Source organism: Companilactobacillus miaonis (assembly GCF_036913615.1).
Classification (GTDB): domain Bacteria; phylum Bacillota; class Bacilli; order Lactobacillales; family Lactobacillaceae; genus Companilactobacillus.
In genome coordinates, this window is record NZ_JAYKTX010000017.1 from 1 (window position 1) to 48,541 (window position 48,541).

The window sequence follows — 48,541 nt, forward strand, 5'->3', positions numbered from 1 at the left end:
GACGCCGTTGCTCTGTCGCAACAACAAGATATATATTACCAATCGAATAAGTGATGTGCAACCCTTTTTTACAAAAAAGTTGAATTTTTTTGCTTTTTTTCTGAAATTCGCTTCATTGCACTGTTTATCCAACCTTGTTTCTGCTTAGCAATCGTCTTATAACCTATTCTATCACGATAATCAGTCCAAAAGTGCTTATGTAAAATAGGTCGTCCAATTCTTTCAGGATGCAAAGCCCTAGTAGACAAGCTGATCTTATGATTGTATTCGTCTATTCCCATTACCAAGACGTCTACTTTATCTCCTATTTGGTATCTTTCTTCTATATTAGAAACAAAACCATGCTTTAATTCAGAGATATGAATCAAGCCCTGATGCTTGTCATCTAATTTAACAAAGACACCATATGATTGTATACCGGAAATAGTCCCAGTAAGTTTGTCACCAATTCTCATATTTTTCCCTCTTTAAATTCTAAATGTGTCACAATATATCTATAGATTATATAACAGAAAATGGTGACTAAGATTATGAATAATAAAATTTATGACATTTCAATCATCGGAGGTGGCCCTGCAGGTATGTTTGCTACTTACTTCGCTGGTCTCCGTAACCTTGATGTAGCATTAATAGAAAGTTTACCCAAATTAGGCGGACAGCCTGAGACACTCTATGCGCAAAAGCATATTTATGATGTAGCCGGTTTACCAAAGATCTCAGCAACTGATCTAATCAAGCAATTAGACAAACAATTGGAAATAACTAAATTTGATAAGTATTTAAATACTTCCGTTTCTTCTATAGAAAGAAATGAAGATGACTCCACTTGGATCTTAACAACTAATAAAGAAACTATTCATACTAAAGCTATTATCATTGCTATCGGTAATGGTGCCTTCAAACCTCGCAAGTTAACATTTGATTACGATAAGACTTTAGAGGATAACAACTTAAACTACTTCGTCAATCAGATGGAAGACTTCACGGGAAAAGACGTCTTAGTAGCTGGTGGTGGAGATTCAGCAGTCGACTGGTCAATCGATCTAAGTAAAGTCGCCAACCACACCTCATTGATTCATCGTCGTAACAAGTATCGTGCGATGGAATCCAGCGTTAAAAAGCTCAATGAATCCAATGTTGAACAACTCAATCCCTACATTATCAAAGGCGTTGACTATAATGCTGACAATCACGACAAAATCGACGTTTCGTTAAAAATGATCAAGTCAGATGAAGAAAAAACTGTCACGGCTGACAAATTACTAGTTAACTACGGTTTCGTGTCTGATTCTAAAATTTTGCGCGATTGGCATATTGAATTAAGCGGTCCCTTCATTAAAGTGACACAAGAGATGGAAACTAATCTCCCTAACATTTTTGCCATTGGTGACATCGTAACTTATCCTGGCAAGCTTCAATTGATTACTACCGCCTTTGCTGAGGGTCCTGTGGCAGTTACTAAAGCTCTTCGCAATCTTTATCCAGATCGTGATTATTTTGAACACAGTACTTCAATTTTTGAAAAATAACTTGAAATTTGTCTTTTGTAAAGCTAATTTTAAGATATGCTAGTATAATAAAGATTAATTTGAAATCTGGAGTTGATTGATTGAGTTACGTAATGAGTCTGATCGATTTTATCCTGCATATTGATAGTCACATGGTCAATATTGTAAATAACTTCGGTCTTTGGACATATTTGATTATGTTTATCATCATCTTCATTGAAACTGGTGTAGTTATTTTACCTTTCCTACCCGGTGATTCCTTGATTTTTGCAGCAATGGCTTTAGCGGCTAATCCAAGTTACGGATTGCTTCCCTGGCTACTCTTTATCATTTTCCTATCTGCAGCTGTCTTAGGAGATTCAATGAACTATGAAATTGGTGAACATTTTGGCCAGTTTGCAACGGAGAATAAGTATCTGAGTAAACTGATCAATAAAGAGCATTTGCACGATGCACATCTTTTCTTTCAAAAGCACGGTGGGAAAACAATTGCTATTGGAAGATTCATTCCCCTAATCAGAACTTTTGTACCTTTCGTTGCTGGTAGTGGAACGATGCATTATGGAACCTTTTTGAAATTCAATTTTATTGGGGCTTTTCTATGGGTCACAGTTTGTTCGATTGCTGGCTTCTTATTTGGAAATATCCCTGCAGTTCAAGAACACTTCTCAATGATTATTCTAGGTATTATCTTAGTTTCATTGATTCCTGTTTTGATTACGGCTTTAAAGAATCGCAAAAAAAGAGCTTAAGATATTATCTTAGGCTCTTTTTTGTTTGGGTTGAAGTATGCCGTCCTCCATAGCAAAGCCGATTTTGGCTGGAACGATGTGGGCCGACTTGGAGCCAATTTCAAAACCGGAAATTGTCTTCAAGCTCGACCTTTTGGTAAGTGCTAAAGCACTAACCAAAATTTCACATCTGAGCCAAATCGGCTTTGCTATTCCGGACTAAATTTCTGTTCTATGGCATATTTACTTTCCATTTCCTTAGAAATAGTAATTCTATTCTGATTTAGGATTTTATATTTTAATAGATTATTGCGTTTCCCTATTTAAAATAGAAATAATAATTCAAAAGAAAGAGGATCTTACTAGATTGCAGTAATCTGCAGTTCTAGTAAGATCCTCTATTTTTATACCAAATTAAATTATTTAAAAAATTGAAATACCACTACACAAACTATAAAACAAATCTATCTAAATCTAAACCTTAATCCGTTTAGATTTCCAAAACATCAACCCTTCAAACACAACAAAGAACAGCACGAAACATTGTGTAAAGAAGTCCTCCGGTAAAACATTAATAATCGGATCTTTAGCTGGATCAAATAGCCAATCGCTGTTTCTGAACAATACTTCATGAAAAATCACGAAAAATTGATCAAAATTAAATAACATTAACAATACCAATACAATCGTACCTATCCCTATCCAGAAAAAGACACGATTGAAATAGGCTCTTACTTTGTGGAATTTCCAAACAAACGCTCCACTAATTATCCAGACTCCAAAATTGAGGATGAAAAGTTTCTTACAATCTTCAAAATGTAATCTGCCGGCTGGAGACGAAATGAAATCACTCAACTTAAATTGCCAATTGAACGGATTTAGTAAATAATCCATCATCTGTGCATAGTTTTTAAAGACCGTTCCATAATCTAATTCCACTAATGAATCTAAGTTATAGTAGCGAATATCAAAGGCAAACAATAAATAACTAGCAAAAATCGTGACTGATATTGCTGTCGTTAAAAAAAAGAAGACTAAAGCAGTTGTGTAAAGTCCATCTTTTTGGGCATTAGACATCCCACTTATCCAAACTTTCTACTTCATGAGTCGGTTTGATGTCAACCTTGGCAATATCTTCATGAGTACTTACACCAGTATAAACTAGCAAAGTATCTACTCCAGAAGCGATACCGCATTTAATATCAGTATTGTAATTGTCACCGACCATCAAAGCTGTTTTAGGATCAAAATTTTTGAAATCAGCTGCAAAATCCATGATGTCACGTTCTGGCTTACCAATATATTTAGCCTTTTGTTGCGTTGAAGTCTCTACTAATGAAATTACTGAACCTGCTCCAGGAACTAAACCACGCTCGTTAGGCAAATTAGTATCGGCGTTAGTTCCTATAAAGAATGCCCCACGCTTAATTGCTAAAGTGGCAATTTCAAACTTATGATAAGTTACATCGTAATCCAAACCGACGATCACCACATCGGGATTAGTTTCTTCAAACTTGATTCCAGTGTTATAGATTGCACTCTTTAAACCATATTCTCCGATAACATATGCGGAGTGGTTACTAATATCATCATCAAACATATTCTTTACATATGCCGCTGTTGCAAGCGATGGTGTGACGACTTGATCGGCAGTAGCTGGGATTTGATGGTTATTAACTAAATTATCAGCTACTTGTTGTGGAGTCTTAGTAGTGTTGTTAGTAAGGAAGTAATAGTCTACTCCTTTGGCTTGTAGATTTTCGACAAATGTTTTAGCTTCAGGAATCTTGTCCTTACCACGATACATTGTGCCATCTAAATCAATTAAATATGTTTGATACTTCATTTATTCTTTTCACCTATTTTTCTAATTTTAAAAGTCTTCTTTGCACTAGTCTTTTTGACCCGGTGCTTAGTAGTCGTTCTGCGCCTATGACTAGTATTTTTATTAACATTCTTATTATTGTTTCCATGCTTATTTTGCGTTGAACGAGTATGGAATCTATGATTACCTTTACGCCGATTTTTCAATGGCGCTTTCTTAACTTTTTCCAAAACAAAATATGCACAACCAAAGTTACAATATTCTAGCAAGTAGTCCTCTAGATGAGAGATTCGTGAATCGAGCGTACTATCACGTCTTTCATCTTCATAAAAACCTTTAAAACGTAACTGGTCGTATCCCCAATCACCAACAATAAAATCGTACTTATCTAAAACGTCATTATAGCGTTCTTCGATTCGTTCCTCGTTGAATCCATTGTCGTGATTTTCAACTATCTTATATTGAGTTTTGTTAATCGTAATTAGGTTATCTGTCAGAACGATAACATCAGCCAATTTAGCTGGTGTTTTATTCTCAACCTCTTGCAAACAATCACCTCAAATCGGATATTTTTTACTTAAATAATCTCCAAAAACATTTCTCAAGAACTTAGGATACAGAATTTCATTATCCCCTGCAATTTCAATTGATGGAAAATAGGGTACAAATAAATAATGGTCCAATAAAGCTAAAGTATACTCTTGATTAGGATTTAATTCTTGACCATTGATATAAACATTTCTTTTATTATCAACTTTTATACCGCGATAAACTATTTCGCCAAATATTTTGCCACGAAAACCCATCCCTTTTTGCTGATGAGTCCGCAAATACAAACGATTCTTTTCCATTTCCATCACTAGACGCCAGACATTTTCGCCAGTCATTGTTGTCTTCATGGCGTGAATTGCATGTGGCAAGAGATCATGTAAATCCTTTTGCGAAATAACGCCCTTAGGTAAATCTTTCAAAAATAGACCTGAACTCAAAATTGCCACTTCGGCACCTGTAAAATCCTGCATGGCATCGAGAGCTTCATTGATTACCGCATGCGGTGCTTGATAGTCCTTGCTCAAAGCAGTTGGCAAATTTGCAATTTTTCTCTGATCTAATAAGCTTTCGCCCTTTTCATGTTGCTCCGAAATCCAAGCGTCATCAGTCTTTTCTTTTGAAAGTTCAGCTGTTCGTGTAGTGAAAGCCACTTTATTGGTAATTTCCTTTTTATCATTTAATTCCAAATCAATATTACCAATATTTTGACCATACTTACCAGCCGCGGCCAACAAGACGCCATTGTCCATCTCACCTTTTTCAAATAAATGATGAGTATGTGAACCAATAATTACATCTATCTCAGGGTGCTTTTTAGCAATCAAGCGATCCATTGACACACCTAAGTGCGACAACAAAATGATGACATCACAATCTTTAACCGATTCCAAAGCCTGTGGCAAAATATCTTGAACCAGACGAATGTCCCAATTCAACAAAGGATAGGTCAAAATAAATGGCGCAGTCATTCCAATCACGCCAATTTTGGTCCCGCTTTTAGTCGTTAATACCTTAAAAGGCTTAGCAAAATCAGCTAATTTTTTAGTTTTTTCATCGTACAGATTATCTAAAATAACCGGAAAATTAGCTTCATCATACAAATGTTCTAATTCTTGATGACTATTGCCTAATCCTTCATTGTTACCAATCGTAGCCGCATCATAATGCAATTGATTCATCCACTCTATGTTGGCTTTACCATTTGTCGCTTCAGTTAGAGGGTGAGCTCGATCCATTGCATCCCCAATATCGAACAAATAAAAATCATCAGCAATACTAGTATTTCTTGAATTCTCAATAAAGCGTGCAATACGTGGAAAATTTTCGAAGTGAGAATGTAAATCATTCGTGTGTACTATTTGAATTTTTTCCATAAAAAGCCTACTTTCTCTGCATTTTTGCTAATTCTTGTTTCTTCTTATCATACATTTCTAAAATCTCTTCACCACGTAAAGGACTGCCCCAAGGCAAATCTTCACTCAAAAATTCACGTTCTGGTGCATCGACACCAACATTAATATTTTCAGCAATTGGCACTGAATAATGATGAATATGCCCATGCAAATTAATTATTTTGTCCACTTTACCTAATAACATGGGATAATGAGTACAATAAAATTGATGATGATCAAATTTTAATAGCGAACCAACGTCTTCAAATTGATATTTCAACTTGCCATCGGACATAGTTTGATTATGCTTATTAATGTATTTAAAAAGTGACCGGTAATCATGATTACCTTTGATTAAAGTCATATGTCCATTTAACTGTCGCAAAATATCAAATGTTTCTTCGTCAGTCGGATAATCTTGTGGTCGCATAGAAATATCACCAAGATGATAAACCCGGTCATTTTCGTCGACCCGATTATTCCAAGCATCGATCATAGCTTGATTCATATCATCGACGTTTGAAAAATGTCTAGGTGCAAAGTTATTTGGTTGTAATAATTGATAGTGATAAAAATGTGTATCAGCTATAAAGTAATTCATTCTATTAATCCTTTGAAATTATTTTATTTGCTTTAAGGATCTCTTCAAAAGCATCACGTATTTTTCCTTCGGGTTTCTTGTACTCGACCCACTCTTTCATTTCCATTGGTGGTACTGAATAATTCTCATTGACGTACTCTTCATAAGTATTGACCGCTGATGAATGAGGAATATTGAGTTTCAAAATACGAACCTCTTTGATCAATCCTAATTCCGCCGCCTTTTCTGCTCGACCATTCATAACAATATTGGCTAATTCATAATATTTTGTACCGTCATTACGGGTAATTTGTTCAATAATATCGAGTGTTTGCTTTTCATTGTCCATTGTTACTACCTCATTTCATTACTTATTTTAGTATATAATATTCAAAAAGTTAGGGAGTTAATTATGATTTCAAAAAACAACCTTTTCAAAATTGCCTTTGCTGGCTTCATTTTTTTCTTTGCCAGTGGTTTCACGGTCATTGGCCATCGTGGTGATCCTATCAATGCCCCAGAAGAAACCTTTGAAAGTTTCAACAAGGCTTTGGATGAAGGTGCTGATTATGTCGAACTTGATATTCACGTTTCCAAAGATAATGTGCTAGTTGTTTCTCATGACCGGGATTTAGAGCGCGTGACAGGTACGTCTGCCATCGTTTCCCAACATAATTTTTCCGAATTGGCAACTCTTAAACAAAAAAATGGTGAGCCAATCCACAGTTTAAATCAAGTTTTTGAGCATTACAAAAATAATCCTAAAGCCAAATTCTTGGTTGAAACTAAGAAGACTAAAAAAGGTAATCCTCAAAATATGGAAGCTTTATTGAAACAAGTGATCGACCAATACGGCATGCAAGATCGAGTCATGTTTCATTCATTCTCGACTAAGAGTTTGCAAAATGAAGCTGAATTAATGCCCAACATCCCCCGAATCTTTATCGCGGGAACCATCAAGCGGGTTAATTTTGAAGTTTTGCAATACGTTACTGGAGTCAATCTTTCTTCCAATATTGTAACCCCTGATGTTATCAACGCCTTGCACTCGATGGGAAAAACCATTTATGTCTGGGACGAAATGAACGAAAGTCCTAAAAAATGGAACACTCTGATCAATATGCCAATTGATGGAGTCGTTACTAACTACCCTGCAACTGGAAATGAATATCGCGAACTAAAAGATAAATCTAAAAGCGAAGTCATCAATCAGAACGTTTATTACATGAGTACTAAATCAGAACCAATTTACGAGAATCCTTACCGTTTAATTAAAACTAATAAAGAGGTTAAACCACTAGATGGCTATCACATTACCAATATTATCCGTTCAAATGGTAAAAAGTATGTTCAACTTGGTGAGAATGAATTTGCCGACGCAACTGGTTTCAACTCAGAATATGTTTTAAAAGATTTGCGCCAATACTTCGGGGCTAGTGTGGTCTATCGTAATCAACAACCTGACAACTTTTTGTACAGTCAACCTGATGAACAAAGTAAAATCAAGAATCGTCTTGAAGCAAACAAAGTTCAAAAAATCATCACGATACAACGCCGTGGTTCTCAGACATGGTTAAAATTAAAGGGTGGTTGGATCAACGCTAAAAACGTCTTGATTCAATTAAATCCTAATAACTATTTAGGTAACGAAAGTTTAAAGAGTTATTACAATTTACCTAAAGGTCAACGATTACACAATGTCGATCTACTCGAAGACATTTCCATTGCTCAGCCAACAGGCGATCAAACTTTACGGGACACGTCATTGATCAATGAATTTAACAATTTATTCATTGATTTTTCAACAAATAATGACAGCGATTCCATAAAGACAATTTAGGTAAATTAGCCATTAATCCAAACCTTTGGTAAAATATATAAAACTTCATGTGGAGGTCAAAAGATATATGTCTATAGATTGGGAAAAAGAAGTTTCACATCGCTCAGATGAATTAATAAACGACCTTTCAGAGCTAGTAAGTATTGATAGTTCTCGAGACGTCGAACACAAAACAAATGATTTTCCTTTAGGACCAGGACCAGCCAAGGCCTTGCAAACATTTTTACATTTTGCAGACCGCGACGGCTTTGAGACTAAAAACGTTGATAATTTAGCAGGTCGCATCGAATTCGGTGATGGTGACGAATCGATTGCCATTTTAGGACACGTCGATGTAGTTCCAGAAGGTCCAGGTTGGGATACTAATCCGTTTGAACCAGTAATCAAGGATCGAAACTTTTATGCACGTGGTGCTAGCGATGACAAAGGCCCTAGTTTGGCTTCCTACTATGCCATGAAAATTATTAAGGAACTAAAATTACCTACTAGTAAAAAAGTTCAATTAATTTTAGGAACCGACGAAGAAAGCGAATGGGTTGGCATCAATCATTATATGGAAAAAGAAACTATGCCAGAAACTGGTTTCTCTCCCGATGCTGAATTTCCAGCTATTAATGGTGAAAAAGGTATCGTTTCCTTTAGAGTCAACTTCCCTACACCAAAAATCGGTTTAGTGAAAGAAATGAAAGCTGGTATCAGACCTAATATGGTGCCACAAAATGCTGAAGCAGTTATTGATTCAGAAAAAATCGAATTTGAAGATTTAAAGACAAAGTTAAATGATTTCTTAGCAGAAAACAAAGAAGTTAAAGGCGAAGTTTCAAATGATGACAAATTAGTCGTTAAAATCATCGGTAAAGGTGCTCATGCCATGGAACCATTCAATGGTATCAATGCAGGTACTTACTTGGCCAAATTCTTGTTGACTTTAGATTTGAATGAATCAGAAAAATCTTACTTCTCATTTATCGTTAACCAACTCCATTTGGACTTTGCCGGCAAAAACTTAGGAATTGCCAACACTCATGAAGTGATGGGTGACTTAACTGTTTCTCCTAATATTTTTGAATACAACCAAGAAAAAGCAAATATTCTTCTTAATATCCGCTATCCAAAAGGTGACACCGGTGTTACTTTGACTGACAAGATCAATCAAAACTTACCAGAAAACGTTTCAGCCGTTATCAAAGGTCACAATCAATTGCCTCACTTTATTGAAGCAGATGATCCACTAGTTCAAGCTTTAGTCGGAGCTTATCGCGATCACACTGATGATGATACTGAGCCATTCACTGTTGGTGGTGGTACTTATGGACGTATTCTCAAACACGGAATCGCTTTTGGTGCAATGTTCCCTGGCGACGAAAATGTTATGCATCAACCTAATGAATATATTAATATTGATAAATTGTTAAAAGCCACAGCAATTTATGCAGATGCTATCTACCGCTTAATTAAGTAAGTTAATAAAAGTTCTGTAGAAGATAATTCTATGGAACTTTTTTGTTTTTACACTTCTAAATCAATTTTATTATATAATTACGGTATGTAACTTTTTAAGGGAGCTCATTTAAAAGTGAAAAATTTATGGAATAGCATTGTCAATTGGTTCAAAAGTATAAAGAGCTGGTCCGATTTTGCTAAGAAAGCTAATCTAACGATAGAGATCATTCGTCGAATCATTCTCTATTCTATTGCCGGCCTATTTATTATTTTGAGTTTATCCGTCGGTCTCGGTTTAGGATATGTTTCGGCATTAACGAGTCAAGTTAGTGTCCCAACTAAAAACGAGATGAAGACGGAACTTCAAGATGTTAATAATTCAGCTACTCTATACTTTGCTGATGGACAAAAAATTGAAAGTCTAAAAAAGGATCTCGTTGGTACAAAAGTATCGATCAACGAGATGTCACCATATCTTAAGAAAGCTATTGTTTCCACTGAAGATAGTGACTTCTATCGACATAAAGGTGTCGTCCCAAAGTCAATTTTTCGGGCGGTCATTTCTGATATCACAGGTATCGGTACGCAAACTGGTGGATCGACTTTGACCCAACAGACCGTTAAGATGCAAATGTTATCATCAGAAACAACTTGGAAACGTAAAGCTGTAGAAATTTTCTTAGCTATGCGTGTCGATAAATATTTCTCAAAAGATGAAATTTTAGCCGATTATTTGAACGCCGCAACTTTTGGTCGCAATAATAAAGGTCAAAACATTCAAGGTGTTCAAGCTGCTGCTAAAGGTCTCTTCGGAAAAGATGCCAGTGATTTAAATTTGGCTGAATCAGCTTTTATTGCCGGTTTACCACAAAGTCCATCGATTTATACTCCATATGATGAACGTGGTCGGGTTAAAGATGATATCAGCCTTGGTTTAAAGCGTAAAGACATCGTTTTATATCGGATGTATCGTGACAATCAAATTTCAGAAGCCCAATACAATCAGGCTAAGAAATTTGATTTGAAATCTGACTTTTTAAAGCCTGCTAGTGCTAATTCTTCAAGTATTAAATATGGTTACTTGTATAATACTTTGACTGATCAAGCTCGGACAATTATCATCAAACGCCTAGCTAAAAATGATGGTATTAAATATAAAGATCTAGTTAAAGATAAGAATCTATACGAAAAGTATTACACTCAAGCAGATACAGAATTACACAATAAGAATTACAAGATTCACAGTACGATCAATAAGAGTTTATATGTCGCTATGAATAAACAGGCTCAAGCTTACAAAGGTAATCTTGGTACGACTCATACTGACGATGCAACAGATCCTAATACTGGTCGTAGTATCAAAGTCTCTGAACCTGTTCAAAACGGTTCAGTCCTTCTTGATAATAAAACTGGTCAAGTGTTAGCCTTTGTCGGTGGGGTCAACTTTAAGAAATCACAAATTAACCACGCCTTTGATACTCATCGTTCACCTGGTTCTTCAATTAAACCGTTGATTACCTTTGCACCAGCAATTGAAAATGGTTTAATTGGTTCACAATCAATGTTGGCCGACTTTAAGACTAGCTTCAATAAGTACTCACCAACTGATTATGGTGAAACTATTCAAAATCGTTTCATCTCAGCTCGTGAAACTTTGGAAGAATCATACAATATTCCTTCAGTTAACTTATATAACTATATTCGTCAACAAGGTGTCAGTTCTAAGAAATACATGTCGAAGATGGGCATCAATTTAACTAACAAAGAATATAACCAACTCGGTATTACTTTAGGTGGTACAGCAACTGGTGTGACAGTTCTTGAACAAGCCAGCGCCTTTTCTACTTTTGCCAACAAAGGGGTTCATGTTAGTCCTTATATCGTCTCGGATGTAACAGATCCTTCTGGTAAGAGTATTTACAAGCATAAAGATTCTAAGAAACGTGTCTTCACCAAGGAAACTTCTTACATTATTAAGAACATGCTACATGGCGTTGTTACTAAAGGTACTGCCTCAGCCTTATCATACGAATCTAACTTCAATACCAAGAATCTCTTTGGTAAAACTGGTACTTCAAATGACTATCGTGATAACTGGTTCATTGGTAGTACTGACGGTATGACGTTAGCTTCCTGGATCGGATACGATAACTTCTACGGTAACAATTACAACTTATCAAGTAACTCAACAAACTTGAATCAGGAACTCTGGTCGAAGATGGCTAATGCAATTTACGACCAAGATCCAAGTGTCTTGAATGCTGAAACTAGTTTTGATCGTCCTAGTGGCGTTAAATCATACAAGGTCGACAAGGAAACTGGTACCAAAGTTGGAACAATTGGCTACAATGGTGTAACTGCTAAGGTCAATCAACATACAACAACTTCGCTTTACTATAAAGGCAGTCCAAAAGCTATGTCCTACGATGAATTTGCTATCGGTGGTAAAGCTAAGAACTACAAGTCCTTCTGGGATAACTACTTTGGACACAGCAGTACCTACGGTCAAGTTAAAACTTTAGGCGATTCAAACAAGAGTACTGATGAATTAGCTATTGAAAACGGTAGTGGTCGAACTTCTGGTTTCAGTAATAGTACTAATAGCTCTGACTCGTCTGACGTTATTACAAATAACCGTTCAACCAATTCTTCAACGACTGAATCACGTTCAACGACTGAAAATGGTACTACCGATACTGGTACAGGTACTGGAACTGGTGGTAGTTCAGGTTCTGGTTCATCTAATGGATCATCAACTAGTGATACTGGAACAACAACTACTCCAAGTGACAACAATAGTAGTTCTAATACTGAACAGCCTACTACCGGAACTGGTGACAGTTCTAACTCAAGTGGTGGAGAAGCTAATACAACTCCTCCAACTGGAGAATAACGAAACTCCCATCAATTGAATCACTTCAAAAGATGGGAGTTTTCTTATTTTATTTAAAGGAGATACTTATGTACTTTAGCGCAACATTTTTACAAAATTCACTTTACGTCGTCGCAAGCTTACTAATTTTATTTATCATCATTGATCTTATTTATAGATGGAGACACAACATTAAAATTTGGGATAAATCATTAACTTTAGCCTCAATTGTTTTAGTCAATACGATCTATTCGATTATTTCCGGATTTTTCGATATGCCTTATGAGTTTAGCTCTATTTTTACCGGTGGGTTATCATTAGTTGCATTTGGCTATATTGTCGTGATTATTTGGGAATTGCATAAGCAACGTAAAACTAATCAGAAATAGGAAAAAGCTCTGAGATTGAATTTATTTGGCTTTTGAAGGATACGATTATTTTGATTCTTCTTATTTTTAATTTTAAGAGTATTAAAAAAGGATCTTGCTGGGATTGCAGCTATTGCTGTATTCCGGTAAGGTCCTTTTTAGATTCTTTTTAGACTTTTTTATTGTTGCTTAGATTAGTGCTTTCTTGTGTTATGTCCTAAACTTGCAGCATAAACGCGTTCCGCAGGCCAGGAGTCAACATATAGCTACGCTTCCCAAATCATCCGCAAAGTACGCGGATAATTCGTGAAGCTAGGCTATCTGCTGACTCCTAAGCAGGCCTACTCCACGCTCTCTATTTTGTAGATCCACGTTTTACGATACTATATGGTAACTTAACTGTATTTTCATCAATTTGTTCTTGATTCATCATCTTTGTCAACAAACGCATTGCAACGGCTCCGATATCATACAATGGTTCTTCAACTGAACTCATCTTTGGACGTGTAACTTCACAAAGTACTGTGTCATTACTTGTAACAAGTTCAAAATCATCTGGAACCTTAACTCCGGCTTTCACTGCTGAGTTCAAGATACCTGCAGCTAATAAATCATCTGTGACATAAGCTGCTGTAGCACCACTGCTACTGATTGCGTCCCAAATTGCTTCTCCGGCACGTACTGAGTATTCTGCTTCAAAGACTAGATTTGATGAGAAGTTCAAATGAGCTTTCTTCAAAGCTTTCTTGTAACCGTCTAGACGATATTTACCGTCGATTGGGTTTTCAAGACTTCCACCAACATAAGCAACTTTCTTGTGTCCGTTAGTTGTTAATTGACCAACAACACTAGCAACCGCATCAGTATAATCAATATTTACACTGGCACTTTCATTGTTTTTGTCGATTGAACCTGCTAAAACGATTGGTGTCTTTGAGTTTGCAAGGATTCTCTTTAATTTCTTAGATAATTGTTTACCCATGTAAATAAGTCCATCAACTTGCTTTGATAGCAAATTATTCAAGATTTGTTCCTCATCACCAACAGATTCTTGTAAACTAGTTAAAATGATGTTGTATTTGTACATTGAAGCAACGTCATCAATACCTTTAGCCAATGATGCAAAGTACAAATTAGTGATATCTGGCAAGATAACCCCAATTGTAGTACTCTTTTTACTTGCCAAACCACGGGCAACAGCGTTTGGACGGTAATTCAAACGATCAATTACTTCCAAAACTCTCTTTCTCGTTTCTTCTTTTACATTGGCGTTACCGTTAACTACACGTGAAATTGTTGCCATTGAAACGTTAGCAGCCTCAGCTACGTCATAGATTGTTACGACCTTTTTATCCATTTATATTCACTCTCTCAAACAATATTTTCATTAATTAACTTTAATTTATCAAAAATTTTCAACAATTGCAAGCGGTTTCTACATTATTGGCATATGTTTTCATATTTTTTCAAAAAGAAAATGGTTTTCAGTGATATACTACTAATAAATCTGTACGTAAAGGAGTATTTTCATGAAGAAACAATTACAAGATCTACAAGAGTACTTAGCACAAAACAACTTGGATATTGCTTATATTTCAAATCCAAGTGACATCCACTACTTCACTGGTTTTTACAGTGATCCCGTGGAAAGAATTTTAGCACTTTTAGTTTTCCCTGACAAAGACCCATTCTTGTTTGCACCTCAACTAGAAGTTGAAGCCTCAAAAGATGCCGGTTGGGATAAAGATGTTTTTGGTTATTTAGATCATGAAGATCCATTTGCTTTGATGGCAGGCCATATTAAAGATGTTGCTGGCACACCAAGCAAGTGGGGAATTGAAAAAGATGACCTTCCCGTTCAAAAATTAGAAGCTATCAAACAACAATTCCCAGACGCACAATTTCCTACTAACTTATCACGTTACATGGAAAATGCCAAATTGATCAAAACTCCAAGTGAAATTGAAGAATTAAAAGCTGCAGGTGCCGAAGCAGACTATGCCTTCACCGTAGCCTTTAATGCCATCAAAGAAGGACGCACAGAGCAAGAAGTAGTTGCTGAAATCGAATATGCCATGATGAAAAAAGGTGTCATGCATATGAGTTTTGACACGATCGTTCAAGCCGGTGCCAACGCCGCTAACCCCCATGGTGGACCAGAAAAGACCCCTATCGAAAAAAATGAATTGGTTTTGTTCGATCTAGGTACAGTCCACAATGGCTATATCTCTGACGCCTCCAGAACAGTAGCTTTTGGTCAGCCAGATGAGAAATCACTCGACATTTATAAAGTAGACTTGGAAGCTCAATACGCCGCCATGGATGCTGCCAAACCTGGTATCACCGCTGCTGAACTAGACAAAGTAGCTCGCGACATCATCACCAAAGCCGGTTACGGTGAATACTTCATCCATCGTCTCGGACATGGTATGGGAACTTCAGAACACGAATTCCCATCAATCATGGAAGGAAACGACATGGTTCTAAAACCAGGCATGTGCTTCTCAATTGAACCAGGAATCTACATTCCAAACGTTGCCGGAGTAAGAATTGAAGACTGTGTCTACATCACAGAAAACGGCTGCGAACCATTCACACACACAAGCAAAGAACTAACTTACATCAAATAAAATATTATATTTAAGGATTAGGTGTGTGTTAAGTATGCCGTCCTCCATAGCAAAGCCGATTTTGGCTGGAACGTGGTGGGTCGACTTGGAGCCAAATCGGCTTTGCTATTCCGGACTAAATTTCAGTTTTATGGTATATTTACTTTCCATTCCTTTAAAAATAGTGGTTCTATTTTGAATTATCACAAGTATTTTAATAGGCTACCAAATGTATTCAAAATAGAAGTAATAATAAAACAGAAAGAGGATCTTACTAGATTGCAGTAATTGCAATTCTAGTAAGATCCTCTATTTTTATATCAAATTAAATTAATTAAAAAGTTGAAATACCATATCGTATCCAGACCATAAAACAATTCTTCACTCATTCTAAGTAGAATAGTATCCACTTCAGGATTTATTGATTAGCTGCAAAGAACCGAATTCCGTCTGGAGCAACAGCTCTGGGAAATGCTCAGTTGTGCCCACATCGTTCCAGCAATTTCCCAGAGCTGTTGCGGAAGACGGCATCTAACCACCCATCCAAATTAAAGAACTAAATTATTCTTCATTCAAATCATTTTCATCAAAAACAATATCAGAAGCATCCTCATCATCTTTGATCTTATCAACTGTTGAAGTCATATGATCTTTCAAAGCATCGGTCTTATCATTAAAAGCATTAACCAAATCATTGTTAGCTTTTAATCCTAAACCACCATTATTGAAATCCCCACGAATTGTTTTGATGTTCTCAATAACTTTTTGACCGGCTTCACTAGTTAAATACTTAGAAGCTAAATATCCTGATGCACAGCCTAATGCTAGGCCAATAATAAAATGATTATTTTTCATAATTACTTATTCTTCTTTCTTGGCCATACCTTAGTAGCTGTCTTGAGAACTGTTGCTACATTACCTACTGTTAATAGATTTTGAAGGTTGAAACCTGAATTGTGTTCCTTTGAAGTTGCGGCGGCACTCTTCTTACCGAGATTTTCTACGGTATCAAAAAGTGGATTTAGTTTGGCTGACTTACTATTAACGTCATCCATCAATGTATTTGTCTTGTCCACTAACTTAGTACTTTGGTCCATGATTTGGTCAGTGTTCTTTGACAAAACTTCTACCATCTTGGTCGTTTCCTTCATTGTTTCTTGCAATTCTTGAAGTAATTTAGCTGTTTGTACTAATGTTCTGGCTAAATATACAACTAACACTACAAATGCAACTGCTGCAATTAATCCTGCAATTTGTCCACCAGTCATAATATTACCCTCCTGTATTTTAATAGCACTTTCATACTAGCATTATAACAATTTTAGGGCAATTATTTACCAAATAATCCAATCTTGCCAGAGTTTTTCTAACTTCTTAATGGCGTTACCACGATGGCTGATTTGATTCTTTTGATCCAAGGTAATTTGTGCCATTGTCTTGTCCAATTCAGGTACATAAAATAGCGGATCGTATCCAAAACCATCGTCTCCTTGAGGTAAAGTCGCAATCAAACCATCGACAGAACCTTCGACTACTAGATCTTGGTCATTTTTAGGATTAGCAAATACTAGAGTTGAAACAAATTGAGCAGTTCTTTTTTCTAAAGGAATTCCGCCTAATTCACTCAATAATTTAGCATTATTAGCCGCATCATTGTGGTCACCGGCATATCTAGCTGAGTGAACACCAGGTTGGCCATACAAGGCGTCTACTTTTAACCCTGAATCATCTGCTATCACAGGCAAATTGAATTGGTCCATTACAGCATGTGCTTTAATAGTTGCATTCTCTTTAAAAGTTTTGCCCGTTTCTCTAATCTCTGGGAAATTGGGAAAATCTAGTAACGTCTTCAATTCAATTTCTTGGCCATCAAAAAGTCGCTTAAATTCACGAGCTTTACCAGGATTTTTAGTTGCTATTATGATTTCTTTCATCATTTCCTCCAATATCTACTAAGTTAATTTCATCAATATCCGTCTGTAACCAACGTTTAGCAAGTCTTGAAAATTCCTTGATATCAGCTGTCGCGTGCAATTTCAACACTCGTTTTGGTTGTGCGGTCAAGGCATCATTTCTTGTTAAATAATTTTTGGCTACTGTAACTGTTGAAACTGCTGGATCAACAAGTTTAGTATTAGGTAAAAAGTTATTGATCTGTTTTTTCAACATTGGAAAATGGGTACATCCCAAAATCAAAGTGTCAAATTCATTATCCTTAAATGGCTTTAACGTTTCTTCAATATTTTTCTTGGCTTCTGATGAATCAGCTTTATCTGCTTCAACAAAAGAAACAAATTTTTGTGCTGGAACGCCTAAAGATGTAATTTTAGGATTAATTTCATGAATCGTTTGATTATAACTCTTTGAGTTGATAGTCGATTCTGTCGCAATAATTCCAATATGATCTGTTTTTGTTACTTTAGATGCTTCTTGTGAACCTGGTTCAATGACACCAATCATGGGAATGGTGAATTCACGACGCATAGTTTGTAATGCATTGGCTGTAGCTGTATTACAACCATAAATAATTATTTTTACATTTTGACTGATTAAATACTGTACCATTTCACGCGTATAAGCTATGATTTGGTCATGAGTCTTTACTCCATAAGGCATTCTTGCCTCGTCACCAATGAAAACTACATCCTCGTTAGGCATTTGTCTGATGACTTCCTTAACTACTGTTAATCCGCCTAATCCAGAATCTAGTACACCGATTGGTCTGTTATCACTCATATGTTACCCCTACCTTCGTTTAAGCGAATTGATTGTATTTTAAAAAAATAATCATATACTATCTTTTACATTGACTTAAAAAGCAATTACTCTAATGATATAATAAATTGTCTAAAAAAAGGAGTTAAAACAATGGCCGCAAAACCTAATGATCTCAACAAACCAGAGTTAACTAATACTCAAGATAATAAAAATGTAGACACGTTAACTGAAAATTACTTTGCCGTTTCAGTACTCCGTGATTTTATCCTTCCTGATTTACTTGATAAAGACACTGTGGAACTATTATATTGGGCTGGAAAAAATTTGAGCCGACAATTGATTCTCGACATGCAAAGCTTACCTGACTTATTCCAAAAAGCCGCTTTTGGAACTTTGGAAATAACTAAGCAAACTAAACATAGTTACATTTACACTCTGAGTGGTCCTGAAGTTATCCAGCGTTTCGATACTAATAATGATGATCCAGAATTTTCATTAGAGACTGGAATAATCGCTGAAACTGTCGAACGAACAATTGGTGCCTTTTGTTTAGGTACTTATACCGTTGACAGCAAAGCCAAAAAGGTTTCAATTAAAATACAAATTGATCGAAACTAAAGTATACACCAAAAAAACCTCCAATTCGCATTTGAATTGAAGGTTTTTTTTATTAATCAGCATATCCGTCTAGAATCTTTTCTAGTTGAGCTTTACTGTGGAAGCCAGTCAATTTATCGACTACTTCGCCATCTTTTTTGATCATCAATGTTGGGATAGCCATGATACCAAATGACTTAGCTGTATCTGGGTTAGCATCAACATCCATCTTTAAGAATTTAACGGAATCATCATTTTCTGATAATTCTTCAACAACTGGTGATTGCATTCTACATGGACCACACCATGTTGCCCAAAAATCAATTAAAACGACACCATCTTTTGTGTCTTCTTCAAAACTCTTATCTGTTACTTCATCAACCATTATTGATCACTCCTTCACTCTGTAAATATTATCATTATTAATCTATCATTAAAAAACATCTGCTTGCAAATTATAAATCAACTATAGTTGCACCAGATCCACCTGAACTAGCTGGAGCATATCCAAATGACTTAACCCGCGGATTTCTTTGTAAGTAATTAGTTACTCCCTTGCGAATAACTCCAGTACCAAAGCCATGGACGATCGTAACTTGATTGTAACCTGCTAATAAAGCTTCATCGATGTATTGGTCTAAATCAGACATTGCTTCTTCGTAACGTTTACCACGTAAATCTAGCTTGCTTGACAGACCTGAACTCTTCGTTCGTTTGACCATCGTTGGCTTCTTTTCTGGTTCCGGTTGAACATCTTGAACTTTTTCCAAATCATCTTCGCCAAATTTCATCTTCAAGATACCCAATTGAACTTCATATTGATTATCCTTGTTTTTACGGACAATGGTACCAATCTGATCGTATGGCAAGGCCTTAACGGTGTCACCCACTTTTAATTGCTGACGACGTTTATTCCGACGCAAGACCCTATTCTTCTTGAGTGATTCATCTTGATGAAGATTCTTCAAATTAGTTTTAGCTGAAATGATTTGGTCTTCTTTAACAGCCACACCATCTTGTTCCAATTTACGCAAACGAGTCACGATTTTATCGGATTCTTTTTTAGCCTTGGCAACAATTTGATTAGCCCGGACTTTCGCAGCTTGTATTTCTGATGCTTTCGATTTGTCTAACGCATCGCTCTTCTTTTCGTAAGTCTCTTGAACAGCTTTATTCTTCGACAATTGAACTTGCAACTGTTGGTTCTTCTGTTCAAACTCCTTCCGACGATTCTCAAGATCAGCAATCATATTGTTCAAATCTTGACTCTCACCATTCATCAGTGATTGTCCTCGTTCAACAACTGAACGATCCATCCCTAAACGAGCAGCAATATTGAAAGCATTACTTGCACCAGGGATACCAATCAATAACTTGTAAGTCGGCTTGAGTGATTTCTCATCAAACTCCATGCTGGCATTGATTGTTTCCGGAGTGTTGTAAGCAAAAACTTTTAATTCTGGATAATGGGTCGTAGCCATGATAAAGCAGTGTGATTGGGCTAGTTTTTCCAAGATAGCAATCGCAATAGCGGCTCCTTCTTGAGGATCTGTCCCAGCACCTAACTCATCGATCAAGACTAGACTATGACTCGAAACTTTATGAATGATATTAATAATATTATCCATGTGTGACGAGAAAGTACTCAAGTTTTGTTCAATCGACTGTTCATCACCGATATCAACGAAGACTTCGTCAAAAACTGCAATTTGGCTTTCTTCACGAGCAGGAATAAAGAGTCCCGCTTGAGCCATCAATTGAATCAAACCTAAAGTTTTCATGGTAATAGTCTTACCACCAGTATTTGGTCCTGTGATCAACATTGTCTTATAGCCATCACCCATTTTGATATCATTAGCTACAACCTTATCAGGGTCGATCAGGGGATGTTTTGCATTGACTAGGTCAACTACATTATCTTTTGAAATAACGGGCTCTGTGGCCTTTATTTCACAAGCATACTTTGCTTTAGCATTAATTAAATCAAATTGAGCTAAAATTTCGTTATTTTTGACGATTTCATCAATTTCCGGACGGACTAAATCAGACAAATCATTTAAGATTCTGACTTCTTCCATCTTTTCTGAAACTTGCGATTCGTGTAACTGATTATTCAAACCGACAACCGCTTGGGGCTCGATATAAAGTGTTTGTCCACTGGCACTTTGGTCGTGAACGACACCACCGAATTTTGTCTTATATTCAGTTTTCACCGGAATAACGAAACGATCATCACGTAAAGTAACGATTGTTTCAGTCAAATACTTCGTATTCTTACCACGAGTATATTTTTCCATCGTTTGTCTGATCTGATCATTTAAGCGACTGATTCGACCACGAATATATTTCAAATCATCCGAAGCAGTATCTAAAACTCGACCAGTATCATCCAAAGAACGTGAGATACGTTTGGTTAATCCAGGATTATCAATCAATTTATCGTCTAATTTGTATAGTTCACGAAGATCCAGTTGGTCATCTTTTAACCCAGCAAAAAATTCTTTTAACTCAGTTGTATTTTGGAGCACTTGACCGATTTGAGCTAACTCAGTTCCGTTCAAGTTCCCATCTTTTTTCAAACGATTAGCTTGATCATGTAGATCAGCTAATTTTCTAACTGGGATTTCCCCCTTAATTCGTAAAATATCGGCACCATCTTTAGTTTGGTCGATCAATCTTTGAACGATTGATTCCACCGACATTGGCATTAATTTTTTTAAGAGAGTATTCCCACGCGTTGTGATTAGATATTTGGCAATTTCAGCTTTGATTTTGTCAAACTCTAATACTTTCAAAGCTTTATTATTCATCGTTCTCTCCTGTTATAAAATAAGACTGAAACAAATTGTCTCAGTCTCAAAAGTTACATTACGCCGATCCACAGATGACTCAACGCTTCAGTTAATACTGGCGTATTTTTGATCATCGTTGAAGCGACAAATGAATGATTTAGAGCATTTTGGATTCCGGTAACAGGAATCATAGCCAACAACAATAACAACATAAAAATTGTCACGTATGTTACTACAAAACCAATGATTCCACCGCTCAAAATATTAACATCATTGTACATTGGAAAATAAGTCAGTCTTTTAAAATAAAGACCAACAAAACGCATAATGATCCAACCAATGAAGCAAATAAAAATGAAGGCGAATGCCCGGTAAAATGCATCGTCTAATTTCATACCAACTTTTGTTGAGAAAAAGGCAAACTCACTGCCTAGACTAGCGGAAGGATAAGGTACGATCATTTCAAATTTAGGACCGAGTGTCTTGAAAGATACCCATGCTAAACAAAAGAACAAACCATATCCAATTGCGTAAAATGCTTCCATGACTAAGCCACGGCGAGCACCAATATAAAATCCATAAATCAAAAGTAAAATAAGTAACAGACTTAGCATTATTTCCCCTTACATCAATCATTAAAATCAAATTTGTGAATCATATTTAAGATAGAAATACCAAACGATTGGCTTGCGCCAATCGTTATTTTTATCCTATTCTTCGTCACTTGTGAAGGTATTTAAAACCTCTTGAACCATATCCCATTCCTCAGGATCTTCAATTGGATTTAATTCACCTGCATCGACATCCCCATTTTTATCGGGTGTAAATGAAAAGGCTTGAACCTCAATCTCGTCTGAATCTTCTGAATTCTTAGGATATAAGAAGACATATGATTTACCATAATCATCTGAATCGAAAGTAAAGAGAATTTTAAAAACTTCTTTATTACCTTGATCATCACTTAAAATTACTTCATCTAAATCTTTTGGTGGTTGTTTTTCACTCATATTTATCACCTAATTTCGTGTTAGTTTACCTTTGGCATCAAGATAATTCTGCAGAATCATTTCGGCAGCAATTTTATCGACTACCTTCTTGCGCTTTCTACGAGACACATTAGCCTCATCAATCAGCATTCTTTCAGCTTGAACAGTCGTCAAACGTTCATCGATAAAATCAATTGGCAAATTAAATTTGTCTTGAATCATTTTACCGTATTCACGCGATTTTTCTGCCCGTGGTCCTTCAGAATTATTCATATTTTTAGGCAGTCCCAGAACAATACCTGTAACCTGCTTTTCTTTGATGATTTCGCCTAATCTATCTAAACCGAAATCCTCTTTTTTCTCATTCATATGAATAGTTTCTACACCCTGTGCAGTCCAGCCCAATAAATCGCTTGCTGAAACACCAACGGTTCTTGCACCAACGTCTAAACCTAATAATCGCATTTATTTACCTTGATTGAGATAACTCTTAACTAGTTCTTCAATTATCTCGTCTCTTTCATGTTTCAAAATCAAATTACGGGCATCGTTATGTCTTGGAATGTATGCAGGATCACCAGAAAGCAAGTATCCAACGATTTGATTAATTGGATTATATCCCTTCTCTTCTAGTGATTGGTAAACACTTTCTAGTGTTTCCTTGACATCTTTACCTTTGTTTTCATTAAAATCAAAACTCATAGTTTTATCAAGTGAACTCATGGCAAACCTCCATATAACAAATATTTAAGTGACTAGAATGCTTAGTTCAATTATAGCCCACTTTAATAAGATTTAATAATATCTTTAGCTAATTGTAACGCATTTGTTAAACCAGCAGGATTTTTACCACCAGCTTGAGCCATATCTGGACGGCCACCACCGCCACCTTGGATCTCCTTGGCAATCTTCTTAACTAAATCGCCAGCTTTGACTCCATGGCCCTGGGCATCTTTATTAACTGCTACAACTAGACTAGCTTTATTATCTCCACTAGCACCTAAAACTAAAATATCTGACTTATTTTCATTCTTCCATTTATCAGCAAGTTGTCTCAATGTTTCCATATCGGCTGGGATAATATTGGCAATCACCTTATAGCCATTGATTTCTTCAACATTATCGAAAACCTCTGCTGATTTTTGACTTGTAAGTTGTGTCTTCAAGTTTTGGTTATCACGTTTTAAATCTTTAATTTCGTCAATAACTTGAGTTGCTCGACTAGGAACATCTTTGAGTTGGTTGACTTTCAAATTCTTAGCTGTCTTTTGCAATGTTTGCAATTGTTCATTTAAGTAAGCAAATGCTTCTTCACCAGTTACAGCTTCGATTCTTCTAGTACCAGAACCAATGGCTGATTCTGAAGTGATCTTGAACAAGCCAATTTCAGAAGTATTGCGGACGTGTGTTCCACCGCAGAATTCAGTTGAGTAATCATCCACTTCAACAACACGCACAGTATCACCATATTTTTCACTAAATAAAGCAATAGCACCCTTTTTCTTCTTAGCCTCTTCAATTGGTAAAACTTCTGTCTTAACAGGAATAGCAGCCCAAATTTTTTGATTAACAATTGTTTCGAGTTGAGAAATTTGTTCCTCAGTCAAAGCTTGATTGCTATTAAAGTCAAATCTCAAGTAATCAGGTTCAACTAATGATCCTGCCTGATGAGTTCTTGAACTGACAACATCACGCAAGGCTTGATCTAACAAGTGAGTAGCTGTGTGATTATGACGAACCTTTTCACGGAAGTTAACATCAATTTCTAGTTTGTACTCTGTTTCAGTTGAAATTTCTGACATGATATTTACTAGATGAATGTTTTGTCCATTAGGGGCATGTTGAACGTCAATAACTTCAGCAACTTGATTCCCTTTCAAATCATAAATATTACCGACATCAGCAACTTGGCCACCCATTTCAGCATAGAAAGGAGTTGTGTCAAAGACTAATTGAGCTTGACCTTCAGAAACCTTAGTTACTTCTTTATCGTCAACAATAATATTCTTCAAAGTACTTTCAGTTACATTCTTATCATAACCAACAAATTCACTAGGTGTCTTGATTTCCATCAAAGTTTCATCTTGCATACCCATTGATTGTAAGTTACCACGAGCTTCACGAGCACGTTGCTTTTGTTCTTCCATGTTCTCTTTGAAGCCAGCTTCGTCAACACTAAGTCCTTCGTCACTTGCATATTCACGAGTTAATTCCATAGGGAATCCATAAGTATCGTAAAGTTTGAAAGCTGATTTTCCATCAATAACTGTTTGATTATTTTTCTTCAAATCACTGATTACGCCGTTAAGCAATGCAAGTCCAGCATCCAAAGTTTCTGAAAAACGCTTTTCTTCTTGTTGAATTGTCTTAGAAATAAATTCTTTTTGTTGGCTAACTTCTGGATAGTAGCTTTCCATAATCTTACCAACAATTGGAACTAATCTGTAAAGGAATGGTCCATTAATACCTAATTTCTTACCATTCAAAACTGCACGTCTAATCAAACGTCTGATAACATAGCCACGACCTTCATTTGAAGGAAGTGCACCATCACCGACAGCAAACGAAACCGTTCTAGCGTGATCGGCAATAATCTTAAAGGAAATGTCATCTTCTTTATTTTCACCGTATTTTTTACCACAAAGTGAACCAACATCTTCAATCAAAGGCATGAATAAGTCAGTTTCAAAGTTAGTCTTAGTTCCTTGAACGATTGATACCAAACGTTCCAAGCCCATTCCCGTATCAATGTTTTTATGTGGTTGTTCAACATACTTACCATTTGGCAAATGATTTAGTTCTGAGAAAACGATATTCCAAACTTCCAAATATCTTTCATTTTCTCCGCCAGGATAACTTTCAGGATCATCTTCGGCCAAGTTGTTAAAAGCTTGTCCACGGTCATAGAAAATTTCAGAATCAGGACCACAAGGACCTTCACCAATATCCCAGAAATTATCTTCATCTTTTAAGATGTGATCTTGAGCAATTCCTACTTCAGCCCAAAGTTTTTGTGTTTCAGTATCTTTAGGATAAGTTGTCACGTACAAGTTATTCTTGTCCATGCCGATCCAGTCAGGACTTGTCAAAAATTCAAAAGCCCAAGGAATAACTTCTTTCTTAAAATAATCACCAACTGAAAAGTTACCCATCATTTCAAAGAAAGTTTGATGACGAGCTGTATGACCAACATTTTCAATATCATTAGTTCTAATACATTTTTGAGCATTAGTGATTCGAGGATTCTTTGGCACAACTGTTCCATCAAAATATTTCTTCAAAGTAGCAACACCAGAGTTGATCCACAATAAAGTTGGATCATTTTGTGGAATCAATGATGCACTAGGTTCAATCATGTGACCTTTTGTTTGGAAAAAGTCTAAAAACATCTTTCTTATTTCAGCACTTGATAAATTTTTCATTTTATCTCCCCAAAAAACGAAAAATCGCTGCAACCCCAAGGACGCCCATGCGCGGTACCACCTTGTTTGCAACGATTTCGTTAGCCTCTCAACATTTTTATCTAAAATTTAAGTTGGCAGCATCTTTGTATTAAATTCTTAGGCTTTTTCACCAACTAGCCTTCTCTGAAAAAATTTACTACAAGATATATCCAAAGAAAATATTAACCACGAATGTAAAAATTGTCAATAATTAAAAACTAGTTTGGTGGTTGGATGCCGTCTTCCGCACAAGCCCTGTGATGAGCTGGAACGCTGCCGGCACAACTTTGAGCTTTTGCAAAGTACGCAAAATCTCAAAGCTTGGCCTTATCCTAAGTGCTAAAGCACTAAGGATAATTTGGCGGCTGAGTCATCACAGGGCTTGTGCTCCAGACTAGATAACGATTCTATATACTTATTCAGGTAATATAAAAAAACATATTGTGTTCTATTTCAAATTCGTTCTGAATTTCAGTACAAAGATTTAATACCGACACTATTTTCAATAGAGATTAAATTCCGATACTTTGAATATGTTAATCCAATCGAGTGACACAAAATTCCAAATATAATTCTATAAAAATTAGAACATTGGTTAACAACAAAGAAATTCTATCTTCAAATATTTGGAACACAAATATCAAATAGATCCGTTACTCAGCACCGGAGCAACAAAGCTGATGGGCTCAGATGTGAAATTATTCTTAGCAATTTATTGCTTAGAATAAGGTCGAGCTTTGAAATACCGCGAACTTTGCGGTAGTTCAAAGTCGACCCACATCGTTCCAGCCCAATCAGCTTTGTTGCGGAGGAGCGTCATACTTCCGCCCCCAAACTAACTAATTATTCTTTTTACGTCTTGCATCTCTTTGTTTACGACGTTCTTGTCTAATTTGAATCTTTCTTTGTTGACGACGTTCATCCGAGATAGCTTTTTTAATCTTGTTCTTATAACCGGGCTTACGTTTTGTCTTTTGTTTCTTAACAAAACCAACTAACTTAGTATCAAGTTTTTCTTGATTAGCCTTACGAGTCATACGGTGATCACGTTCTTGTACGTCAACGATGTCGCCGTTTTTAATATCCTTAGGAGCAAACTTAATGCCTAAGTGTTCAATTTCATCAACTTTGTGTTCTTCACCTGGTTCATACAAAGTGATAGCTGTACCAGACATCCCATTACGACCAGTTCTGCCGACACGGTGAATGAAGAAGTCCAAATCTTCTGGAATCTCCGCATTGATAACGTGAGATACACCGTTGATATCAATTCCTCTAGCTGCTAAATCGGTTGCGACTACAAATTGATAATCCATGTTTTCAACTTGTTTCATCGTCCGTTTACGTTCTCTAGGTGTTAATCCACCATGAATTCTGGCAACTTTCAAGCCTTTGTTACGTAAATATTGATAAATTTCATCAACTGTCTTCTTCGTATTAGCGAAAACCAGAACCAAATATGGTTCGCCAATCGTCATTAAGCGATAAATAATTTCTTTTTTATCACGGCCGTGAGTGAACATTAACCAGTTATCCACATTCTTAGGGATAATACTGCTATTTTTAATTTCTACTCGTTGAGGACCATGCATATATTTCTTCAAGAAAGGTTCAAGTTTTTGAGGGATAGTTGCAGAAAAGACCATCATTTCACGATCTTCGGGCAACTTATCAGTAATGTGATCGACTTCTTCTAAGAATCCCATGTCCAAAGTCATATCAGCCTCATCAATAACGTAACGTTGAACGTTTTCTACGTGGAGGTCATTTTCTTTAATCAAATCCCAAAGACGTCCTGGAGTTCCAATCGCAATCTGTGGTTGATGTGCTTCAAGTTTTCTCTTTTGTCTTTCACGATCAGCTCCACCGACGAAGATAAAAGCGTTATATTCTTCTGGATAATTCTTCAAAATTGCTTGGGTATCTTCGTAGATTTGATAAGCTAATTCTCTACTTGGAGTAGCAATTAATAATTGAACTTCTTGTGTTGGCTTTAAAGCGTTCATTGATGGTAACAAGAACGCATGTGTTTTACCTGAACCAGTTTCAGATTGAACAATAATATCCTTTTTCTTATTCACTAAAGAGATTACTGCCTCTTGAACCTTCGTTGGTTCATCAAAATTTATTTCTTTTAATGATTTGTTAATAGCATCATTAAAGTTATATTGTGAAAATTTAGTCATCTATTCACCCTTCTGATTAAAATCAGTCACTATTTTTATTAGTTCCTCAAACATTTGTTTAACTTCATCAAGATTCTGAGCAGTTGCACCACTAGCAAGTGGATGTCCACCGCCATCGTGAGCTTTAGCTAATTCATTAATGATTGGACCTTGTGAACGCAAATGCATTCTAAATGTTCCATCATTTTTTTGAACAGCTTCCATCCAAGAAGTAACTTCTTTCAAGCGACCTGGTGTAGAAACAACTGAGTTAGCCTCTTCTTGATTGAGATTTAACTTATCCATTAAATCGTGATCAATAATAGCTAAAGCAGCACCAGATTTATCGATTTGGAGAATGTCATAAATGAAGCCTTGGAGTTTGGCTTGTTTCAAACTAACTTCATTCATCTTGTTGTTAATAGCCGCAATATCAACTCCTAAGGCGATAAATTTACCCGCAACGTTCATTGTGTGTTGAGTCGTTGACGGATAAAGGAATCTTCCAGTATCACCGACAATTCCCGCGTACAAATAATTTGCGACCTCTTTAGTCAATTGCAAGTCGTCAGTATTGTCGATCAAATCGGCAATGATTTCAGAACAAGAACTGGCATCGGTATTAACAAACAATTGATCTCCATAAACATCATCATTAGGATGGTGATCGATCTTGATCAAGTATGCTCCATCATCAAAACGTTGATCGTCAATTCTTGGTCGGTTGGCTGTGTCACAAACGATTACCAGGGCACCTTGATAATCCCCATCACTCACCTTTTGTGCTTTTGAAAGCCAAATTAAACCTTCAGTATCATTTCCACCAATTAAAACTTTCTTTTCAGGAAATGCCTGACGAATTGCCGTTGCTAAACCAGCTTGAGACCCTAGTGCATCAGGATCCGGATTTTGATGACGTAGAATGATAATTCTATCATATTTTTTAATTGTTGCAATTATTTCAGCGTAGCTATTCATAATTGTCCTCCTTGTAAGACAAATTCAAAGAAACCTCTTCATACGACAATGGATCAAGATTCGTGATCGTAATTCCGAGCAAGCGAATCTTTTGATCAGTTACCTTTAATTTATCATAAATATCCCTTGCAACACGATAAATTTCTGTTTTTGTTTGGACATAGTCTTGAAAACTCATCCGTCTGGTAATTGTTTCAAAGTCTGAATTTCTAAGTTTGAGAACAACAGTTTTGCCATGTTGACGTTGCTTTTTCAAATCTTGACTGACCAATTCAGCCAAAAAATCTAATTCATGATTGATCTGTTCATCAGTCACCAAATTACGATTATAAGTTCTTTCTCGACCAATCGACTTACGAAGGCGATGACCTTCAATTGGTGAATCGTCAATGCCGTGCACTCGTTTATAAATTACGTAACCCATCTTGCCAAATTTTTTCAAAAAGACATCTTGATCTAACTTCTGTAAATCACCGCCAGTGTAAATATCCATCTCATGCAGTTTGGCCTGCATTGCTTTACCAATCCCGTTGAATTTTTCGATCGGTATCGGTTTGAGAAATTCAGTCGCATATTTGCCTAAAATAATCGTCCGCCCAAAAGGTTTTCGATAATCTGAAGCCATCTTGGCTAAAAATTTGTTGTAGGAAATTCCAACTGAACAAGTTAAACGAGTCTCTTTAACGATACGTTGCTGAATATAATTGGCAATTTTAATGGTATTTGTTTCACCCAGTTTATTTTCTGTCACATCTAAATAAGCTTCATCTAGCGCAACTGATTGGTAGTTGTCAGTTACGTCACCAAAAATATCGTGGATCTGTTGGGACACTTGACGATACAAATCAAAATTAGGTGGTGTGATAACGAGTTTATCTTTCGGAATCAAATCAACAGCCTCTTGCGCTGGCATGGCTGAATGAGCTCCATATTTTCGGGCATTATAATTGGCCGTTGTGACAACCCCGTGATGATGATGTTTCCTAGGATCTTGGGCGACAATCAGACATTTTTTCTTGTATTCGGGATGTTCTCTTTCTTCTACTGAAGCGAAAAAAGCATCCATGTCGACATGGATGACTTTTCTGTTTTCTTCAATTTTAATAGGAATTTTTAAAAAGATAACAAAGACTCCTTAATCGTCCCAAACCCAAGAATTTCCATCACGTTCCAAGAGCATTTCAGCGGCATCTGGTCCCATTGAACCACTCAAATAATTAGGGAATTCTGGTGTTTGTGAATCCCAACGTTGTCTGATTGTATCGATATATTTCCAAGTACTTCTTAGTTCATCCCAAAGTGTAAAGTGAACTCGATTTCCAGAAAGAATATCAATGATCAAACTTTCATAAGCTTCACGAGCCTTATCAAATTCTGCTTCTTCAGGGAACTTGATAAAGTCCTTACCAGCTTCTTTGTAGTTCACACCATTGATCAAAATACTGTGACCATTTTCTCTTTCAATCAAGAGCGTCACAACTGAATTAGGTCTGATTCCTAGTTCTTCAACCTTATCGTTCAAAACAATATCGATTCGTGATGACTTCTTAGGCATTCTCTTACCTGAACGAACATAGAATGGAACGTTGCGCCATCTGTCAGTATCGAATTCAATCTTACCGGCCACAAAAGTTTCAATATTGGAATCTTCTGCAACATTATCTTCTTGACGATAAGCTTTTAAGTCCCCTAATTTATCAGTGTCATATTGACCACGTACAAAAGCTTGATCAACTTCTTCAGGCGATAATTCCTTCAATCTTGAAAAGAGCTTAGTTTTGTTCTTATGAATCACATCCGCATCTTCGGATTCTGGTTCATCACTGGCAACGGCTCCAATGATTTGCATAATATGATTTTGCACCATGTCACGCAAGACACCGGCTGTTTCGTAGTAACCGCCACGATCTTCGACGCCAAGGGATTCAGCTAGCGTGATTTGGATATTAGAAACATACTTGTTATTCAGTGCTTGTTCCAACTTAGGATTATTCTTACGAATATTCGGAATATCTTGAATCATTTCCTTACCTAAATAATGGTCGATTCGATAAATATCATTTTCTGGGAAGGCCTTAGAAATGTTGCCATTCAACTCGCAAGCAGAATCAAGATCTCGGCCAAATGGCTTCTCAATAACCAGACGGTTATAGCCACTTGCCTTCAAGCCTTCAGAATTGATGTGTTCAGCGACCGTACCAAAGAATCTCGGTGCAATTGCCATGTAGTAAACGCGATTGTGACCAGCCTCAAATTGGTCATCTAGTTTACTTGCCAAGTTCTTCAAAGCAATATAATGCTCTGAATCGTTGACATCGTGTGATTGATAGAAGAAATGCTTGGCAAATTCTGTCATAACTTCTTCACTATCATCAAAATAATCCTTTAAAGATGTGACGACTGTTTCACGGAAGTAATCATCACTCCAAGGACGACGTGCGGTACCAATTACGGCAAAGTGATCTTTTAGAAAACCCGATTTGTAAAGACGGAACAATGAAGGATACAATTTTCGATGTGCTAAATCGCCAGATCCCCCAAAAATAATAAAAATTGCTGATTTCTCTTTAGCCATTTTCTAAACTGCTATACAAAATTTGGTGAAATATAGATAATCATGATTGATTTCTATATTCAAAAAGTTGTATATTTCCTTTCTTAATTTTATTTACTGCCGTTATAACATCAGTATTCTGATATTCCTTAAAAGGATACCACATTGACTAACTATGACAGCCTAAGGGTTTAGCCGACCCCTTTTTAGTAATAATTATTTAGATTAAAGATAACAAATTAGCCACAGCATTCGTATCACGATCAAGGACAGCCCCACAATCATAACAAATGTATTCATTATGCCTCGTGTGATGCTTGGCATTCCCACGCAAAGTGATTTTATCAGAACCTTTTTTAATATGGCCGCATTTAGAACAACGTTGCGTTGAAGGATAGTATTTATCTGCAAGTACGATTTCTTTACCGTACCACTCACATTTGTAACTCAACACTTGACGGAAATAACCAAAAAGTGATTGTTGGAGGCCTTTTGATGCAACGTGACTCATTTGCATTTTTTTAATATTCAGGTCCTCAATCACAATTTTATCAAAATCTGTAACCAATTTAGTTGTAAACTTCTGAATCAAGTCGTGCTGGATATTAGTAACTTTACGATAATCACGTTGCAATTTGGCTCTCACCGCAATGTAATTATTACTTTTGTTAGCTTTTTTTCCATTAATCACTCGCTTATGAGCAAGCTGTTTTTGATAAAGTTTAATACGTTGATAAAGGCGAATTAGATGATTTGGCAAAGTATTAATTAAACCCCCAGTATAATTCAAATGCCCAACATTTACATCAACTGCCGTATTTTGATTGGTCAGTAACTTTGACTTAGGTGCCATTTCAAAAGGAAGGCTAGCCCAATATTTACCATTTTCACGATAGACACTAACGACTTTCAGTTCACCTGACAAATCTTCATGCTTATTGATACGAATGTCGTACCAAGTTTTAATGCCATGTGGTTTGTCCAAACATAATTTACCATTGACGATTTTTGCACGATCCGTTTTGAAACCTTGACGAACAGCCTTTTTAGATTTAAATCTTGGCTTTCCCCAATCCAATTGGGTTTTATCAAAAAAATTCTGCCAAGCTTTTCCTAAATCTGAGATTGCCAATTGTAAAGTCCTAGCCGATAGCTGGTACTGCCAATCAGCCTTATTAGTCACTAACTCATTTCTAACGGAATAAACATTTGGTCTCGGGTTAGTACTATCGATTGTGTGTAAATCATACATATCAATCCATGTGGCTAATCCTTCATTCCAACAATATCGACGATAATCACAAAGTTTATTGAGAACTTTCATCATATAACGATTGGGATAGAGTCTTACTTTTAGCGTGCGAATCAACAATTTCACCACCAATCAATTCAGTATCATTCATCAATTTTGTTTTATTACACGTTTCATACAATTGACAATAAAATGAAGCTATAAATTGGACAGTCAGCCATTTTTAGGGATTAACCATAGTTAAGGTTGACTTTCTACAAACAACATAGTCTTATCTTTTTATGCAAATTCCTTATTGCCCATATCCTTACAAATAATTAATTCCTCCTTTAAAAAATATCATGTAGTTCTATTTTACATCATGCGAAATTAAACATCTTGGTTTATGACTTAAAACTTTATAAAAATGTTGCTAGATTAATATTAATGATAGTACTTAAAGTCCACTTTAGGTCAAGCTAAAAATTATATAGTTGTTGTTCTTTAGGGGTGGTGGTTCTATTGCCGTCTTATGGCTCTATGTCCCTTTCCATTCATAATCTTTAATTTATAAATTAAGAATATTCTATAAAAACGTGAAATTCACATAAATAATACACAAAGCAAAAACAGCACCTATTCAAAAAACGTAATTGACTATTTTCAAGTTAATACGTTCTTGAACAGATACTGTTATTTTTTCACATTAGAAAGAAATAAAACATAGAACCACCATTTAGTCCGGAGCAACAAACTCGATTTGGCTCAGTACTGAAATTATTGTTAGTGCTTTAGCACTTACAATAAGGTCGAGCTTGGAGACTTTTTCCAGTTTTGAAAAAGGCTTCAAGTCGTGCCCAGTACGTTCCAGCCAAAATCGAGTTTGTTGCGGAGGACGGGATCCTACACCAGTCAAAGTATAGAACTTAAACTATTTTTCCTCTTTTGTATCTTCTTCTTTTGCTTCTGGTTCTGCTTCTTTAGTTTCAGCAGCTTTTTCTTCAGCCTTTGGAGCTTCTTTAGTTTCAGTAGCTTCTGCTGATTCTTTTGTTTCTGCCTTTTCTTCTGGCTTAGCTTCTGTTGTTGTCTTAGCAACTGGAGTTGTACGACGAATGAAGTTTAAGTCAAATGTTAGATAAACACCATCGCAGTCAATCACGATTTCTTTGTCATCACGATTGATTGAATGAATTGTTCCTTTTAGACCGCCAAGAGTAACAGCTTTGTCACCAACAGCCATTTCCTTCAACATCTCTTGACGTTTTTGTTGTTGCTTCTTTTGTGGACGAATAGAGATAAAGTACATACCAATAAACATTACCGCAACGAAAAGCAATAGACCCATTGAACCACCAGCACCTGCGCCGGCACCTAATGTAAGCATATTCAAATTTTCCACCTCTTAATAATTTACATAAGTATAGGTTACCAAAAATATGACATGGTTTCCATACTAGAAAGATTATCTTCTCAAAATCTTCTAAAAATTCTTGGCGTTTTTCTTATTAAAACCATATTCTTCAAAGACGTGTTCTCTAAATTCTAATAAATTATCATCACGGATGGCTTGACGTACACCCTTCATTAAATTCAACAAGAAGTATAGATTGTGATAACTAGTCAAGTGAATACCAAATAATTCGTTGGCATTGATCAAATGACGGATATAAGCCTTTGTATAGTTGCGGCAAACGTAACAATCACAGTTATCATCTAGTGGTGTGAAATCACGAGCGTATTTAGCATTTTTAACTACCAAACGTCCGTGACTTGTCATACAAGTACCATTTCTAGCAATTCTTGTTGGTAGGACACAATCGAACATGTCAATACCACGGATAACACCGTCGATCAAGGAGTCAGCAGTCCCAACACCCATCAAGTAACGCGGTTTGTTTTCAGGCAACATTGGAGTTGTGAAATCTAGAACTCGATTCATTTCACCCTTTGATTCACCAACTGAAAGTCCACCGATCGAATAGCCAGGGAAATCCATGCTGACAAGATCTCTGGCACTTTGTTTACGCAAGTCTTCAAAACCAGCACCTTGAACGATACCAAATAGTGCTTGCCAATCAGGATTTCGATGAGCTTTCAAACCACGTTCGGCCCAACGACTTGTTCTCTCAACCGATTTTTTAATGTAATCATAACTTTCAAAGAATGGTGGACATTCATCCAAACTCATCATGATATCAGGACCCAAGTAATTTTCGATCTTGATAGCTTTTTCAGGTGATAGGAATTCTTGACGACCATTTAAGTGATTGCGAAAATGGACTCCCGCCTCAGTGATATCACGCATCTTGGCTAGTGAGAAAACTTGAAATCCACCGGAATCAGTTAAAATTCCCTTATCCCAATTCATGAATTTGTGCAAGCCGCCAGCTTCTTTAACAATATCTTCACCAGGTCTTAACCATAAGTGATAAGTATTGGCGAGGATAATCGAAGCACCGATTTTTTCCAAGTCTTCTGGAGCCATGTTCTTAACTGAAGCTTCAGTTCCAACAGGCATAAACATTGGTGTTTCAAAAGTTCCGTGTGGTGTTTCCAACAAACCAAGACGTGCACCAGTGTGTTTTTCCTTCTTTAATAATGTATATTTAATTGCCGATTCCATAACTTCCCTCTACTTAATGAACATTGCATCACCAAAACTGAAGAAGCGATACTTCTCTTCAACAGCATGTTGGTAGGCGTTCAAAATATTTTCACGACCAGTAAATGCTGCCACGAGCATTACTAACGTCGACTTTGGCAAATGGAAGTTAGTAATAAATTCATCGACTACTTTCCATTGATAACCAGGTTTAATGAAGATATCAGTCCAACCACTGTCAGCCTTGATCTCACCATTAAATTTAGTTCCGATTGTCTCTAAAGTACGAATTGAAGTCGTTCCAGTAGCAACAATCTTACCGCCATTCTTCTTAACATCATTTAAGGTTTTAGCGGATTCTTCATCCAAACGATAAAACTCTGAATGCATCACATGTTTACTAATATCGGATTCAGTCACCGGTCTAAAAGTACCCAGACCAACGTGAAGCGTGACATAAACCAATTTCACACCCTTGTCTTCCACTTTCTTCAAAAGTTCTTTAGTCCAATGAAGTCCGGCAGTTGGTGCGGCAGCTGAACCATTTTCTTTTGCATAAACTGTTTGATAACGGTCGGGGTCGTCGAGCTTTTCCTTGATGTATGGAGGGAGTGGCATCTCACCTAGTTGTTCCAAAATCTCCATAAAAATTCCTTGATAGTGGAATTCGATAATCTTGCCACCATGTTCCAAATCTTCTAGGACTTCAGCTTCAAGTTGGCCATCACCGAATTGAACTTTTGTTCCAACTTTGGCACGTCGAGCAGGTTTCATTAGGACTTCCCACTTGTCGCCTTCAATATTGTTCAACAACAATACTTCTTCGTGTCCGTCAGTATCTTCTTTGGTACCGTACAATCGAGCTGGTAAAACTCTAGAATTGTTCATTACTAAAGCATCCCCAGGATTCAAGTAATCCAAAATATCATAAAAATGCTTATCACTATATTCGCCAGTTTCATGGTCGAGGACTAATAGTCTTGATTGGTCACGATTTTTGATCGGTGTTTGGGCGATAAGTTCTTCTGGTAAATCATAATCGAAATCTTCTGTTGTTAGTGTCATCAAAATTCTCCTTTTTGTGTTGGACTAGTTTTCTTCAGGATAAGGCAATCCCATGTGTTGATAACCTTTTCTCGTTACGACACGGCCTTTGGCAGTGCGTTTCAAGAATCCCATCTGCATTAAATATGGTTCATAAACTTCTTCAATCGTCTCTTGTTCTTCACCAATGTTGGCAGCGATAACTTTCAAACCAACTGGACCACCATTGTAGAGTTCAATGATCATCTCAAGAATTCTCCGATCGATGTGGTCAAGTCCTGCGTTGTCAACTTGTAGTTGGTTCAAAGCTGATTCAGCGACATCAAAATTGATCGTATCTTTATTAGCGACTTGAGCAAAATCACGGACTCGCTTCAACAACCGATTGGCAATTCTTGGTGTTCCGCGTGATCTTCTGGCAATCTCGTGAGCACCCTCTTCATCAACGTTGATGTTCAAAACACTAGCTGAACGAAAGACGATTTTCGATAATTCATCTATGGTATAGTACTCCATTCGTTCAACAATTCCAAATCGATCTCTTAAAGGTGCCGAAAGTTTTCCAGCGGCAGTCGTTGCACCAATCAAAGTATAAGGTGCTAATTGGTGGTGCAATGAACGTGACTCACTACCCTGGCCGACAATGATATCGATATAGAAATCTTCCATAGCTGAATACAAAACTTCTTCGATGGCTCGAGGCATACGATGGATTTCATCGATAAATAAAATATCACCAGGTTCGAGTTCATCTAAAACAGCCACTAAATCACCCGATTTTTCAATCGAAGGACCAGTCGTCGTATGAATGTTGACACCCATCTCATTGGCAATGATCATGGCTAGTGTTGTTTTACCTAACCCGGGAGGTCCATATAACAAGACGTGATCCAAAGTCTGTTGTCTTTGTTTGGCAGCTTTAATATAAACATTTAATTCTTTCTTGGCTTTTTCTTGGCCTAAGTATTGGTCAAAAGTTTGTGGACGAAGTGTTTGCTCAATAATATTCTCATTATTATCGAGTGAATCTGCATCAGTTAAACGTTCATCATCATTTTGATTTTCGATTGTTAACTCCCCCTACTTACTCAATAATTTCAAGCCAGCACGCAAGTACTCATCAGCACTCTTGTGCGGTTCTTTTTCTAAAGTACTCTTAATCTTACTAATTTCACGCGATGAATAGCCTAATGATTCTAGAGCTGCTAAGCCATCGTCTAATTCTTGATTGCCATGACTGAATTCTACTGGAGCTTCACCTAGTGTCATCTGACCTTCAGCAGTGAACTTGCCCGATAGATCCAAAATGATTTGTTGAGCAGTTTTCTTACCGATTTTAGGAAATTTAGTCAAAAACTTCACATCGTTATTCTCAATTGCGTGAATCAAACCTTGCAAGTCTTGCCCAGCCAAAATTGCTAAAGCACTCTTGGGACCAATGCCGGAAACACTGATTAAATGTAGGAAGATATTCTTCTCATTTAAATCGTAAAATCCGTACAAAGTTTGTTCGTTGTCACGGACGATCTGTTCGACAAAAACTTTGGCAGTTTGTTGTTCTTCATAACGATAAGGGTTGGCAACTTGGACTTTATAACCGACTCCTTGAACATCCACGACGATGTAAGAAGGGGTGACTGTGGCGATTAAACCATTTAAATATTCAAACATAATTACTCACTTTCTCTGGTATCATGCGGATCTTGAATTCTCTTAAACATCTTCTCGAGGTCCTTGTTGCTGAACTCAACTAAGACGGGACGACCATGAGGACAATTGTAAGGATTCTCAGCCTTAGTCAAATTGTGCAACAATTCGATTGCCTCTCGGTCCGTGATGTGATGGTTAGCCTTGATAGCACGCTTGCAACTCATCATGATAGCATTTTTTTCACGGAAACTCGCTACACTGATTTTAGAATCATTTAGCACATAGTCAATCATTTCTTTGATAGTCGACTCTTCTTGACCTTGAACAAACCACGTCGGATGCGTGTTGACAACAAAACTATTTTGCCCGAAATCATCCAAATACAGCCCGATACTTTCAAGCACCGGCTTCTTTTCTCTAATCAAGATACTTTCTGAATTAGGATAATCGAGAACAATTGGGACAAGTAGTTTTTGCTGATCTTGTGTCACGCGACCAATTTCCTTGCGGTAGTATTCGTAATTGACTCGCTCTTGGGCAGCATGCTGGTCGATCAAATAAAAACCATCCTTACTTTCAGCAACCAAATAAGTCCCATGAATCTGTCCGATGTAACGCAAATCAGGAAAACCACTTGGCTGTGGTTCTTTAATTGGCGACTGGTCAGGTTGTTCGACAACTTTGACTTGTGCTTCTTTTTTCAAGCGTTCATCCCAAGATTTCAAATGCTCTGGATCATTGAAAATCGGCATCCCATCAGTTGGCGTGACGAATTCTTTTTCAACCGGTTCTTTATGCGCCGTAACTTTTGGCTGAGCGACTTCCGTTGGCGTCATTGGTTCACTGATTTTATCAATCGTTTCAACATCTTCAAAACTGATCTGTTCTGGTTTGTACGTATCGACTGGTTTGCGATTGAGATTTTTCACCGCATCGGGAATCAAATTTTGCTTAGACAAACGGTCTTTGATTCCTTGACTGATCAAATCCCCAATGTGCCCTTCGTTAGACAAACGCACCTCTTGTTTAGTTGGGTGAACGTTGATGTCGACCAGACTCGGGTCCATTTTGATGTCGATCACTGCAATTGGGTAACGAGCCACCATCAACTTTGAACCGTAACCACGGACAACTGCGTTAGTCAGTTGAAAGTTCTTGATATAGCGACCATTTAAAATCAGTGAAATGTAAGATCTATTCGAACGAGTCGTATCCGGTTTGGAGAAAAAGCCTTTGATCTGATAATCAGGGTCTGAGTTTTCAAACTGAAACATATGACTAGCAATACTACGACCGTATATTCCGGCAATCGTCTGTTGCAAGTTGTCGTTACCAGAAGTCCAAACTAAGTCCTTACCTTCATGAATCAACCGAAATGAAATTTCTGGATGCCCCATCGCTAAACGATCAACGATATCGACAATGCGATTTAACTCTGTATGTAGTGATTTGACGTATTTCAAACGAGCTGGCGTATTGAAGAATAAATCTTCGACCAACATCGTTGTTCCCACTGAACGAGCAAAGGTTTCCTTTTTAATTAATTCATTGCCAGAAAACTTAGCTCGCACAGCCGATTTACCGTCAGTACTTGTAACAACTGTTAATTTGGAAATAGAGGCGATACTAGCCAGCGCTTCACCACGAAAGCCGAGTGTCTTGATATTGAACAAATCACGGTCATTAGCGATTTTACTAGTCGTATGCGGCAAGAAAGCTACTTCGACATCATCAGCGTTGATTCCGTTACCATTGTCGTTAACTTCGATGGACTTCAAACCCGATTGAGCAACCGTGATTAGGATTTGGGTTGCTTTGGCATCAATTGAGTTTTCCACTAATTCTTTAACAACTGAAGCCGGACGCTCGATAACTTCACCCGCAGCGATTTGGTTGCTCAATTCGACTGGTAACTCATGAATTACTCCCACTATTTCCACCTTCTTTACTTAAGTTTCTTTTGCCATTTGTAGAGCAGATTGATGGCTTCAATTGGCGTGACGCTCATCAAATCTTGGTCTGTTAATTCCTTAATAACTTGATTTTCTTTCTTCGATTCTTTTTTAACTGGTTTTTCTTCAGGGAAAAGCGAAAGTTGCGTATCATCTTCAACTGGTGTCACGCTTTGAGCGGGTTCATGAATACTCTCTGACAAAGTTGTGTGAACGGAATTACCTTCTAAGCCTGACAAAATTTTACTTGCGCTAGTTAAAACCTCATCTGGTAAACCAGCCAATTTTGCCACGTGGATTCCGTAAGACTTATCTGCCGGTCCGGGTAAAACTTTGTGCAAAAAGACTAAATCACCATTTTCTTCAGAAGCATCAACGTGAACGTTTTTCACTCCCGGCAATTGACTCTCTAACTCAGTCAATTCGTGATAGTGAGTTGAAAACATCGTCATCGCTTTAACATTCTTGTCGATGTATTCAATGATAGCCTGGGCTAACGCCATTCCATCATAAGTAGCGGTTCCTCGACCGATTTCATCAAAGATGATCAAACTGTTCTCAGTCGCATGCTTCAAGGCATCATTGGCCTCACGCATTTCAACCATGAAAGTACTGTCACCAGAAATCAAGTCGTCAGCCGCACCAATTCTAGTGAAGATGTGGTCAAAAATCGGCAACTTGGCACTAGCAGCTGGTACGAAACAACCAATTTGCGCCATGATGACGATCAAAGCCAGTTGTCTCATATAAGTACTTTTACCGGACATATTGGGCCCAGTTATCAACAAGATATTGGTTTTTTGGTCGAAAAGTACGTCGTTAGGGATGTAAGAATTGTTGCTGAGAACTTTTTCCACAACCGGATGGCGACCGTCTTTTATTTCCAATTGGTGTCCTGAGACAAATTCGGGAGCCACGTAATGATAGTCTTCACTGACGACTGCAAAACTTTGCAAAACATCTAATCGTGACAAGATGTTGGCTAGTGCTTGAATACGTCTGATTTGCTTTTTAACTTTGCTTCTGATTTGGTCAAAGAGATGATATTCCAAACTCTTTGATTTCTCTTCCGCTTCAAGGATCAAATTTTCCTTTTCCTTTAATTCAGGCGTGATATAGCGCTCAGCATTGACCAGTGTCTGCTTTCTCGTGTAACGGTCTTCGGGAACCTTGTCGATATTGCCGCGGCTGACTTCAATATAGTATCCGAAAACTTTATTGAAGCCGATTTTCAGATTGTTGATGCCGGTCAGTTCTTGTTCCTTAGCTTTCAAAGTTGCCAACCACTGCTTACCATTTTTCGAAGCGTCGAGATATTGGTCAAGCTGGTCGTTGTAGCCTTCCTTAATCAAGCCACCATCGGTAACAGAAATTGGTGGTTCTTCGATAATCGCCTGGTCGATCAAATCACGAATATCAGCCACTTCATCAATTTGTTCAACGTAAGCTGATAAATTGTCGTCGCCGATATCTAAAAGAATTGATTTAATTTCGGGAACTTGTTCTAAGGATGTCTTCAATTGAATCAAATCACGTCCATTGACTGTTCCATACGCAACTCTTCCGGCAAGGCGTTCTAGGTCATAAACTTTAGTTAAATAATCTTGGAACGATGAACGTTGGAAGTAATTGTCGAGAAAGACTTGCACTAATTGTTGACGTTGTTTTAACTTATCCACACTGATCAAAGGCCGTGCCAGCCACTGTTTAAGCAAACGACTTCCCATGGCAGTTTTAGTCTCGTCCAACAACCACAAGAGGGTTCCAGATTTTTTATTCGTGCGAATATTTTTGAACAGCTCCAAATTGCTTTGGGCACTGTGATCCATCAGTAAATATGATGAAGTTTCATATGACTGTGCCGCTTTCAAATGGTCGAGTGAACGCATTTGCGTTTTGATCAAATAACTTATCAACAGCTTAACAGTCGCTACTTCGCTTTCGGAAGTGATCTTGGAGAAATCGAAACTGTAATTTTCTTCTAATTCATCTAGTTTGGAAATCAGAATACCAATTTTTCTCAATCGGTCTAAATACTTTTGAGGAAATTTGCCGTAGACAACGGTTTCCTTAGTATCAAGATTTTGCAATTCATTAGTTAAATCGAGTTCATTATCAACGGAAGTCACTTTGACTTCACCGGTGGATAAATCAGCGTAAGCTAAACCAAAGCCATCCTTATTTGAAGTGATAGCCGTGATGTAGTTGTTGTCTTTGGCTTGGGATGACTTGTCCATGATCGTACCAGGAGTGACAACTCGAGTGACCCCACGTTTGACCATTTTTCCTTGCGCATCAGCCGGATTTTCGAGCTGGTCACAAACTGCCACTTTGTATCCCTTGTCAACTAAGGTGTCAATGTAACCTTCGATTGCGTGATGGGGAACGCCGCACATGGGAATGCCCTCATCTGCTTTCTTATTACGAGAAGTTAACGTTAACTCTAAAATTTGCGAGCCTTTGACAGCATCGTCATAAAACATTTCATAAAAGTCACCAACACGATATAACAAAAAAGCATCTGGGTATTGTTTCTTATACTCCAGATATTGCTCCATCATTGGTGTTTCTTTAGTTTTTTGAGGCATGAATTCCCTCCATTAATTCAAAAAAGTTTGATTGTTCGGTGTAATGACATAATTCTTAATGCTTCGAGCATTGTTGGTTTTATCATTAATTTCAATCACGCAAAAACCAATCTGCATGCGGCCATCCTCGTCCACATCAAATTTGTTCGGTCTTTGAGTGAGAAAGTTGTTGATGATTGGTTCTTTTTTATCGCCCAAAATTCCATCATATGAGCCGGTCATTCCGACATCAGTCAAGTAAGCCGTCTCTTTGTTGATAACTTGTGCATCGTTAGTCTGCACATGGGTATGCGTTCCACAGACGGCTGAAACTCGACCTACGGTGTAATTAGCAAATGCAATTTTTTCACTAGTAGTTTCCGCGTGGAAGTCAACAAATTTTACCGCATCTTGATCCAATTTGGCTAACAATTCGTCAGCCGCCAAAAATGGATTATCAATTGCCCGCATCAAAGCCGTTCCCATCATATTGATGACGTAAACTTTCTTTGAGTTGACATTGATTTCGATGAAGCCTCGACCAGGAACATTTTTCCCAGGAAAATTATACGGACGCAAAATATTTTTCTTAGGATCATCGATGAAATCTAAAATTTCACGCTTATCCCAAGTATGATTTCCTCCCGTAACAACATCAGCTCCAGCACGAGTGATTTTTTGATAGTCCGGCTCTTTAGTACCCTTTCCACCAGCCGCATTTTCACCATTGACAATGGTCAGTTGTGGCTTAACCTTCTTTTTAATTTCCGGTAGATACGTTTCAAGAGCTTTAATGCCGACAGAACCCACGACATCTCCTACGAAGAGTATTTTCATTATATTTTATCCCCAATCTTTACCTATGATATTGTATCAATTTTAGCCAGAATAAAAAAGACCAAGCGAACGCTTGGTCGTATATTTTAATTTTCAATATATTCTTTTAGCTGCTTTTTAAAAGTTAATTCATTCTTTGCAATCTGATTTTTAAAATTTGAATAACTACTTTGCTTTTGTGGTATTTCTAATCCCATTTTGATTACAGTAACATCTCTTGTCCCAACGTTTTTTTCAAAAGTTGAACCAGAATTAAGCTTATATTCGTCATTATCTAATTGACATTTTTCGGGATAAATAAAAATTCCCTTTTTACTCTCAAATCTATACATATAAGCGAGCATTTGAAGGTAATCCTTATTCTTGATATTCTTAGCAAATTTATATTTAGTATCGGCAATTACTCTGTTATGAGTACTTTTACCAATAAAATCCGGAAAAATTAAACCAACTTTTCCATTTTTACCATTGAATAATTCTTGAGCTCCTTTTCCAGTTTTATTCTCTGGATGATAAAACATATCACTGATTAAACTATTAATATATTCCTCCCATAACCAAGCACAGTCGAATAAAATTCCATTTACAACAGATTTGCCATTACCAAAATTAACTTGATCACTTTTTAGTATTTTTATGCACAATCGTTGAAGTAATCTATATTCTTGAAAATATGCATGCCGTATAGGATGCTCAATGTTAAAATTAATAATTTCTTTACGATCAAATATCTTGTAGTTAGGTGTGGCACTTATAACTTTATCTACATTAATTTTGCTATCTTTTAATAGAATTGTCCCAAATGATTTGAGCCTGATATATTCAATCGCATGTCTAATTAATTCCATCATCTCATTATCAATCGACAAGTTCCTTTCACTATAAGCAATTTTTCCCAAGAAAGGTATATTATATTTATTTTGCCTAGAAATATTTATAGGCCCTTTAGGATTCATATCGTTACGATCAATTTTTACATACGTTTTATATAAACCTTTTCGTAACGCCTTTCCTAAGCAAAATGGAAATAAAAATATGATTAAATTTGAAATTTCATCTTGATTGTCTAAATTAGTGTTCAAATCCATTAAATTTGGTACTTTCAAAACTCTTTCTAGAAGATATTGAAAGAAAAAGTTTTTCCCACTGTCTGAAAATCTGGAAACTATATTCAGTCTTTCGTTATGTGTACCTATGGAACCGACTAAATTACCAATCCTAATTCCATTATCAACCTCTTGTAAAATAATTTGCTTTGAAGAAAGATCAACTGAATCAGCAACTGATTCGGGATAAATAAAAATCCCTTCCATATTTAATTTTGACAAAGTTTTATTAACAACTTTACTAGTTAATATTGGCACTGAGTCAAATTCAGAATTGTGTGTCCATGAATTATCTTTAATTGTCAGAAAATTCATTTTATTTTTCATCCTTTAAAAAATAAGCATTTTCAAACTTCATCATATCCTCTTTTTCAGAATACATTCCTCTAACATAATCGTGTAGCAACGGTTCTAAATAATCATTCCACAATTCTTGATAACTGATTTCTTTTAATTTTAAAAAGTATGCAGCTCCAACTTGATAATCTTCATTTAGCTCAGTGTCATTTATGATAGCAGCATTTAATGATCTCATTCTTTTTATTGCATCATCTTTTTCTTTTAAGCTATCCAACATATTGATTTGGCTATCTGCCTTAATATTAATAAATCTAAACCGTCTTCTCATTGCAAAATCTATACTATCTACTGACCTATCAATATCGTTCATTGTTCCAATAATATAAACATTTCTTGGTACATAGAATTTCTTATCATTATCGTGTAAATTTGAATACTGTGTTGAAACAGAGCCCTCTTTTCCTCTATAACCTGGATCAATAGAAAAGAATAATTCACCGAAAATTTTTGAAATTTCTCCTCGATTAATTTCATCTATGATAAAAACAAACGGCTTCTCTTTGATTCTTATATCTTTACCCACATCATCTGATTTGTAAGTACTTTTTATTACTTTAAACAGGGCCAAATCATAAGAATAATTTTGCGTTGCATTTACCTTGTTAAAGAACTTAGTTACGTCTTTTACTTGATTGAATTCTTTTTTTGATTTTAACATTTCAGTGAGTTCCTCCATGTTAAGGACAATAGAATTTATTTTAGGATTATTAGGAATAAAAATATTAATTGACTGATTGTCCACACCCGTAATATAAAACAAGGTCCCTCGAGAAGTTTTGAATGGCTGCGTTTCAAATTCAATATTAGAAAAGAAATCAATTAAGATTTTTTGAACCTTTTTCTCTTTTAACAAAGTTTCATATGGCTTTTTAGAATTCTCATAATTGTCTCGTGCCTTACTTACAAATTTGGAAAAAATTCCCTGTTCAAGATCAAAAGTCATAATACCATTTGACAATATAGGTCTCAGACCTTCAACAAAATCCGTATAGTCATAACTAGGATGAAATTGAACAAATTCTATTTGTTGTTTCTCTTCTTCAGTCAAATCACCATATTTCGTGGTTGACCCATTGCTTACAATATCTGCAGCAACTTCTTTAGCTAAATAAGACTTTCCCGTACCCGGTGCACCATGAAAAATCACGTTCTTTGAATCAATCAGAATTTTGGAATATTTATTTTTATACACTACCTCAGAATTAATATCGCTTGTGTCACTACTCAAAATATAATTACGATATTTCCATAAAATAATACCAATTTGTTGTACATTTAGTTCCTTGTACTTATCAGAAAGAATCCTAGTAATATCATAATTTTGTTTATAAACCCAGCCATTTTCACTAGGTTTCACTAACTTACTCCAAAACTCCTTTTGATTTTTACCAGTATTAAATCCACAAAAATAGCTTTCTTTTGAGTAGCAATACAATAACTTTATGGTTATTGCAGATTTTCCAAAAAATAAATTGGTACTGTTATTCTTATTAAAAACCACATCGTCAAATTCTCTGTTAAGACCTTTAGTCAAGATTTCAACAAGGTCTTTTTTTATTTGCTCAAAGAGTTCTTCTGATTGATCAATGGAGATAACCTCATTATTTTGATTACAGTACGAATGGTTAGCTTTAGAGTAATAAATACCAAATTTTCCTGCAGTTCCACCTTTTATACCAAGTCCAAGGGATGCATATTTGCCACTCTCTAATTCATAACAAAAAGACTTATTTTTTCTACCTTTACCAACTATGTAATCGTCGATTTTCATTGAAGATATTCTTTCCAATGGCCAATCCTTCACAAATTGTTCCTTTAATTTAACATCATCCTCAACACCGGATTGATCAAAATCATGTAATAATTCAGACTTATTAGTTTCAACCCAACGGTAAAAATCATTTAGACTAGGTTCCAACATCATTTACCCTCCCATCGTTATAAAGCATTATTATTTATATTATATATATTTCTTAACGAGAAGTTCTATTGATAATGGCCTTTTTAACTATGCCTCCGCTTGGGAACAGCAATCCTTTTTTGAAATTGTTGCGAGGATTAGTAAATCGTCTAATTCAAAAAATCTACCTAAATTAGAATATGAAGATATTAATTCTGGATATGGTACTTTAAATAAAGATATAAGTGAAAAGTTTGACAATAGAAAAGGTATTGTATTTGAAAAAAATGATATTTTGTTTGGCAAGTTGCGTCCTTATTTAAAAAATTGGTTTTTTTCAAGCTTTAAAGGCATTGCTCTTGGAGACTTTTGGGTTCTACGATCAAAAAAAGGAACTCCTTTTTTCATCTATTACTTAATACAATCTTCAAGCTTTCAAAAAGTTGCTAATGATACCTCTGGAACAAAAATGCCTAGATCGGATTGGAAACGTGTTTCAAAAGCTGTTTTTTTCATTCCAAACATTAATGAACAAGTTAAAATTGGTAAAGTATTATTTTTAGTAGATAACTTTATCACTCTACAACAACAGCAGTTAGATCTATATACCAAGCTTAAAAAAGGATTATTGCAAAAATTATTCCCTAAAGATGGGGAAAAAGTACCTGAGATTAGATTTGCTGATTTTCATGATGATTGGGAATATCGTAAGTTAAAAGATATAGCTGAGTTTATTAATGGTAAAGCCTTTAAACAAAGTGAATTATTAAGTAATGGTAGATATCCAGTTCTAAGAGTGGGAAATTTTAACACTAATACTAAGTGGTATTTTTCAAATTTAGAATTACCGAAAAAAAATTATGTTGATGATGGAGATTTACTATACACTTGGGCAACAGCTTTTGGACCACATATTTGGCATGGTCCAAAAGTGATTTTTCATTACCATATATGGAAAATAGTGACCTCTGATTCCTTTAATAAAAACTTTGCCTTACAGGTACTTGAATATGATAAGAAACAATTAACAAACGACCTTAATGGAAGTACGATGGTCCATATTACGAAAAAAAATATGGAAGAGAAAATAATAAATATTCCATCTTTAAAGGAGCAAAAAAAGGTTTCGAAAATACTATCTTTAGTTGATAATCAGATAAATCTACAACACAGTAAATTAAGAAGCATAGAAACATTGAAGAAATATCTTCTACAAAAACTATTTATTTAACAAAATTAGCTGTTTTAAATTCGAAAATTTCAATAACAAGTTAGCCACTTGGACAAAATAAATTGAATCCAAGTGATATCAGTATTTGAAGTTTATAAATATGTCTTTA

44 protein-coding genes are annotated in these 48,541 nt (G+C 36.3%); 10 read left to right on the top strand and 34 right to left on the bottom strand.

Translation table 11 applies throughout. The annotated features are described in order from the left end of the window. Positions 1–68 precede the first annotated feature (68 nt). Positions 69–455, bottom strand: coding sequence for a CvfD/Ygs/GSP13 family RNA-binding post-transcriptional regulator (locus U8521_RS12000; RefSeq protein ID WP_334331590.1), 387 nt, complete (start codon positions 453–455; stop codon positions 69–71). Positions 456–530: 75 nt separating this feature from the next. Here U8521_RS12000 and U8521_RS12005 point away from each other — a divergent pair, with 75 nt between their 5' ends. The 3 genes from U8521_RS12005 to U8521_RS12015 all read left to right on the top strand — a co-directional run bounded on the left by U8521_RS12005 (position 531) and on the right by U8521_RS12015 (position 2,462). Then, positions 531–1,529, top strand: coding sequence for an NAD(P)/FAD-dependent oxidoreductase (locus U8521_RS12005; RefSeq protein WP_334331591.1), 999 nt, complete (start codon positions 531–533; stop codon positions 1,527–1,529). Positions 1,530–1,621: 92 nt separating this feature from the next. Continuing rightward, entirely contained in the window at positions 1,622–2,260 is a 639-nt protein-coding gene (locus U8521_RS12010) for a VTT domain-containing protein (RefSeq protein WP_334331992.1), read from the top strand. Positions 2,261–2,297: 37 nt separating this feature from the next. Then, positions 2,298–2,462, top strand: coding sequence for a hypothetical protein (locus U8521_RS12015; protein ID WP_334352856.1), 165 nt, complete (start codon positions 2,298–2,300; stop codon positions 2,460–2,462). A 251-nt stretch (positions 2,463–2,713) separates the two neighbouring features. Here U8521_RS12015 and U8521_RS12020 read toward each other — a convergent pair whose 3' ends face one another. The 6 genes from U8521_RS12020 to U8521_RS12045 are packed head-to-tail and all read right to left on the bottom strand — an operon-like array spanning position 2,714 to position 6,936. Continuing rightward, on the bottom strand, positions 2,714–3,316 hold the full coding sequence (locus tag U8521_RS12020) for a TIGR01906 family membrane protein (protein ID WP_334352857.1): 603 nt from the start codon (positions 3,314–3,316) through the stop codon (positions 2,714–2,716). Beyond that, entirely contained in the window at positions 3,309–4,085 is a 777-nt protein-coding gene (locus U8521_RS12025; protein WP_334331593.1) for a TIGR01457 family HAD-type hydrolase, read from the bottom strand. Before U8521_RS12025 ends, U8521_RS12020 begins: the two co-directional genes overlap by 8 nt. Next, complete coding sequence (locus U8521_RS12030) at positions 4,082–4,612, bottom strand: YutD family protein (RefSeq protein ID WP_334331594.1); 531 nt, start codon at positions 4,610–4,612, stop codon at positions 4,082–4,084. Before U8521_RS12030 ends, U8521_RS12025 begins: the two co-directional genes overlap by 4 nt. Before the next feature lie 9 nt (positions 4,613–4,621). Continuing rightward, positions 4,622–5,989 carry a bifunctional metallophosphatase/5'-nucleotidase gene (locus tag U8521_RS12035; RefSeq protein WP_334352858.1) on the bottom strand — a complete coding sequence of 456 codons (1,368 nt, stop codon included), beginning with the start codon at positions 5,987–5,989 and terminating at the stop codon, positions 4,622–4,624. 7 nt (positions 5,990–5,996) lie between these two features. Next, positions 5,997–6,608 (bottom strand): metallophosphoesterase, encoded by a 612-nt coding sequence (locus U8521_RS12040; protein ID WP_334331596.1) that lies wholly within the window; start codon positions 6,606–6,608, stop codon positions 5,997–5,999. A 4-nt stretch (positions 6,609–6,612) separates the two neighbouring features. Then, positions 6,613–6,936 (bottom strand): hypothetical protein, encoded by a 324-nt coding sequence (locus U8521_RS12045; protein ID WP_334331597.1) that lies wholly within the window; start codon positions 6,934–6,936, stop codon positions 6,613–6,615. A gap of 63 nt (positions 6,937–6,999) precedes the next feature. Here U8521_RS12045 and U8521_RS12050 point away from each other — a divergent pair, with 63 nt between their 5' ends. The 4 genes from U8521_RS12050 to U8521_RS12065 all read left to right on the top strand — a co-directional run bounded on the left by U8521_RS12050 (position 7,000) and on the right by U8521_RS12065 (position 13,131). Beyond that, positions 7,000–8,427 (top strand): glycerophosphodiester phosphodiesterase, encoded by a 1,428-nt coding sequence (locus U8521_RS12050; RefSeq protein WP_334352859.1) that lies wholly within the window; start codon positions 7,000–7,002, stop codon positions 8,425–8,427. Between the two features lie 67 nt (positions 8,428–8,494). Next, positions 8,495–9,889, top strand: coding sequence for a dipeptidase PepV (gene pepV, locus U8521_RS12055; RefSeq protein ID WP_334352860.1), 1,395 nt, complete (start codon positions 8,495–8,497; stop codon positions 9,887–9,889). A gap of 114 nt (positions 9,890–10,003) precedes the next feature. Beyond that, positions 10,004–12,763, top strand: coding sequence for a transglycosylase domain-containing protein (locus U8521_RS12060; protein ID WP_334352861.1), 2,760 nt, complete (start codon positions 10,004–10,006; stop codon positions 12,761–12,763). 68 nt (positions 12,764–12,831) lie between these two features. Next, positions 12,832–13,131 (top strand): hypothetical protein, encoded by a 300-nt coding sequence (locus U8521_RS12065; protein ID WP_334331601.1) that lies wholly within the window; start codon positions 12,832–12,834, stop codon positions 13,129–13,131. Between the two features lie 334 nt (positions 13,132–13,465). Here the strand turns inward: U8521_RS12065 and ccpA are convergent, their stop codons facing one another. Beyond that, complete coding sequence (gene ccpA, locus U8521_RS12070; protein ID WP_334331602.1) at positions 13,466–14,467, bottom strand: catabolite control protein A; 1,002 nt, start codon at positions 14,465–14,467, stop codon at positions 13,466–13,468. Positions 14,468–14,639: 172 nt separating this feature from the next. Between ccpA and U8521_RS12075 the strand changes: the two genes are divergently transcribed. Beyond that, positions 14,640–15,740, top strand: a complete 1,101-nt coding sequence (locus tag U8521_RS12075) for a M24 family metallopeptidase (RefSeq protein WP_334331603.1) — start codon at positions 14,640–14,642, stop codon at positions 15,738–15,740. A gap of 540 nt (positions 15,741–16,280) precedes the next feature. Here the strand turns inward: U8521_RS12075 and U8521_RS12080 are convergent. The 4 genes from U8521_RS12080 to murI all read right to left on the bottom strand — a co-directional run bounded on the left by U8521_RS12080 (position 16,281) and on the right by murI (position 18,455). Next, positions 16,281–16,574 carry a hypothetical protein gene (locus tag U8521_RS12080; RefSeq protein WP_135372121.1) on the bottom strand — a complete coding sequence of 98 codons (294 nt, stop codon included), beginning with the start codon at positions 16,572–16,574 and terminating at the stop codon, positions 16,281–16,283. A gap of 2 nt (positions 16,575–16,576) precedes the next feature. Further along, positions 16,577–16,987 carry a DUF948 domain-containing protein gene (locus U8521_RS12085; RefSeq protein ID WP_135372119.1) on the bottom strand — a complete coding sequence of 137 codons (411 nt, stop codon included), beginning with the start codon at positions 16,985–16,987 and terminating at the stop codon, positions 16,577–16,579. A 66-nt stretch (positions 16,988–17,053) separates the two neighbouring features. Beyond that, the gene (locus tag U8521_RS12090; RefSeq protein WP_334331604.1) at positions 17,054–17,653 is read right to left on the bottom strand and encodes an XTP/dITP diphosphatase; all 600 of its coding nucleotides are present in this window, start codon (positions 17,651–17,653) and stop codon (positions 17,054–17,056) included. After that, positions 17,628–18,455 carry a glutamate racemase gene (gene murI / locus U8521_RS12095; protein ID WP_334352862.1) on the bottom strand — a complete coding sequence of 276 codons (828 nt, stop codon included), beginning with the start codon at positions 18,453–18,455 and terminating at the stop codon, positions 17,628–17,630. The genes U8521_RS12090 and murI overlap by 26 nt, the downstream gene beginning before the upstream one ends. Before the next feature lie 132 nt (positions 18,456–18,587). Between murI and U8521_RS12100 the strand changes: the two genes are divergently transcribed. Next, a complete protein-coding gene (locus U8521_RS12100; RefSeq protein WP_334331606.1) occupies positions 18,588–19,055 on the top strand; it encodes a DUF2507 domain-containing protein in 468 nt (155 codons plus the stop codon). Between the two features lie 52 nt (positions 19,056–19,107). Here the strand turns inward: U8521_RS12100 and trxA are convergent, their stop codons facing one another. From trxA to U8521_RS12210, 22 genes are all read right to left on the bottom strand, one after another. Continuing rightward, positions 19,108–19,419 (bottom strand): thioredoxin, encoded by a 312-nt coding sequence (trxA, locus tag U8521_RS12105; protein WP_334331607.1) that lies wholly within the window; start codon positions 19,417–19,419, stop codon positions 19,108–19,110. Between the two features lie 70 nt (positions 19,420–19,489). Next, positions 19,490–21,844, bottom strand: a complete 2,355-nt coding sequence (locus U8521_RS12110; protein ID WP_334352863.1) for an endonuclease MutS2 — start codon at positions 21,842–21,844, stop codon at positions 19,490–19,492. A 53-nt stretch (positions 21,845–21,897) separates the two neighbouring features. Beyond that, entirely contained in the window at positions 21,898–22,440 is a 543-nt protein-coding gene (locus U8521_RS12115; protein WP_334331609.1) for a CvpA family protein, read from the bottom strand. Between the two features lie 96 nt (positions 22,441–22,536). Beyond that, complete coding sequence (locus tag U8521_RS12120; protein ID WP_425456247.1) at positions 22,537–22,842, bottom strand: DUF1292 domain-containing protein; 306 nt, start codon at positions 22,840–22,842, stop codon at positions 22,537–22,539. Then, on the bottom strand, positions 22,843–23,277 hold the full coding sequence (gene ruvX, locus U8521_RS12125; protein ID WP_334331610.1) for a Holliday junction resolvase RuvX: 435 nt from the start codon (positions 23,275–23,277) through the stop codon (positions 22,843–22,845). It abuts the gene before it with no gap. After that, positions 23,278–23,535, bottom strand: coding sequence for an IreB family regulatory phosphoprotein (locus tag U8521_RS12130; protein ID WP_025084641.1), 258 nt, complete (start codon positions 23,533–23,535; stop codon positions 23,278–23,280). It lies immediately after the preceding gene. 62 nt (positions 23,536–23,597) lie between these two features. After that, a complete protein-coding gene (gene alaS, locus U8521_RS12135) occupies positions 23,598–26,234 on the bottom strand; it encodes an alanine--tRNA ligase (RefSeq protein ID WP_334331611.1) in 2,637 nt (878 codons plus the stop codon). An 860-nt stretch (positions 26,235–27,094) separates the two neighbouring features. Then, positions 27,095–28,441 carry a DEAD/DEAH box helicase gene (locus tag U8521_RS12140; RefSeq protein ID WP_334331612.1) on the bottom strand — a complete coding sequence of 449 codons (1,347 nt, stop codon included), beginning with the start codon at positions 28,439–28,441 and terminating at the stop codon, positions 27,095–27,097. Further along, complete coding sequence (locus U8521_RS12145) at positions 28,442–29,398, bottom strand: DHH family phosphoesterase (RefSeq protein ID WP_334352864.1); 957 nt, start codon at positions 29,396–29,398, stop codon at positions 28,442–28,444. Next, positions 29,391–30,521, bottom strand: a complete 1,131-nt coding sequence (dinB, locus tag U8521_RS12150) for a DNA polymerase IV (RefSeq protein ID WP_334352872.1) — start codon at positions 30,519–30,521, stop codon at positions 29,391–29,393. Before dinB ends, U8521_RS12145 begins: the two co-directional genes overlap by 8 nt. A 12-nt stretch (positions 30,522–30,533) precedes the next feature. Then, positions 30,534–31,973 (bottom strand): glucose-6-phosphate dehydrogenase, encoded by a 1,440-nt coding sequence (zwf, locus tag U8521_RS12155; protein ID WP_334352865.1) that lies wholly within the window; start codon positions 31,971–31,973, stop codon positions 30,534–30,536. Positions 31,974–32,172: 199 nt separating this feature from the next. Beyond that, positions 32,173–33,321, bottom strand: a complete 1,149-nt coding sequence (locus tag U8521_RS12160; RefSeq protein ID WP_334352866.1) for an RNA-guided endonuclease InsQ/TnpB family protein — start codon at positions 33,319–33,321, stop codon at positions 32,173–32,175. A gap of 793 nt (positions 33,322–34,114) precedes the next feature. Beyond that, positions 34,115–34,567, bottom strand: coding sequence for a preprotein translocase subunit YajC (gene yajC / locus U8521_RS12165; RefSeq protein ID WP_334352873.1), 453 nt, complete (start codon positions 34,565–34,567; stop codon positions 34,115–34,117). Positions 34,568–34,663: 96 nt separating this feature from the next. Further along, positions 34,664–35,806, bottom strand: coding sequence for a tRNA guanosine(34) transglycosylase Tgt (tgt, locus tag U8521_RS12170; RefSeq protein WP_334352867.1), 1,143 nt, complete (start codon positions 35,804–35,806; stop codon positions 34,664–34,666). Between the two features lie 9 nt (positions 35,807–35,815). After that, positions 35,816–36,850 (bottom strand): tRNA preQ1(34) S-adenosylmethionine ribosyltransferase-isomerase QueA, encoded by a 1,035-nt coding sequence (gene queA / locus U8521_RS12175; RefSeq protein WP_334352868.1) that lies wholly within the window; start codon positions 36,848–36,850, stop codon positions 35,816–35,818. Positions 36,851–36,874: 24 nt separating this feature from the next. After that, positions 36,875–37,897 (bottom strand): Holliday junction branch migration DNA helicase RuvB, encoded by a 1,023-nt coding sequence (gene ruvB, locus U8521_RS12180; RefSeq protein ID WP_334331995.1) that lies wholly within the window; start codon positions 37,895–37,897, stop codon positions 36,875–36,877. A gap of 12 nt (positions 37,898–37,909) precedes the next feature. Then, positions 37,910–38,500 (bottom strand): Holliday junction branch migration protein RuvA, encoded by a 591-nt coding sequence (ruvA, locus tag U8521_RS12185; protein ID WP_334331617.1) that lies wholly within the window; start codon positions 38,498–38,500, stop codon positions 37,910–37,912. A gap of 2 nt (positions 38,501–38,502) precedes the next feature. Next, positions 38,503–40,410, bottom strand: a complete 1,908-nt coding sequence (gene mutL / locus U8521_RS12190) for a DNA mismatch repair endonuclease MutL (protein ID WP_334331618.1) — start codon at positions 40,408–40,410, stop codon at positions 38,503–38,505. Between the two features lie 14 nt (positions 40,411–40,424). After that, on the bottom strand, positions 40,425–43,019 hold the full coding sequence (mutS, locus tag U8521_RS12195; protein WP_334352869.1) for a DNA mismatch repair protein MutS: 2,595 nt from the start codon (positions 43,017–43,019) through the stop codon (positions 40,425–40,427). Between the two features lie 12 nt (positions 43,020–43,031). Continuing rightward, entirely contained in the window at positions 43,032–43,835 is an 804-nt protein-coding gene (locus U8521_RS12200; protein ID WP_135372077.1) for a TIGR00282 family metallophosphoesterase, read from the bottom strand. 86 nt (positions 43,836–43,921) lie between these two features. Beyond that, complete coding sequence (locus tag U8521_RS12205; RefSeq protein WP_334352870.1) at positions 43,922–45,256, bottom strand: 5-methylcytosine restriction system specificity protein McrC; 1,335 nt, start codon at positions 45,254–45,256, stop codon at positions 43,922–43,924. A 1-nt stretch (position 45,257) separates the two neighbouring features. After that, a complete protein-coding gene (locus U8521_RS12210) occupies positions 45,258–47,225 on the bottom strand; it encodes an McrB family protein (RefSeq protein ID WP_334352871.1) in 1,968 nt (655 codons plus the stop codon). 133 nt (positions 47,226–47,358) lie between these two features. On the opposite strand from U8521_RS12210, the gene U8521_RS12215 reads away from it, so the two are divergent. Then, entirely contained in the window at positions 47,359–48,432 is a 1,074-nt protein-coding gene (locus U8521_RS12215) for a restriction endonuclease subunit S (protein ID WP_334352874.1), read from the top strand. The last annotated feature ends 109 nt before the right edge of the window (positions 48,433–48,541 follow it).

Excerpts from the sequence above, each read along its gene's own strand:
- U8521_RS12000 (WP_334331590.1), bottom strand. The coding sequence starts at position 455 with ATGAGAATTGGTGACAAACTTACTGGGACTATTTCCGGTATACAATCA.
- U8521_RS12005 (WP_334331591.1), top strand. The coding sequence starts at position 531 with ATGAATAATAAAATTTATGACATTTCAATCATCGGAGGTGGCCCTGCA.
- U8521_RS12010 (WP_334331992.1), top strand. The coding sequence starts at position 1,622 with ATGAGTCTGATCGATTTTATCCTGCATATTGATAGTCACATGGTCAAT.
- U8521_RS12015 (WP_334352856.1), top strand. The coding sequence starts at position 2,298 with ATGCCGTCCTCCATAGCAAAGCCGATTTTGGCTGGAACGATGTGGGCC.
- U8521_RS12020 (WP_334352857.1), bottom strand. The coding sequence starts at position 3,316 with ATGTCTAATGCCCAAAAAGATGGACTTTACACAACTGCTTTAGTCTTC.
- U8521_RS12025 (WP_334331593.1), bottom strand. The coding sequence starts at position 4,085 with ATGAAGTATCAAACATATTTAATTGATTTAGATGGCACAATGTATCGT.
- U8521_RS12035 (WP_334352858.1), bottom strand. The coding sequence starts at position 5,989 with ATGGAAAAAATTCAAATAGTACACACGAATGATTTACATTCTCACTTC.
- U8521_RS12040 (WP_334331596.1), bottom strand. The coding sequence starts at position 6,608 with ATGAATTACTTTATAGCTGATACACATTTTTATCACTATCAATTATTA.
- U8521_RS12045 (WP_334331597.1), bottom strand. The coding sequence starts at position 6,936 with ATGGACAATGAAAAGCAAACACTCGATATTATTGAACAAATTACCCGT.
- U8521_RS12050 (WP_334352859.1), top strand. The coding sequence starts at position 7,000 with ATGATTTCAAAAAACAACCTTTTCAAAATTGCCTTTGCTGGCTTCATT.
- pepV (WP_334352860.1), top strand. The coding sequence starts at position 8,495 with ATGTCTATAGATTGGGAAAAAGAAGTTTCACATCGCTCAGATGAATTA.
- U8521_RS12065 (WP_334331601.1), top strand. The coding sequence starts at position 12,832 with ATGTACTTTAGCGCAACATTTTTACAAAATTCACTTTACGTCGTCGCA.
- ccpA (WP_334331602.1), bottom strand. The coding sequence starts at position 14,467 with ATGGATAAAAAGGTCGTAACAATCTATGACGTAGCTGAGGCTGCTAAC.
- U8521_RS12075 (WP_334331603.1), top strand. The coding sequence starts at position 14,640 with ATGAAGAAACAATTACAAGATCTACAAGAGTACTTAGCACAAAACAAC.
- U8521_RS12080 (WP_135372121.1), bottom strand. The coding sequence starts at position 16,574 with ATGAAAAATAATCATTTTATTATTGGCCTAGCATTAGGCTGTGCATCA.
- U8521_RS12085 (WP_135372119.1), bottom strand. The coding sequence starts at position 16,987 with ATGACTGGTGGACAAATTGCAGGATTAATTGCAGCAGTTGCATTTGTA.
- U8521_RS12090 (WP_334331604.1), bottom strand. The coding sequence starts at position 17,653 with ATGAAAGAAATCATAATAGCAACTAAAAATCCTGGTAAAGCTCGTGAA.
- murI (WP_334352862.1), bottom strand. The coding sequence starts at position 18,455 with ATGAGTGATAACAGACCAATCGGTGTACTAGATTCTGGATTAGGCGGA.
- U8521_RS12100 (WP_334331606.1), top strand. The coding sequence starts at position 18,588 with ATGGCCGCAAAACCTAATGATCTCAACAAACCAGAGTTAACTAATACT.
- trxA (WP_334331607.1), bottom strand. The coding sequence starts at position 19,419 with ATGGTTGATGAAGTAACAGATAAGAGTTTTGAAGAAGACACAAAAGAT.
- U8521_RS12110 (WP_334352863.1), bottom strand. The coding sequence starts at position 21,844 with ATGAATAATAAAGCTTTGAAAGTATTAGAGTTTGACAAAATCAAAGCT.
- U8521_RS12115 (WP_334331609.1), bottom strand. The coding sequence starts at position 22,440 with ATGCTAAGTCTGTTACTTATTTTACTTTTGATTTATGGATTTTATATT.
- ruvX (WP_334331610.1), bottom strand. The coding sequence starts at position 23,277 with ATGCGATTATTAGGTTTAGACGTTGGTGCAAGAACCGTTGGTGTTTCA.
- U8521_RS12130 (WP_025084641.1), bottom strand. The coding sequence starts at position 23,535 with ATGAGTTCACTTGATAAAACTATGAGTTTTGATTTTAATGAAAACAAA.
- alaS (WP_334331611.1), bottom strand. The coding sequence starts at position 26,234 with ATGAAAAATTTATCAAGTGCTGAAATAAGAAAGATGTTTTTAGACTTT.
- U8521_RS12140 (WP_334331612.1), bottom strand. The coding sequence starts at position 28,441 with ATGACTAAATTTTCACAATATAACTTTAATGATGCTATTAACAAATCA.
- U8521_RS12145 (WP_334352864.1), bottom strand. The coding sequence starts at position 29,398 with ATGAATAGCTACGCTGAAATAATTGCAACAATTAAAAAATATGATAGA.
- zwf (WP_334352865.1), bottom strand. The coding sequence starts at position 31,973 with ATGGCTAAAGAGAAATCAGCAATTTTTATTATTTTTGGGGGATCTGGC.
- yajC (WP_334352873.1), bottom strand. The coding sequence starts at position 34,567 with ATGCTTACATTAGGTGCCGGCGCAGGTGCTGGTGGTTCAATGGGTCTA.
- tgt (WP_334352867.1), bottom strand. The coding sequence starts at position 35,806 with ATGGAATCGGCAATTAAATATACATTATTAAAGAAGGAAAAACACACT.
- queA (WP_334352868.1), bottom strand. The coding sequence starts at position 36,850 with ATGACACTAACAACAGAAGATTTCGATTATGATTTACCAGAAGAACTT.
- ruvA (WP_334331617.1), bottom strand. The coding sequence starts at position 38,500 with ATGTTTGAATATTTAAATGGTTTAATCGCCACAGTCACCCCTTCTTAC.
- mutS (WP_334352869.1), bottom strand. The coding sequence starts at position 43,019 with ATGCCTCAAAAAACTAAAGAAACACCAATGATGGAGCAATATCTGGAG.
- U8521_RS12200 (WP_135372077.1), bottom strand. The coding sequence starts at position 43,835 with ATGAAAATACTCTTCGTAGGAGATGTCGTGGGTTCTGTCGGCATTAAA.
- U8521_RS12205 (WP_334352870.1), bottom strand. The coding sequence starts at position 45,256 with ATGAATTTTCTGACAATTAAAGATAATTCATGGACACACAATTCTGAA.
- U8521_RS12210 (WP_334352871.1), bottom strand. The coding sequence starts at position 47,225 with ATGATGTTGGAACCTAGTCTAAATGATTTTTACCGTTGGGTTGAAACT.